We start from the raw sequence: 56,955 nt of genomic DNA, 5'->3' as shown, positions 1-56,955 counted from the left end.
AGCACCTCGCTGGCGCACTTCCCGCCCGCGTCGGACGGGCAGCCGCCCTTGCCGGGTGCCGGGGACTCGTAGAAGTACGACACCGGGCGGCCGAGGACGAGCCAGCTCCACGGGTTGGACTGGTACGTGTGCGGCGAGGACAGGCCGACGTGGAACTCGTACACCTGGTGCTCGTAGTGCCACAGGCTGCGCAGCCAGTCCGGCAGGAAGGTCCAGCTGCCGCCCTTGCCGCTGGTCGCGGCCCAGTTGCGGTAGTAGCCGCCGGAGCCGTCGGTCGCGGAGAAGATCCACCCCGTCCAGGCCAGGACGTAGGTGACGACGGCGACCGGGACCGTGGCGAGGAACGCGAGGCCCAAGTCGCGCCTGAGGACCGCCGAGTACGGGTGCCGGGCGCCTGCCACCCGGCGCGAGGCGACGTCCCACAGGACCGCCATCACGCAGAACGCGGCCAGGATGTAGAGGCCGTTCCACTTCGTGCCGATGGCCAGACCCAGCATCAGACCCGCCGCCCAGCGCCAGGGGCGCCACCCCAGCCGGGCCGTCTCGGCCGTGTGCCGGTCGGGCCGGACCCGGCCGTCGGCGTCCACCGGGAGCGCCGCGGCGAGTTTCGCGCGGGCCTTGTCGCGGTCGACGAGCAGACAGCCGAACGCCGCCAGCACGAAGAACATCAGCACGCCGTCGAGCAGGGCCGTGCGGCTCATCACGAAGTGCAGGCCGTCCACCGCCATCAGCGCGCCCGCCAGACAGCCCAGGAAGGTGGAGCGGAACAGCCGGCGGCCGATCCGGCACAGCATCAGCACGGACAGCGTGCCGAGCAGCGCCGTCATGAAGCGCCAGCCGAAGGGGTCGAAGCCGAACAGCAGCTCGCCGATCCCGATGACGTACTTGCCGACCGGCGGGTGCACGACATACGCCGCGTCCCCCGGGATCGTGACGTGCCCGCCCGACAGGATCAGATCGTTGGCGTTCTTGTCCCAGTTGACCTCAAACCCGCGGTGGACCAGACCCCACGCGTCCTTGGCGTAGTACGTCTCGTCGAATATCACCGCCTTGGGATGGCCCAGGTTCCAGAACCGCAGCACGCCCGCCAGCAGCGTGACGAGCAGCGGGCCGATCCAGGCCGACCAGCGCACCAGCCGTACCGCCAGGGTGTGCGGGACGCCGAGCGCCGCCCACAGGCGCGGGCTCGGCTCGGTGTACGGCGGCACCAGGCGGTCCCGGACGTCGCGGGCGTCGCTTCTGGGCTGCCCCTGGTAGCCGAAGCGGCGCAGCCGCTGCTGCCAGGACGGCCGCTGCTCGTGGGGCGCCTGGCCCTGCCGGGTGTCCGTGGAGGACGCGGTACTGGTCACCGCGCCATCGTAGGGAACCGTTCTGTGTGAGTCCCGTGCATGGCCGGTATGCGTCCGCATCCTCCGCCCCTGGGAGGATGGTGAGGTGACTGGAATCCTCGTACTCGCAGGTACCCCCATCGGCGACATCGCGGACGCCCCGCCCCGGCTCGCCGACGAATTGGCCGGAGCCGATGTCGTCGCCGCCGAGGACACCCGGCGGCTGCGGCGGCTCACCCAGGCGCTGGGCGTCACGCCCAAGGGGCGGGTCGTGTCGTACTTCGAGGGCAACGAGGCCGCGCGGACGCCCGAGCTGGTCGAGGAGCTGGCGGGTGGGGCGCGCGTGCTGTTGGTCACGGACGCCGGGATGCCGTCGGTGTCCGACCCGGGGTACCGGCTGGTCGCCGCCGCCGTCGAGCGGGACATACGGGTCACCGCCGTGCCCGGGCCGTCCGCCGTGCTCACCGCGCTCGCGCTGTCGGGGCTGCCCGTCGACCGGTTCTGCTTCGAGGGGTTCCTGCCGCGCAAGGCCGGGGAGCGGCTGGGGCGGCTGCGGGAGGTGGCCGGGGAGCGGCGCACGCTCGTCTACTTCGAGGCTCCGCACCGGCTCGACGACACGCTGGCGGCGATGGCCGAGGTGTTCGGAGCGGAGCGGCGGGCCGCGGTGTGCCGGGAGCTGACCAAGACGTACGAGGAGGTTCGGCGCGGGGGGCTGGGGGAGCTGGCTGCCTGGGCCGCGGAGGGGGTGCGCGGGGAGATCACTGTGGTGGTGGAGGGGGCGCCCGCGCCAGGGGCGGAGGATGTCGGGCCCGAGGAGCTGGTGCGGAGGGTCCGGGTGCGGGAGGAGGCGGGAGAGCGGCGTAAGGAGGCGATCGCCGCGGTGGCGGTGGAGGCCGGGGTGCCGAAGCGGCAGGTCTTCGATGCCGTGGTCGCTGCCAAGAATGCCGGCTGACGGTTGTCTGTGGCTGGTCGCGCAGTTCCCCGCGCCCCTGAGGGGGCGCGTCCCTAAGGGGGGCGTGAACACCCTCTGAGCAGGGCGCATGTCGAATGAGCGTGCGCCCCATGGGTGGGCAAAGCAGGAAGGGTGCTGGGGCAAGGAACGACCAAATCGGCGCCAATAGTCGACAGGTCTGGTGCCTTCGGTCCGGCGGAGGAGTCCACTGGGTTGCGGGGACGGAATCGTCCTCACGCCACAGCGGACAACAGGAGCTGGCATGACTGAGATCGCAGGGCAGACCGGGCTCCGCGCCGGTGCGACCGCCGTCGTCAACGAGTCGTACTCCTTCGCGTGCATGCGCTGCGGGCACGGCTGGGAGCAGTCGTACGAGATAGAGCACCACACGGACGCCGCCGGACACGAGTTCGTCCTCTACGTGGCGGACGGCAAGGTCGTGCCCTCGCCCCTGTCCAAGCCCACGTGCCAGAACTGTGACGGCCACGTCGTACGGATCATGCGGCCCGGGCGGGTCGAGTCGGCGCGCAACGCCACGCGCAGGCCCCGCCGCGTGCCGCCGCCCGGCGGGCCCGTGGAGGCGCCCGAGGCGGCGGCGGAGGCCGAGCGGGACGAGGGTGAGCACCACTGGCATCTGTCCGACCTGCTGCACCCCTTCCAGCGCAAGGCGAGCTGACCCGTCCGGCTCCCCTTGTCCGACGCCCTCCCCGGTCCTCCCCCATCGGGGAGGGCGTACTCCTTTCGTAGGATCGGGGCATGCCTTCGAACGACTCCGGCAAGCACGCCGCGCCCCCGCTCCCCGACCCTCTCCGGGTGCCGGTCGCCGACTCCCACACCCACCTGGACATGCAGTCCGGCACGGTCGAGGAGGCGCTGGCGAAGGCGGCCTCGGTCGGAGTGACGACGGTCGTGCAGGTCGGCTGCGACCTCAAGGGCTCGCGCTGGGCCGCCGAGACGGCAGCCGCGTACGACGCCGTCCACGCGACGGTCGCCCTGCATCCGAACGAGGCCCCGCGCATCGTGCACGGCGATCCCGACGGCTGGTCGAGGCAAGGCGCGCGCGAGCCGGGCGGACCGGCGGCGCTGGACGACGCGCTCGCCGAGATCGACCGGCTCGCCGCGCTGGAGCAGGTCAAGGGCGTCGGTGAGACGGGCCTCGACTACTTCCGCACCGGGCCCGAGGGCAAGGAGGCGCAGGAGAGGTCCTTCCGCGCCCACATCGAGATCGCCAAGCGGCACGGCAAGGCCCTGGTCATCCACGACCGCGAGGCCCACGCCGACGTCCTGCGCGTCCTGAAGGAGGAGGGCGCCCCCGAGCGGACCGTCTTCCACTGCTACTCCGGCGACGCCGAGATGGCGGAGATCTGCGCGAGCGCGGGCTACTTCATGTCCTTCGCGGGCAACGTCACCTTCAAGAACGCCCAGAACCTGCGGGACGCGGTGGCGGTGGCCCCGCCGGAGCTGCTGCTGGTGGAGACGGACGCGCCCTTCCTCACCCCGGCGCCGTACCGCGGGCGGCCCAACGCCCCCTATCTCGTGCCGATCACGGTCCGGGCCATGGCCGAGGTGCGAGGCGTCGACGAGGACACGCTGGCCACGGCACTCGCGGCGAACACGGCACGCGCCTTCGGCTACTGACCCACCCCGCCGACCTCACCGCACGACTGTGCGTAGTCGCGTCGCTTTGGAGAGTGACGGCCGCTCCGCTAGGTTCTGGGGGCCCGATCCGGACCCCTCTGGACCCCCTCCGGCCCCTGGAGCGTGTCGGCGTGAGCAACTCGCAGTACGAGACGTACGGCCCGGCCTGCGCCGAGCCGGAGTACGGCGGTTTCGACGGTGTCCACGACGACACCTACCGGCCCGCCTATGAGGTGCCGCCGCCCCGGCACGGCGCCCCGGTGGACGCGCCGCCCTCCGTCGCGCGCCCCACGCGGGCGGAGTCGCGCGCCGAAGTCCGGGCCGAAGCCCGCGCCGGTTCGCGCGCCGCGGCGCGCACCGGCTCGCATCGCCGGTCCGCGCGCCGACGCAAGGCGCGGTACGCCGAGCGCCCGGACGGCTCCATGCGGCGGCTGCTCCCGCAGGCCCTGGTCGTCGCCTTCCTGGCGGGCGGCACCACGGCGTTCGTCGCCAAGGACAAGGCCATCGAGCTGAACGTCGACGGCAAGGCACGCACGCTGCACACCTTCGCCGACGACGTCACCGAGCTGCTGTCGGAGGAGGGCGTCGAGGTCGGCGCCCACGACGTGGTGGCACCCGGGCCCGGCACGGAGATCGCCAGCGGCGACGAGGTCGCCGTGCACTACGCCCGTCCCGTGCGGCTCACCCTCGACGGGCACCGGCGCGAGGTGTGGACGACGGCACACACGGTGGCGGGGGCGCTCCGAGAGCTGGGGGTGCGTCAGGAGGGCGCGTACCTGTCCACCTCGCGCTCCCGGCAGATCGGCCGCGAGGGGCTCGCGCTGGACGTGCGGACGGAGCGCACGGTCACGATCATGGCGGACGGCCGGGCCCGCACCGTCCGCACCAACGCGGCGACCGTGCGGGAGGCCGTGGACGAGGCCGGGATCACCCTGCGCGGCCAGGACACCACCTCCGTGCCGCAGGGGAGCTTCCCGCGCGACGGGCAGACCGTCACGGTGCTGCGGATCACCGGCGGCAAGGAGGTCCGCGAGGAGCAGATCCCCTTCCAGACGCGGCGCAGCGAGGACCCGACCCTGTTCCAGGGCACGGAGGTGGTGGAGCGCGCCGGCGAGGCCGGCCTGCGGCGGGTCACGTACTCCCTGCGCACCGTCAACGGCGTCAAGCAGAAGCCGCGCCGGATCAGGGCCGAGGTGGTGCGCGAGCCGCGCACCCAGGAGGTGAAGGTCGGCACGAAGCCCCGGCCGACGTCCGTGCAGGGCGCCGACCACCTGAACTGGCAGGGCCTCGCCGCCTGCGAGTCCGGCGGCCGCCCCGACGCGGTCGACTCCTCGGGCACCTACGGCGGCCTCTACCAGTTCGACACCCACACCTGGCAGTCCCTCGGCGGCAGCGGCCGCCCCCAGGACGCTCCGGCGGCGGAACAGACCTACCGAGCGAAGAAGCTGTACGTACGCCGGGGCGCAAGCCCATGGCCCCACTGCGGCGCCCGCCTGCACGGCTGATGCCCCCCGCCGCCTTAGCTGCGGGCATGCGTGCCTCCCCCAGTGCCTTAAGGGCCTGGGAGGTACCCCCAGGGCGGCACGGGTGGGCGCAGCGGCGCCCCGCTCCGCCGGGCGGCGAACCCCCCCGCCCCCAGCACTGACGCCGAGCACCCCGCTCCGCCGGGCTGCGAACCCCCCGCCCCCAGCACCGACGCCGAGCACCCCGCTCCGCCGGGCTGCGACCCCCCCGCCCCCAGCCCCAACGCAGAGCAACCAGGAAACCGACCCCCGTAAAACCCCCCGTACCCTTGTCCCCGTGACCAGCCCCACCCCCGACGCCCTCCTCGGCCCCGCCGACATCCGCGAACTAGCGACCGCCCTCGGCGTACGCCCCACCAAACAACGCGGCCAGAACTTCGTGATCGACGCGAACACCGTCCGCCGCATCGTCCGCACCGCACAGGTGACCCCCGAGGACGTGGTCGTCGAGGTCGGCCCGGGCCTCGGGTCCCTCACCCTCGCGCTGCTGGAGGCCGCCGACCACGTCACGGCCGTCGAGATCGACGACGTACTCGCCGCCGCGCTGCCCGCGACCATCACGGCCCGCATGCCGGAGCGCGCCGACCGGTTCGCCCTCGTCCACTCCGACGCGATGCACGTCACGGAGCTGCCGGGCCCGGCCCCGACCACGCTGGTCGCCAACCTGCCCTACAACGTGGCCGTCCCGGTTCTGCTGCACATGCTCGCCACCTTCCCGAGCATCGAACGCACGCTCGTCATGGTCCAGTCGGAGGTCGCCGACCGCCTCGCCGCCGACCCCGGCTCGAAGGTGTACGGCGTGCCCTCCGTGAAGGCCAACTGGTACGCCGAGGTCAAGCGGGCCGGCGCCATCGGGCGGAACGTGTTCTGGCCCGCGCCCAACGTCGACAGCGGTCTGGTCTCCCTCGTCCGCCGCACCGAGCCGATCAAGACGACGGCTTCGAAGAAGGAAGTCTTCGCCGTCGTCGACGCCGCCTTCGCCCAGCGCCGCAAGACGCTGCGGGCCGCGCTCGCCGGCTGGGCCGGTTCCGCCGCCGCAGCGGAGGCGGCCCTCGTCGCCGCCGGGGTCTCCCCGCAGGCCCGGGGCGAGTCACTGACCGTGGAAGAGTTCGCGCGTATCGCCGAGCACAAGGCGAACCAGCACCAGGAGAAGGAGCCCGTGTGAGCGTCACGGTCCGCGTCCCCGCCAAGGTCAACGTCCAGCTGGCGGTGGGCCCCGCCCGCCCCGACGGCTTCCACGACCTGGCCAACGTCTTCCTCGCCGTCAGCCTCTACGACGAGGTCACCGTGACCCCGGCCGACGAACTCCGCGTCACCTGCGAGGGCCCGGACGCCGACCTGGTCCCCCTGGACCGTACGAACCTGGCCGCCCGGGCGGCGATCGCGCTGGCCGAGCGGTACGGCCGCGGCCCCGACGTCCACGTCCACATCGCCAAGGACATCCCCGTCGCCGGCGGCATGGCGGGCGGCAGCGCGGACGGCGCCGCCGCCCTGGTGGCCTGCGACGCGCTGTGGGAGACCGGCTCCTCCCGTGACGAACTGCTCGACATCTGCGCCGAGCTGGGCAGCGACGTGCCGTTCAGCCTGGTCGGCGGGGCGGCCCTCGGCATCGGGCGGGGCGAGCAGCTGACGCCCCTGGAGGTCGGCGGCGCCTTCCACTGGGTGTTCGCCATGGCCGAGCGGGGCCTGTCCACCCCGGCCGTGTTCCGCGAGTTCGACCGGCTCGGCGAGGGCACGGACATCCCCGACCCCGTCGCCTCCCAGGAACTCCTCGCGGCCCTGGCGAAGGGCGACCCGGACGCGCTCGCCGCCGCCGTCTCCAACGACCTCCAGCCCGCCGCCCTGTCCCTCTACCCGGACCTCGCCGGCACCCTGGCCACCGGCCGTGCCGCGGGCGCCCTCGCCGCCCTGGTCTCCGGCTCCGGCCCGACCACGGCGTTCCTCGTCCGCGACCCGGAGTCGGCGTCGGCGGTGGCCGAGGCTCTGCGGTCGTCCGGCACCTGCCGCGCGGTGCGCGGGGCGTCCGGGCCCGCGCCGGGCGCCGGGGTCGTGCAGGCCACCGGAGCGTGACGCCGTACTCACCAGTACGCGTTCTTTGCCCGATCTCCACACGGATGTACTGCGATCGGAGTACACGTGGGGCGCGTGGGACGGCTAAGTTCGCTTGACGTTTCAAGCGTTGCGTGGTGGGCGTCCGGTCATGCCCCTGCCCGGCGCACCGACCGTCAGGCGCACTTCTGGAAGGGGACACGTCCGTGTCCGAATCCCCCACCCCCGCCCAGCCGGATCACCGTAGAAAGCGCTCCCTGTCCCGTCGCGGCATGATCGCCGCAGGCGGGGCGGTGGCCGCCGGAGCGGCGATCACACCGATGGTGTTCGCGGCCACCGAATCCGGCGAGCCGGACAACTCCGCGTCCGGCTCCGCCGATTCCGGTACGACGCCGGAGAAGTTCCCCGCCACCCGCACCGAGTCCGCCACCGGCACCGGCGAGGCCACCACCGCCTTCGCCGCCTCGTTCGTCGGAGTGCGCTGGTCCGGCGCCGAGGCGGGCGCCGCCATCCGGCTCGCGGACGGTGACTGGCAGACCCTGGCGAGCGGCTGCGCGACCGTCGAGGGAGGAGGCACGGCCCTCGTCGCGGCCGGCAACGCCACCGCGTACGAGGTGAAGGCCCCGAGCGGCATCGACGGTGTGCGCTCGCTGGCGATCGACACCACCGACGGCCCGAAGCGCACGGTCCAGGTGCCGAGCGAGCCGACCCGCGTGCGCGGCGTCGGCTACCTCTCGCGCGCGGCCTGGGGCGCCGACGAGTCCAAGCGGTTCAAGCCGGACGGCTCGGTCAACTCGCCCGAGACGTACTACCCGCTGCAGATCATCACGGTCCACCACACCGCGACGCCGAACGACGACCCCGACCCGGCCGCGACGGTACGCGCGATCTACGAGTTCCACGCGATCACCAACGACTGGGGCGACATCGGCTACCACTTCCTCATCGACGAGGCCGGCGCGGTCTACGAGGGCCGCTACTCCGGCGACGACGGCATCCCCGCCTTCAACCCGGACGGCGACCTCGTCACCGGCTTCCACTCCGTGGGCTACAACTCCGGCGCGCTCGGCATCGCCCTGATCGGCAACCTCGACCACCAGGGCCCCACGGACGCGGCCAAGGCGTCCCTGATCCGGCTGATCAAGGTCATGGCCCGGTTCAAGGGCCTGGACCCGCAGGCGAGGGTCACCTACACCAACCCCGTCAACGGCACCAAGAAGGACACGAACACGGTCGGCGGTCACCGCGACTACTTCGACACCGAATGCCCCGGCCAGGTCATGTACGACCTCCTCGCCGAGATCCGCACGGCGGCGTCCCGCCGCTGACGCCGGGCACGGCCGTGCGCCCCGGGGACACCGCCCCCGGGGCGCACGGCCGTCGCCGGGGGTGGGGGCAGAGAGGCCGCGGGCGGGGAGCCGTCCGCGGCCCGACTAGGCTGGGACGTCGACCCACGCGGCCAAGCCGCATGCCGAACAGCCCCCTGGGCAGGAGAGTAATGGCCGTCAACCTGGTCAATGTCGAGAACGTCAGCAAGGTGTACGGCACCCGTGCCCTGCTCGACGGCGTCTCCCTCGGCGTCTCCGAAGGGGACCGCATCGGCGTCGTCGGCCGCAACGGCGACGGCAAGACCACCCTGATCCGGATGCTCGCCAAGCAGGAGGAGGCCGACACCGGGCGCGTCACGCACTCCGGCGGACTGCGCAGCGGCGTGCTCACCCAGCACGACTCCCTCGACCCCGAGGCGACCGTCCGCCACGAGGTCATCGGCGACATGGCCGACCACGAGTGGGCGGGCGACGCCAAGGTCAGGGACGTGCTGACCGGCCTGTTCGGCGGGCTCGACCTGCCGGGGTTCCCCGCGGGCCTGGACACCGTCATCGGGCCGCTGTCCGGCGGTGAGCGGCGCCGTATCGCCCTCGCCAAGCTGCTCATCGAGGAGCAGGACCTGCTCGTCCTCGACGAGCCCACCAACCACCTCGACGTCGAGGGCATCTCCTGGCTGGCCCGGCACCTCCAGGTCCGCCGCTCCGCCCTCGTCTGCGTCACCCACGACCGCTGGTTCCTCGACCAGGTGTGCACCCGCATGTGGGACGTCCAGCGCGGCGCCGTCTACGAGTACGAGGGCGGCTACTCCGACTACGTCTTCGCCCGGGCCGAGCGCGAGCGCATCGCCGCCACCGAGGAGGTCAAGCGGCAGAACCTCGTCCGCAAGGAGCTGGCCTGGCTGCGGCGCGGGGCGCCCGCCCGTACGTCCAAGCCGCGCTTCCGCGTCGAGGCCGCCAACGAGCTCATCAAGGACGTACCGCCGCCCCGCGACAGCAGCGAGCTGATGAAGTTCGCGTCCACCCGGCTGGGCAAGACCGTGTTCGACCTGGAGGACATCACCGTCCAGGCGGGCCCCAAGGTCCTCCTCAAGCACGTCACCTGGCAGCTCGGACCCGGAGACCGGATCGGTCTCGTCGGAGTGAACGGCGCCGGGAAGACCTCCCTGCTGCGGGCCATGGCCGAGGCGTCCCGGAGCGGCGGGGAGACGCAGCCCGTGGCCGGGCAGGTCAAGGTCGGCAAGACCGTCAAGCTCGCCTACCTGTCCCAGGAGGTCGCCGAACTCGACCCGAGCACGCGCGTGCTGGAGGCCGTGCAGCAGGTGCGCGAGCGCGTCGACCTCGGCAAGGGCCGCGAGATGACCGCCGGGCAGCTCTGCGAGACGTTCGGCTTCGGCAAGGAGAAGCAGTGGACGCCGGTAGGCGACCTGTCCGGCGGTGAGCGCCGCAGGCTCCAGCTGCTGCGGCTGCTCATGGACGAGCCCAACGTCCTCTTCCTCGACGAGCCCACCAACGACCTCGACATCGAGACGCTGACGCAGCTGGAGGACGTCCTCGACGGCTGGCCCGGCTCGATGATCGTCATCTCCCACGACCGGTTCTTCATCGAGCGCACCACCGACCGGGTGTTCGCCCTGCTCGGTGACGGCGCCCTGCGGATGCTGCCGCGCGGCATCGACGAGTACCTGGAGCGGCGCAAGCGCATGGAGGAGGCCGCGGCCGCCTCTTCCGGCCCGGCCGCCGCGCCGCAGACGGCGGCTCCGGAGAAGAGCGCCGCCGACCAGCGCGCCGCCAAGAAGGAACTCCAGAAGATCGAGCGGCAGCTCGACAAGGTCTCCGAGAAGGAGACGAAGCTTCACTCCCAAATCGCCGAAAACGCCACGGACTTCGCGAAGGTCGCAGAACTGGACGCCGAACTGCGCGAGTTGGCGGGTCAGCGCGAGGAACTGGAGCTGCGCTGGCTGGAACTCGCCGAAGACGCGTGAAGGGTGCGTGAAGACGCATAACGGCGGCATCACGGGCCGGTCCTCCCTTGGGAACAGGGGATGATCGGCCCGGTGTGCTGTCGGAACCTGGTGATAGAAAGAGTCGTCTTAGAACTTTATGAAGCGACTCTGAGCTCATCGTGTACCTCAGGGCGTGGCTAAAAATCAGTGATCGAACGGGGGAGCCGCTGATGACTCAGCCGCCCAGTCAGCCACCGCACGGTGGCTTCGGAGCACCGCAGAACCAGCCGCCGCAGGGCGGTGGCTACGGGGCACCGGGAACCCCGCCGCCACCCCAGGGCCCGCCGCAGACGCCGCCGCCCCCGCAGGGCCCGCCGCAGACGCCGCCGCCTCCGCAGCCGGGGTACGGCTATCCCCAGCAGCAGCCTCCGCAGCAGCCGGGCCCCTACGGCCAGCCCGGCCCGTACAACTCCGGCCCCTACGGCCAGCCCCAGCAGCCGGGGCCGTACGGCCAGCCCCAGCCGCCGGGACCGTACGGCCAGCCCGGCTACGGCTACCCGCCCCAGCCGCAGTACCCCGGCGCGCCCGGCACCCCGCCCGGGGGAGGCTCGGGCAACCCGTTCAAGGGCAAGCCGGCCCTGATCATCGGCGCCGCGGTCGCCGCGCTGCTCGTGGTCGGCGGCACCGTGTGGGCGGTGACCGGCGGTGACGACGGCAAGGGGAAGAAGAAGCCGGTCGCCCAGCAGAGCAACGGCAAGTCCGGCGCCTCCGACCCGGTCAACCCCGGTGACGGCAAGGGCGACGGCGGCGACGACCCGGAGAACCTCAACGAGGGCCGCCAGGCCGGCGAGGCCAAGGTCCTCTGGTACAAGGAGGCGCCCGACGCGCCCAAGTCCGGCGCCGACGCCGACGGCATGTGGATCACCGACAAGACCGCGGTGAAGGCGGCGTACAAGCAGCTCTTCGCGTACAACGTCGGCGACGGCAAGCCGACGTGGGACACGATCACCTTCCCGCAGAAGATCTGCGCGACCACTCCGGAGAAGACGGCGGAAGACAAGATCGTCGTCGCCTACATGAGCGGCAGCAGCAACCGCGCCAAGTGCAACCAGCTCCAGGAGATCGACCTCGCCACAGGCGAGAAGGGCTGGAAGCAGGAGGTCGCCGACGGCGCCCTCTTCGACTCCACGCTCTCCGTCGAACTGTCCGTCACCGGCACCACGCTGATGGTGGGCCGATCCCAGTCGGGCACGGCGTACGACGTCACCAACGGCGACAAGCTCTTCGACAAGAAGAAGTACGGCGCGGCCTGCTTCCCCGCCGCGTTCGCCGGCGGCGAGAAGCTGATCTCCGTCTCCTCCTGCGGCGCCGGCGGTGACAAGGAGCACGACGAGGTCCAGGAGCTCGACCCGAAGACCGGCGACGTCAAGTGGACCCAGCCGTTCGACAAGGGCTGGCGGGTCGCGCGCGTCTACTCCGTGAGCCCGTTGGTCATCTACAGCACCAACAAGGAGAAGAAGTCCTGGAACATCTCCACCTTCACCTCCGGCGGCAAGTTCCGCTCGCAGGTCGGCTTCGACGAGGACTTCGCCCCCGAGTGCGGCTGGGCCATCCTCGAGCGTGACCTCCAGGGCTGCCAGGGCGTCGCCGCAGACGACTCCACGCTCTACCTGCCGACCGAGGCGACCACCGGCGCCAACGAGATCGTCGCGATCAACCTCGCCAACGGCAAGGAGAAGTGGCGCGTCAAGTCCCCGGCGGACGAGTCCATGCTGCCGATGCGGGTCGAGGGCGGAAAGCTCATCGCCTACGTCGAGCCGTCGTACGACTCGGGCGGCCAGATCGTGTCCATCCCGACCGGCGGCAGCGCCCACAAGCCGGTCAAGCTGCTCCAGAACCCGCAGGGCGCGGCGGACATCGAGAACGGCTTCTTCTCCAGGGACATCGAGTGGGCCGGCGGGCGCTTCTACATCTCGAACACCCGGCTGAGCGGAAACGACGAGACGAAGGAGAAGTTGATGCTCGCCTACGGCAAGTGACTCTTCTTCCCTCTTCCGTCCCCTCCTCGTCGTCCTCCCTCCCCTTCTCCGAGGTGCTCACGTCATGACCCAGCCGCCGCCCCCACCGCCCCAGCAGCCGCCGTCCGGCGGAGGCTTCGGGCCGCCCCAGGACCAGCCCCCGCAGCCGGGGTACGGCTATCCGCAGGCTCCCCAGACGCCGCCGCAGCCGCCGCAGGCCGCTCCGCAGGGGCCGCCGCCGCCCGGTTACGGCTATCCCGCGCAGCAACCCGGGGCGTACGGGCAGCCGCCGCAGCCACCGCAGGGGCCTTACGGCCAGCCGGGTCAGCCGGGGCAGGCGCCTTACGGGCAGCCCGGTTACGGCTATCCGCAGGGGACCATGCCGCTCCAGCCGCAGCCCGGATACCCAGGGCAGCCGGGGCAGCCGGGACAGCCCGGCGGCGGCAAGAAGTTCAACGCGCAGCTGGCGATCATCGTCGCCGCGGTCGTGGCGATCGCCCTGATCATCGGCGGCGGCGTCTGGTACTCCTCGTCCAAGGACGACGGCAAGAAGGACGACACCGCCAGCTCCGGCGGCATCACCGGCGGTACGGACGACGACAACGGCGGCACCACCTCCGGCAAGGAGAAGGCACCGTCCGACCCCGGCGCCAGGGTCCTCTTCCAGGTCCCGGCGCCCGAGGTGAATAACGACAGCACGGTCGTCGTCTCCGGCTCGTGGCTCACCGACAAGACGTACGCCAAGAGCGGCATCGCCAAGATCGTCGGCTACGACCGCGACACGGGCGGCAAGCAGTGGACGATCCCGCTGGACGGCCCCGTCTGCCAGGCCAGCCGCCATGTCACCGAGGACAACAAGACGGCGATCCTCTACCAGCCCGAGATGCCGACCAAGGCCGACCCTTCGCACGGGTGCAGCCAGGTCGCCTTGATCGATCTCGACGCGGGCAAGAGGCTGTGGACGAAGACGGCCAAGACCGGTGACCAGCTGATCAGTTTCGACAACGTCACGATCAGCGGCAGGACCGTCGCCGTCGGCAGCAGCAGTGGCGGCGCCGCCTTCGACGTCTCCGGCAAGCCGCTGTGGAGCCCCAAGCCCAGCGACTCCTGCTACGACGCCGGGTACGGCGGTGGCGAGAAGCTGGTCGCGGTGCGCAAGTGCGGTTCGTACGAGCAGCGGCAGTTGCACATCCAGACCATCGACCCGAAGTCCGGCAAGGTGATCTCGGAGTACAAGATGGCCGAGGGCATCGAGTACGCCAGCGTCGTGTCGACCAACCCGCTGGTGGTGGCCGCCGACGTCGGCGACTCCGCGGGCGACGGCAGCGGCATCTCGGACTTCTTCTCCATCGACAACAAGACCGGCACGCTGCGCGCCCGCATCTCGGCGCCGGGCGAGCAGTTCGCGGCGCGCTGCGAGGGCATCACCCGCATCGAGTACTGCAACCAGCTCGCCGTGGGCAACGACCGGCTGTACATCCCGACCGAGGAGCATGACGGCAAGGGCGAGTACAGCCAGACCAACGAGATCGTCGCGTTCAACCTCGCCACCGGCAAGCAGACCGGGCAGCGGGCCGACGCGGGCGACGGCTACACGATCTCGCCGCTGCGCATGGACGGCGGCAACCTGATCGCGTACAAGCGGCCGCCGTACGACAAGGGCGGGCAGATCGTGAGCATCGACGGGGGCAGCTTCAAGCAGACGAAGCTGCTGGAGAACCCCGCGTCGGAGCAGGTGCGTGACGTGGAGAGCAGCATGTCGCCGGACTACTCGGAGTTCCTGTACGCCGACGGGCATCTGTTCATGTCCAAGGTGTACGCGAGCAAGCGGCCCTCGTCCGGTGACAAGGAGTATCTGGCGGTCGGGTTCGGTACGGGCTGATCGTCCGATGATCATCTAGTGATCGACCGAGGTTCCTTTCGGTCCCGTCCCTGTTCAGGGGCGGGACCGTTCGCGTTTGGCTCAGTCAACCTCTAATGAGAGGAATTTCGGCGATCCGGGGCGATTCTCGCGGGTAGGGGAGCGCAACGTCGAACAAGCGTGTAGCTTCCGGGGGCATGAAGGCGGGGGAGCCGGGGGGCTTCCATTGGGGGGACTGGGGTGACTGGGGGGTTGCTCGATGGGAGTGCGGCTCATGGTGGTCGACGACCACCGATTGCTGGCCGAGGCGCTGGCCTCCGCGCTGAAGCTGCGGGGGCACCGGGTGCTGGCCGCGGCGGCGCCGGCCGCGGGGGCGGCGGAGCTGGTGATCACACGGGCGCCGGAGGTGTGCCTGCTGGGGACGGCCACGCCGGCGGAGCCGGGCATCTTCGACCCGGTGGTACGGATCAAGCGCGAGCGGCCGCAGGTGGCGGTGCTGGTGCTGGGCCCGGTGCCGAGCCCACGGGGCATCGCGGCGGCGTTCGCGGCGGGGGCGGCCGGCTATGTCCGGCATGACGAGCGGATAGAGGGCGTCGAGCGGGCCATCATGAAGGCCCGGGCGGGCGAGGCGGCGGTGGCGCCGCAGCTTCTGCAGGGCGCGTTCAGCGAGCTGCTGAATCCAGCGGCCCAACCGGACGACGAGGGTCAGCGGTTGCTGTCGATGCTGACGCCCCGCGAGGTGGAGGTCCTGGTCCGCGTCGCCGACGGCGAGGACACCCGCCTCATCGCGGCGGGCATGGGCATCGCACCGTCGACTGCCCGTACGCATGTCCAGCGGGTGCTGATGAAACTGGGAGTGGGATCTCGCCTGGAGGCGGCGGCGCTGGCGGCGCGGACGGGGTTGCTGGACCGGGCGGGGCCGGTGACGCGGACGGTGCCGGAGGCCTGAGAGAAGTCATGCGGCGTGCTTTGAGGCGTGGGTAGGTTTCTGGTCGATCTCGGCTCTGTGTGGCAACCGACCCGGGGTCGTGTTCACGAGATGAACACAGTAATTCCCCAGGTGCGTCACTGATCTTGTGGCTGTGAGGCCGGTAGACCCCAGGGGTTCTTTCCTGCCACGCCGCCCGCGCTTCGAAGAAAACCCCCTAGCCCATTCGAACGTCAGTGCCTAATGTGATCGTCGCGCCGGGCGGGGCTGACTACTCCGCCATGTCGCGCGTCAATCGGCGACCGGGGGGACACCGTCGCCACGGGGAGGGCGCACCGTCATGCCGCGGAACCGGCACCTCGCGCATCTTCTCCGCTCTTTCTGACGGGCGCCCCTGGACGTCTTCCTTCGCCACGAGGGGGATGCTTTCTTGCGCCCAAGACCGGGGCCTTTCCTGCCCAGAACCCGCTTCATGCCCAGACCGGGCAGATCCCGTCTACTGACTTCTGCCGTGACGTCCGCGGCGGCCGTAGCCGTACTGGCCGGACTGGCGGTCCAGCCCGACGCGCTGGACCGGCTCACCGGCACGCAGGCAGCAGCCGAGGCGAGCGCCTCGGAGGACTGGGCCGAGGACACGGCAGCCGAGCGGCTGCGGCAGGACCAGTGCCTGATGGCGGATGTGCTGCGCCTGGGTGGGCCGGCGATGGCCGCGACCGCGCAGGACGGGCTCAACCAGCCGCCGGACAAGCTGCACGTCCTGGCCGACCGGGAGTACTGGGAGGACACTCCGCTGGCTGTCGCGTACCAGCGGGACAGGGACGTGGCCGAGAAGGAGCTCGATGCCGTCCACGCCCTTCGCGACGAGTGGGCGAAGCCCCTGGACGGCCTGGAGACCCCGGGCGGGTTCACCGTCTCCGATTTCCACTGGCCTCCTGGAGGGCCAGGGGACGATGAGGAGGACTTCCACAGCCAGACCGGTCTGACCAAGTGGATCGCTGACAGGTTCTGGCAGTCCGAAGGGGACTTCTACGAGGACCCCACCCCCAAGGCCGACGACAAGACGCTCAAGACCATCACCGACCTGGGGACCCCGCTCTACGGCGACAAGCCCTACGATCCGGACCTGCCCCCTGGGGAGCGGCAGCGGCAGTACGAGGAACGGCGCGCGTTCCAAGGGCTGTTCAACACCTTCAACGGCAAGGGCGCCGACGACGCCCGGCTGTTCCTGGCCTCCGGCGGCTTTCCCCGCACCGCGCCGGAGCCCGGTACCGCCGAACACCGGATCGCGGTCGAGGACATGAAGACCAGGTACGCGTCATGTGCCTGGCGGGACCCGATCGACCCGAACAAGGCCTGGGGCGGCATAGCCGACACGGCCACTGCGGAGTGGCAGCGGGAGATCGCCTCGCAGGCGGTCCAGCGCAACCAGATCCTGAAGTCCGGCAAGGACGCCACCAACGCCCTCGCTTCCGGCGCGAAGGCGCTGGGGAACATGCTGGGGCACTCGTGGGTCGCCGACCGTCTGGTCCGTTGGCAGGACTACTGGTCTCCCGGCGGTGTGGGCTGGATCGGTGACTCCTCGGCGGTCATCCAGGTCGAGGCGGCCAAGGGCAAGTGCCTGGACGTGCAGGGCGCCAAGACGGCCTCGGGCACCCCGGTCCAGATCTACACCTGCAACGACTCCTACGCACAGCAGTGGCGGCTCCGGGGTACGTCCGGCGACGGCTACGCCCTCGTCAACGTCAACTCTCAGAAGTGCCTGGACGTCGAGAACAGCAACCCGGCCAACGGCACGAAGATCCAGATCTGGACGTGCAACGACAGCAAAGCGCAGCGGTGGGACTTCGACGTCCGCGCTGCGGGCGAGCTACGCAACGCCGCCACGGACAAGTGCCTGGACCTGAACAAGTTCGACAACAGCCACGATGCCTGGCTGTGGGCGTGCAACGGCACGAACCCGCAGAAGTTCCGGATCGTCCCCGAGGGCCACAAGGGCACGGACAGCCAGTTCTACCCGGACAAGGCGCAGTTCGAGAAGGCCAAGAAAGGCGTCACGGCGGCGCAGGCGGGAGCGAAGAAGCAACTCGACGTTCTCAAGGCCCAGTTGGATGCGGCGCAGAAGCACGCTACCGCCACGGACATCGCGCAGAAGGCGGCGTACGCCGTCGCCGACGAGGCCGGTGCCCCGCGCGGCCGGGGCCTGCTGGTAGGCCAGCAGAAGGCGCAGGTCACCAAGGGTGCCGTTGCCGCTCTGGAAGCGATGGTGAAGGCCGGCACGACCGCAGAGGCCGCCACCCGCGCCTCCGCCGGTGACAGCGCGACCATCGCGCAACGCGCCCTGGCCCAGGCGGCGCAGTCCAAGGCCGAGTTCCGCAAGGCCGCGGCGGCGATGGCCGAGTCCCAGGCGAAGGCAGCGGCCGACGCTGCCAAGGTGCACCGCGACAACGCCAAGAAGGACAAGGAGACCGCGGAGGCCAAGCTCGCCGAGGCCCTGAAGGCCGAAGGCGACGCCAAGGCGGCCGCTGCCAAGGCCCGTGCCGAGCGCCTGGCCGCCGAGGCCGAGGAGAAGACGGCCGAGGCGGAGAAGAAGACCGCAGCGGCCAAGCAGGCCGAGGCCGCCCAGCACAAGAAGAACGCCGAGGCGGAGGCGACGAAGGCCAAGGACGCCAAGGACAAGGCCGAGGCGGCCGAGGGCACCGCGGTCGAGAGGAAGAACGACGCGGTCAAGGCTCGTGACAACGCCATGGCCAAGCGGGACGACGCGTGGGACGCCGAGCAGAAGGCCGACGCCGCCCGCGCCAAGGCCGATGCCAAGGGCGCCTATGCCGACTCCCTGGAGGCCGGGGAGGCAGCCGACGCCGCCCGTACCGCGGCCAACGCGGCGGACAAGCACGCCGACGACGCCGAGGCAGCGGCCACAAGGTCTCGTTCCGAAGCGGACGCCGCGACGAAGGCTGCCGCGGACGCCGACGCGGCAGCCACGCGCGCCGAGGCGGCGGCCAAGCGCTCCCGCGCACACGCGGACGGCGCCCAGGCCGCGAAGCTGAAGTCCGACGCCGCGCTCAAGACCGCGACGAGCGCCGCGGCCGAGGCCATCGACGCCTCCGAGCATGCCTCCTCCGAGGCCAAGTCGGCAGTCGAGATGGCCGACGAGGCGGAGAAGCAGGCCAAGACGGCCAAGTCCCACGCGGACACAGCGAACCAGGAAGCCGCCAAGGCCCTGGTCGCCTCCGCGAAGGCCGCGGGCTTCGCGCACGTCACCGCACAGGCCGCCGTCGACGCCGGCAACGCCGCCGCCCAGGTCGCCAAGCCGGCCAACGACGCGATCCAGCTCGGTTCCCCGTACATCGACACCGACTCGGCAGCGGGCCTGGTGGTCCTCACCGGCCAGGCGTCCAAGACGATCGCCGAACAGCAGCAGTCCGTCGCCGACGCCCACGCCAAGAACGCGGCGGCAGAAGCCTCAGCCGCCAAGAACCTCGCCGACCAGGCGAAGGGCGACGCCAAGGCCGCCTACCAGCACGCGGCCAACGCTGCCGGACACGCGGCGACCGCCCGCACCTACGCCAAGGAAGCCCTCGGCTACGCCGCCGACGCCGCCAAGGCCGCGTCCAAGGCGACGGCGTCCCTGGCCCGCACCGCCGAGTACAACCGCCAGGCCACCGAGGACGCAGAAGCCGCAGACAAGGCAGCCGGCCGCGCCGAGAACCACGCCAAGGACGCCCGGGATTCGGCCGACCAGGCAGCCCTCGACGCCGAAGCCGCCCGCACGGCCGCTTCAGCGGCCGAAGAGGCCGCCAAGGACGCCCGGGCAGCGGCCGACCGCGCGGATGCCGCCGCGACAGAGGCGGAGGAAGCGGCAAAGGACGCGGAGAGGTATGCCAAGGAGGCCCAGGAGGCAGCCGAGCGCGCCGAGGAGGCGAGCAAGGCGCAGCAGATCACCTCGGGCACCACGGTCGACGACCTCGGAGTCGCGATCGGCAGTGTCTTCTACATCGTCGACCGCATCCAACCCGTCGGCGATCCCGAGGTGGTGAAGGAGGAGAACTGCAACGTCATCGTGCACGTCGGCGACTGCGTGATCACCGCGAAGATCAAGTTCAGCGCGGTCGTCGACCTGTACCTGTGCACTGCGAAAGACCTGGATCTGTCGCACTACAAGTGCCCTGCACAGGCCACCGTGTACCTGGACACGAAGACTCTGCCGGAAGAATCGACCACGGTCACCCACACCATCTCGATGGCCGAGTTCAACTCCGGCATCGACCCGGTGAAGATCCTGCTGGGCGACTTCATCGAATGCGGCCAGAAGATCACTCCTGGTGGCGCGAGCGGTAGCTGGTCCGGCTGCGCGTGGGCGGCGGGCTGGTTCGTCGGAGGCAAGGTTCTCAAGGTCACCGCCGACGCGGTGAAGGCTCTGGACGCCTCCCTCAAGACGGGTATCGGCTTCACGAATGCCTGGAAGGGCCTGCGCTCCCTCGGTCTGACCGACGACGTGATCGCCGGCATCGGGACCAAGGTGCTCAGGGAACTGGGCGAGACGTGCAAGAAGACGTCCCGCACCACGTTCGCGGCACCGGCGGCGAGCGCCGCCGATGGCTGCTGGATCGAACTCGGTGGTCCGGGGTCATGGACCCCTGAAACGGAATCGATGAAGGCCGTCGACGCCGCCTATCAGCGGGCGGTCACAGGCGGAGTCCCGGAAGGCTTCGTCTACAAGGTCCCTGATCCGTCCACGCCGAGTGGGTTCGTCAAGTTCGACGGCTATCTGAACGGCACTCTCATCGACGCCAAGAACCTGCACTACGCGGACAGCTTCATCGACGCGAGTACGGGCAAGCTCCGGTTCCCCACGAAGGAAACCGGCACGATGAAGAAGCAGGTGGCGGCGGCGAAGGGCGTACCCGTCGTGTGGTACATGAACAACGAGAAGACCGCGATCGCTCTTCGGCACTGGGCTGCCGACAACGGCGTCGAAGGCATCAAGTTCGTGTTCAGGCCCGTACCCGTAACAGGCTGAGGAAACCGGAGTCCGGCCATCTCGGTGGCCGGACGTCGAAAGGAGGGTCATGGGCTACAGTCCGTCGATCTATAAGTTCGTCGACGGCGGTGACGTACCTGTTCCGCCGGACCTCGACGTGGTGCGGGCAGTTCTGGAGCCCCACGACGTCGGGGACCCGCGACTCACCGTGGCCGAGGACGGCAGTCTGCGGTTCTGGATCCGGGCATCCGACGGCAGCGAAGCCGAGATCTCAGCCGACGAAACCGGCCTTCTGGTGGAGCGCCCTCACGCAGGGGGCGTCTTCGCCATCGTTGCCGAGTTGGTTTCCCGGCTGGGCGCGGTCGTCGTCGATCCGACTACCGGCCGCATCGTGTGCCGCGAGGAGGAGCGCAGTCAGCTCCCTGCGGGTATGCAGGACGATGCCGTCATCATCGAGATGACGGGCGAGGCGCTGTCGGCCGCGCTCTTGGGAGCGGCTTCCTGACGTCTCGGTGACGGTCCTCGTGCCCGTGGACTGGCCCGCCGACCCGCCCCTGCCAGCCGTGTGCCGGCGGGGGCGGATCGCACTCAGCCGCCCCCCGGCTCTCACACGGTCTGGCCTCTGGGCCGGCGTTCGCACCCGTGCATCCAGCACTGACGTCCCGCCGTCACCCCCTCAGTTCGTCCTCCGGTTCAACCCCGGGCGGCGCCGGCGCCGCCGGCCTCAGCTTCAGCCACACCAGGAAGAACACCCCCAGCAGCAGCATCCCCAACCCGGTCCACAGGTTGATGTTGACCCCCTCCGCCTTGTCGATGTCGGCGTCGGACGCCGTGAACCCCGCGATCATCACGATCACGCCGTACAGCACGAACAACCCACCGATGATGCGCCGGATGTCGAACAACCGCGCGGCCGTCGCCGACTTGCCCTGCAGCTCGGTGACCTCCCGCTGCACGTCCTTGTCGGAGTAGAACTCGGACATACGTCAATCCTCCCTCGGTCAGAGAACGAGAATGGTCGGAACGGGAACGGTCAGAACGAGAATGGGATGTAGCAGGCCGCGGCCAGCACGATCGCGCCCCAGCCGAGCAGCGCCGGCTTGCGATACCAGGCCTCGTCCCCGGGCGCCGGGGGTTCCGCCATGCCGGGTGAGGTCGTGCCGTAGACCAGGCCCTGGAGTTCCTCGGCCGGCTTGGGCGCGGTGAAGAGCGACACCGCCACCATGACGACGGCGCCCGCGACGAACCCGGCGATCGCCGAGACGAAGTTGGCGCCCTGGTCGGTGGGGATGTCGACGATGTCCTGCTTGTAGAGGACGAAGTAGTTGACCATCGCGGCGGTGGTGCCCACGAGCAGTCCCCAGAAGCCCGACTTCATCGACGCCCGCCTCCAGAACATGCCGATGATGAAGACGACGAACATCGGCACGTTGAAGAAGGAGAAGAGGGTCTGCAGGTAGGCCATGATGTTCGAGAAGGAGCGGGCCAGGAACGCCGTGCCGATGGAGGCGAGGACGCCGATCGCCGTGATGAGACGGCCGAAGCGGACGTAGTACTCGTCCTCGCGGCCCCGGACGACGTACTTCGCCCAGATGTCGGTGGTGAACACCGTGTTGAACGACGACACGTTCGCCGCCATACCCGCCATGAACGCCGCGAGGAGGCCGGTGACGGCGATGCCCAGCACGCCGTTCGGCAGCAGCTGTGCCATGAGATAGGGGATCGCGTCGTTGTACTGGAGGTCCGAGCCGGAGGTGCCGATCTTGGGGACCAGGACGGCGGCCACCAGACCCGGGATCATCACCAGGAACACGATGAAGATCTTCGGGAACGCGGCGATGAGCGGGGTGCGCTGGGCCGCCGAGAGGTTCTTCGCGGACAGGGCGCGCTGCACCTCGGCGAAGTTCGTCGTCCAGTAGCCGAAGGACAGCACGAAGCCGAGGCCCAGGACGATCGTCAGCCAGTTCGCGCCCAGCGGGTTGTCGCTGCCGATGCCCGTGCCGCCCCAGGACGTCATGAAGTCGGCGCCCCGGGAGGCGGTGAGGGAGTCGGACAGGCCGTCCCAGCCGCCCACCTTCTTCAGGCCGAGGACCGCGATCGGGATGAGCGCGGCGAGGATGACGAAGAACTGCAGGACCTCGTTGTAGATCGCCGAGGACAGGCCGCCGAGGGTGATGTACGCGAGGACGAAGAAGCCGGCGACGACGATCGCCACCCACTCCGGCCAGCCCAGCAGCGCCTCGACGACGATGGCCAGGGCGTAGAGGTTGACGCCGGCGATGAGGATCGCGGCGAAGGCGAAGAGGATCGAGCTGAGCAGGTGCGCGCCTCTGTCGAAGCGCAGCAGCAGGAACTCGGGGACCGAGCGGACCTTGGAGCCGTAGTAGAAGGGCATCATCACCAGGCCCAGGAAGACCATGGCCGGGATGGCGCCGATCCAGTACCAGTGCGTCGTGTAGACGCCGTACTGCGCGCTGTTGGCGGCCATGCCCAGGATCTCGGTGGCGCCCAGGTTGGCGGCGATGAAGGCCAGACCGGTGACCCAGGCGGGCAGGGAACGCCCGGAGAGGAAGAAGTCGAGACTCGTCTTCACCGAACGGCGGGCGGCGAAGCCGATGCCGAGGACGACGACGAAGTAGATACCGAGGAGTGTGTAGTCGAGCCAGTTCGTGGGGAGTCGCAGCTCGGCCGATAGATGTGTGGGGGTTTGCACTAGCCCTCGCTTCGTTGCGCGAACCGATACCTCGCGGAATCTACGCCTCCGCGTTCAGCAATTGAACACGCCCAGTGATGCTCTTTGTTGGATTGTGATGTTGACGGGTGGGGGGATCGATGTTTTTATATGTTTGGTTATGTTTGAAGGATGAGGAGTCCGGCGTGAAGAAGACCTCGACCCGGCTGGCCGACGGTCGCGAGCTCATCTACTACGACCTGCGCGACGACACCGTGCGCGACGCGACCGACCGCCGCCCGCTGGACCGCACCGTCACGACGTCCGAGATCCGCCGCGACCCCCTGCTCGGCGACTCCGTCGCCATCGCCTCGCACCGCCAGGGCCGCACCTACCACCCCCCGGCCGACGAATGCCCCCTGTGCCCCTCCGAGGGCGACCGGCTCAGCGAGATCCCGGACTCGTCGTACGACGTCGTCGTGTTCGAGAACCGCTTCCCCTCGCTGGCCGGAGACTCGGGCCGCTGCGAGGTCGTCTGCTTCACCTCCGACCACGACGTCTCCTTCGCCGGCCTCACCGAGGAGCAGGCGGGCCTGGTGCTGGAGGCGTGGACGGACCGCACGTCGGAGCTGTCCCATCTCCCCTCCGTCGAACAGGTCTTCTGCTTCGAGAACCGCGGTGCCGAGATCGGCGTGACCCTCCAGCACCCGCACGGGCAGATCTACGCCTACCCCTTCACCACCCCGCGCACCGCCCTGATGCTGCGCTCCGTCGCGACCCACAAGGAGATGACCGGCGGGGAGAACCTCTTCGACGCGATCCTGGAAGGGGAACTCGCCGACGAGCGGGTCATCCTGGAGGGTGAACACTGGGTGGCATTCGTGCCATACGCGGCGCACTGGCCGTACGAGGTGCACCTCTACCCCAAGCGCCGGGTGCCCGACCTGCTCGGTCTGGACGCGGAGGCGCGCACAGAGTTCCCCAAGATTTATCTGGAACTCTTGAGGCGCTTCGACCGGATCTTCGGTGAGGGCGAGCCTCCGACGCCGTACATCGCGGCCTGGCACCAGGCACCGTTCGGCGCGCTGGAGGAGTTCGACGGGATCGTGCGGGAGGACTTCGCACTGCACCTCGAGCTTTTCACCATCCGCCGCACTTCCGGCAAGCTGAAGTTCCTCGCGGGTTCCGAGTCCGGCATGAACGTGTTCATCAACGACGTGCCGCCGGAGCGCGCGGCCGAGCGACTGCGAGAGGTAGCGAGTTCATGAGCGGGAAGTACCTGGTGACAGGCGGTGCGGGCTACGTCGGCAGCGTGGTCGCCCAGCACCTGCTGGAGGCGGGCCACGAGGTCGTCGTCCTCGACAACCTCTCCACCGGCTTCCGCGAGGGCGTCCCGGCGGGCGCGACCTTCGTCGAGGGCGACATCCGCGACGCCGCCAAATGGCTGGACTCCTCGTACGACGGCGTGCTGCACTTCGCCGCGTTCTCCCAGGTCGGCGAGTCCGTCGTGAAGCCGGAGAAGTACTGGGACAACAACGTCGGCGGCACCATGGCCCTGCTGGCCGCGATGCGCGAGGCGGGCGTGGCCAGGCTCGTCTTCTCCTCCACGGCCGCGACGTACGGCGAGCCGGAGCAGGTCCCGATCGTCGAGTCGGCGCCCACGTCCCCCACCAACCCCTACGGCGCCTCGAAGCTCGCCGTCGACCACATGATCACGGGTGAGGCGGCCGCCCACGGCCTCGCCGCGGTCTCGCTGCGCTACTTCAACGTCGCGGGCGCCTACGGCGAGCACGGCGAGCGCCACGACCCCGAGTCCCACCTGATCCCGCTGGTCCTCCAGGTCGCGCAGGGCAGGCGCGAGGCGATCTCCGTCTTCGGCGACGACTACCCGACGCCGGACGGCACCTGCGTACGCGACTACATCCACGTCGCGGACCTCGCGGAAGCCCACCTGCTGGCGCTCCGGTCCGCCACCCCCGGCGAGCACCTCATCTGCAACCTCGGCAACGGCAACGGCTTCTCGGTCCGCGAGGTCATCGAGACGGTCCGCAGCGTGACCGGCCACCCGATCCCGGAAGTGGTCGCCCCCCGCCGGGGAGGCGACCCGGCGGTCCTGGTGGCCTCGGCCGCCACCGCCCGCGAGAAGCTGGGCTGGAACCCGTCCCGCGCGGACCTCGCGGGAATCGTCGCGGACGCGTGGGACTTCGCGCAGCGACGCGGCAACTAGTACGTACGGAAAGTCAGGGGACAGGCATGAGCGAGGCTGTGGCGGAGACGGTCGCCGCACGGTTCGGCGAGCTGTACGGCACCGAACCGCACGGGGTATGGGCGGCACCGGGCCGCGTCAACCTCATCGGCGAGCACACCGACTACAACGACGGCTTCGTCATGCCGTTCGCCCTGCCGCACACGGCGGTGGCGGCGGTGTCACGCCGCGAGGACGGCGTCCTGCGCCTGCACTCGGCGGACGTCGAGGGCGGCGTGACCGAGCTCCGCCTCGACGACCTGTCCCCCGAGTCGGACAAGAACTGGACGGCGTACCCGGCGGGCGTGGTCTGGGCCCTGCGCGAGGCCGGCCACGCGGTCACGGGCGCGGACATCCACCTGTCCTCCACGGTCCCCTCGGGCGCGGGCCTCTCCTCCTCGGCGGCGCTGGAGGTAGTGGTAGCGCTGGCCCTGAACGACTTGTACGCCCTCGGTCTACGAGGCTGGCAACTGGCCCGCCTGTGCCAGCGCGCGGAGAACGTCTACGTCGGCGCCCCCGTCGGCATCATGGACCAGACGGCATCCGCCTGCTGCGAGGCCGGCCACGCGCTCTTCCTCGACACCCGCGACCTCTCCCAGAAGCAGATCCCCTTCGACCTGGCGGCCGAGGGCATGCGCCTCCTCGTGGTCGACACGCAGGTCAAGCACTCCCACAGCGAGGGCGAGTACGGCAAGCGCCGCGCGGGCTGCGAGAAGGGCGCGGCCCTGCTGGGCGTCAACGCGCTCCGGGACGTCCCCTACGACGAGTTGGACGCAGCGCTGTCCCGCCTCGGCGACGAGGAGGAGGTCCGCCGCCTCGTCCGCCACATCGTCACGGAGAACGAGCGCGTCGAACGGGTGGTGTCCCTGCTGGAGTCGGGCGACGACACCCGCGCGATCGCCCCGATCCTCGTCGAGGGACACGCCTCCCTCCGTGACGACTTCCGCATCTCCTGCCCCGAACTCGACCTGGTCGTCGACACGGCCCTCGCCTCCGGCGCCCTGGGCGCCCGCATGACCGGCGGCGGCTTCGGCGGCTCGGCGATCGTCCTCGCGGAGGAGACGGACGTCGACGCCATCACCAAGGCGGTGACGGAGGCGTTCGCGGCGGCGGGCTTCACGGCACCGCGGGTGTTCGAGGCGGTGCCTTCGGCGGGGGCGCGACGGGTCCGCTGACCCAGCACGATGAAAGCGGCCCCCCCTCACTCAGGTGGCAGGGGCCGCTCTCGGAACTGTCAGCGGTCGACGGCCTGATACTCCTGGACCTGCACGTCCGTCGTCGTGGCGAACGTGCCGTTGGGCAGGTCGCCACCCGTTCCGCCCGAGCCTTCCCAGGAGATCTCCCAGGTGAGGGTCGCCTCAAGGGGGTAGGAGCCGTCACCTGTCGACCGCAGGTACCGCACCCCGCACGGAGGCGTCAGCTCCGCCTTGCCCCTGGCGTACGGCTCGCCGATCGAACCGTCGTCGTTGATCCCGCACTCCCCGGACGCCGGCAGGCTCTCCGCGTCCTCCGTCCCCGGATCGATGTGCAGACTCACCGACTTGGCGGTCGTGGTCGCCCACAGCCCCGTACCGGGCAGACTCGCCGTGACCGAGACCGGCTTGAAAGCGCCCTTGTCCAGCCAGATCCAGGTCGGCGCGTTCACCGTCGACTTGCCGTCCGGGGCCAGGGAGATCTTGGTCGGGGGTACGACCGTTCGCTGGTGCGCGAGCCCGGCGAGGGTCTCGGGGTCGATGGCCTGGGGGACGTCGGGGGTCTTGCCGTTGTCCACCCAGAAGGGGTCCCGTGTGCAGGTCCTGGCTGCCGGGTCGTCCTTCATCTCAGGGTTCTTGACGGCCACCCACCACATGCCCTCGTCGTTCTTGTCGACGTTGAAGTCCTTGTAGGGGTGGCCCTTCTTGTAGCGCGCTTGGACGTCCGCGATGCCCTCGGGCTCGCCACCGGCGGACTCGTACATCGACCACTTGGCCTCGTTGAATGTCTTGAAGTCCTTGGCCTTCCAGTACGGCTCATACCAGCAGGCCGACGGCTCCCAGTCCACGGCGGTGGAGGTGACCGGACCACTGTCCTTCGCCTTGGCGCCCGGGACCTTGAAGCTGACGTGGGATTCCAGGGCCGGGCCGGAGGACACACCGGATGTGTTGCTCTGCCGGGTCCCGACTTTGTCGAACACTCCAGCGGCAGCCGGAAGAGTCCCGAGGCCGACCAGTGAGCGCCGAGCCCCCCACGCACCGCGTCAGGGCTGGCACTTCTGCGACCCCCGGTCCTCTGTGAGATCCCACGTCTGCCAGACACCGTCATCGTTCTTCTTCACGCCGAGGTTGTAGAAGACGTAGCTGTTGGGCGTGGTCTTGGTGCCCTGCATCTTGTTCGTCTCGCGGTTCTTGAGGTCCGCCTTGCTCTCGTCGACGCAGTACGTCAAAGCCGCCGACCTCTTGTCGTCGAACACCGTCACATTGCGGTCGAAGTAACGAAGGGTGCCGGCCCAACTGGTCTTCTTGTCGATTGCGCCCTTCACGTACTCGTAGACGCCGACCATCGCGTTGTCCGTGTAGTAGAAGGCTATGCCCGACTTCTTCATGTCACCGGACGCCATGGCCTGCCACACCGTGCTCTCGGCCCGCTCATTGTCCGCGAGAATCGCGTCCTTCGTAGCGTCGCCCGGCTGCTGTCCCTCGAAGACCATCTTCATGTCACTGGGCAGCTTGATCACTGGCCGATCGATCCCATCCGCCGGCGCGGACACCGACGGCGAAGCTGACGGCTTCTCAGCCGAATCCGCTCCCGCGATCTTGTCGGAGGACGACTCGTCACCTCCCCCCGAGCCACAGGCCGTCAGCAGCAGGGCCGCGGATGCGGTGAGCGCGGCCGTCACAAGCCGAGCGGGGCGGTTCACTGTGTCTCCCGTTGATGATGTGGGGGGATAACTCAAGCGAACCCACGCTATCGACGGCCGAATCCGCGACGGCAGAGAGGTCCTCAGCCCAGCCTCTTCGTCAGCGAGTACTCCGTGATCCCCGGCGGATAGTCCGGGATTACGCACACCACCTCGTACCCCTGCTTCTCGTAGAAGCGAGGCGCCTGGAAGTCCCAGGTCTCCAGGCGGGACGAGAGGCAGCCGCGGTCCTTGGAGGCGATTCGTTCCGCCTCGTGGAGCAGGGCCGAGCCGAGACCCGTGCCGCGGTGGTGTTCGTCGACCCAGAGGTAGGTGACGTGGAGCCAGGTCGCCCAGGTGTAGCCGACGAGGCCGCCGGCCAGCGCGTCGTCCGCGTCGTTCACAGCCCACACGTGCAACGGGACGTCCCTTTCGTCCGGGGTTCCGCGCAGGGCTCGCAGGATCGGAGAGGCGTTTGTGTTCGCTTCCCGCAGGCGCGTGCGGAGCAGATCACGTCGGGCCTTGTCGACTTCTGTCTCAAGACGGAACATGCGGCACACCATAAACGCGCTGGACGGTCAGTTCTGCAAATAACCTTCCGCTCCCGGCCCCCGCCCGTACCCTGATGAACAGTGCCGGTGGGGGCCGGCGCCGATCAGGGGGCGAGTCAGCCGGGTACGACGCCCGGGGTGGGGGTAGCGGTTTCTGCACGGCGGCGGCCGTGCGGCGGCGGCGACCCGGTCAGGCCGCTGCGAGACGGATGAACAGGCGCAGAGGCCGGGCACTCCGGCGTCGTACCCGTGCGGTGTCGTGTTCCGACGATGGGGAATCCCCTGCTCTCAGGAGCCTGGGGAAGGGGGTTACGTGGTTCGCATCCGAGTCCTGGTCGTCGACGACCATCGCATCTTCGCCGAGTCACTCGCCGCGGCCCTGGCCGCCGAGCCCGACGTCGACGTCTCCGCGGCCGGCAGCGGTCCCGCCGCGCTGCGCAGCCTGGAGCGGGCGGTCGCCGAGGGGCGGCGCTTCGACGTGCTGCTCGTGGACGCCGATTTGGGCGGCATGGTGCCGGGCATACGGCCGGCCGTGCCGGTGCAGGAAGGCAATGAGGACGGGCTCGTCGACGGGATCTCCCTCGTCACGGGCGTGCGGTCCGCGCAGCCGAACGTACGGATCGTCGTGCTCGCCGAGAAGGACGACCCGCGGCGGGCGGCGCTCGCTCTGCAGGCCGGGGCCTCGGGGTGGGTGGCGAAGGACTGTTCGCTGTCCCGGCTGCTGACCGTCATCCGCGGGGTGCTGCGCGACGAGACCCATCTGCCGCCCGCCCTGCTGACCGGCGTACTGCGGGAACTCACCGCCGCGCGCAAGCACCGCACCGAGAGCGAGCGGCTGGTCGAGTCGCTGACGCCGCGGGAGCGGGAAGTGCTGCGGTGCATGGTGGCCGGGCTGGGCCGGAAGGCCGTCGCCGAGCGGCTGTATCTGTCGCCGCACACCGTGCGGACCCATATGCAGAACGTGCTGGGCAAGCTGGGCGTGCACTCCACGCTCGCCGCCGTCGCCCTGGCCCGGCGGGCCGGGGTCGGGCCCGTCGACCTAGCCGGGGATGTTGTCGAACGGGGCGGTCAGCTGGCGTAGCAGCCCCGCCAGTTCGCCGCGCTGGGCCCGGGAGAGTTCCGCGAGGATCGCGCGCTCCTGGTCCAGCAGTCCCGCAAGGGCCTGGTCCGCGCGGTCCCTGCCCTCGTCCGTCAGCCGGACCAGGACGCCTCGGCGGTCGCTGGGGTCGGGGAGGCGTTCCACCAGGCCCTTCTTCGCCAGGCGGTCGATGCGGTTCGTCATCGTGCCCGACGTGACCAGCGTCTGGGTGAGGAGCTGCCCCGGCGAGAGCTGATACGGCGTGCCCGCGCGGCGCAGGGCCGTCAGGACGTCGAACTCCCATGGCTCCAGGCCGTGCTCCGAGAAGGCCAGCCGACGCGCCCGGTCCAGATGCCGGGCCAGTCTGCTCACACGGCTGAGCACCTCGAGCGGTTCCACGTCGAGGTCCGGGCGCTCCCGGCGCCATGCTGCGACCAGCCGGTCGACCTCGTCCTCCATGACGATCAGTGTAGTGGTTGTGTCGACGTAGAGTCTCTTGACGTTAATTTTCTTGACGTCGAGATATTTCGGCTGTCACGGTGGGTGTGCGCCCCGCGTTCCTGACGGTCACCCAGCTGGACATCTGGAGGAGTTCATGCCCGCTGCCGCCCCCACCTGGGACCCCGCCCAGTACCTCCGCCACGCGGGCCACCGTGCCCGTCCCTTCGCCGACCTCCTCGCCCGTGTCCCCGAGCCGCCCGGCGGCGCCCCCCGCATCGCCGACCTCGGCTGCGGACCCGGAAACGTCACGCGGTTCCTCGCTGATCGCTGGCCGGCCGCCCGGATCACCGGCTACGACAACTCGCCCGAGATGCTCGACAAGGCCCACGTCGATCACCAGGGCCCCACCGAGGGCGGGGGGCGTCTCGACTTCGCCCACGCCGACGTACGCACCTGGGCGCCGGCCGAGCCGTACGACCTGATCGTCAGCAACGCCACGCTGCAGTGGGTGCCGGAGCATGCCGAGCGGTTCGCCGACTGGGTGGCCGGGCTGAAACCGGCCGGCACCTTCGCCTTCCAGGTGCCCGGGAACTTCGACGCCCCCAGCCACCGGCTCATGCGCGAGATCGCCGGTTCCCCGCGCTGGCGCGACCGGCTCGCCGGCGTCCTGCGCCACGCCGACGCCGTCCTCGCGCCCGAGGCCTATCTGGAGCGCCTGACGTCCCTCGGCTGCGTGGCCGACGTATGGGAGACCACGTACGTCCATCTGCTGGAGGGCGGGGATCCGGTGCTGGACTGGGTGCAGGGGACCGGGCTCAGGCCCGTTCTCACGGCACTCGCCGATGAGCCTGAGGCGCGGACCGAGTTCCAGGCGGAGTACGGAGCCGCCCTGCGCGAGGCCTATCCGGCGGGGCCGCACGGCACCCCGTTTCCGTTCCGCCGGGTTTTCGCGGTGGCCCGGAAACGGGGGTGAGGGGGTGGTTCAGGCCGTGCGGCCGACGTGGGTGATGAGAATGCGGATCACCTCGTCGTCGATGGCGTAGAGGACGCGGTAGTCGCCGACGCGGAGTCGGCGGAAGTCCCAGCCATACGGGGTGGAGCCAGAAGGACGCGGCGTTTCGGCGAGTGCGTCGACGGCCTCGTAGACGGCGGCAAGGCCGACGGGGTCGTCCTTGAGGAAGCGCACGGCCGCGTTCGTGGCGTTCGGCTCCCAGATGATGCGGTAGGTCACGGACGCAGCCCCAGCATGCGCCCGACCTCTTCGTGTGAGGTGCCCTCGCCGAGCGTGCCCTCCGCCTTGCGCCGCTGATAGTCCGCGACCGCGAGGGCGTCTTCGAGATCCTCTATCACCTGGGGAGACACGAGCAGCGCGGCCACATGGCCGTGGTCGGTGATGGCGATGGTCTCGCGGCTGTGGGCCGCGCGCCGGACCAGGTCGCCGAGCTGGGAACGGGCCGCGCTGATCGGGATCTCGGTCATGGCCACATGGTGTCACAAGAGTAATCTAGTGATTCGTTTCTTCAGGTTCTGTCATGCACTAGCTCTTGCGGCGCCCTATCAAATGCGGCTTCGCCTCTATGCCGTCCAGGCCGTGCCAGGCCAGATTCACCAGGTGCGCGGCCACCTCGGCCTTCTTCGGCTTGCGTACGTCCAGCCACCACTGGCCGGTCAGGGCGACCATACCGACCAGGGCCTGGGCGTAGAGGGGGGCCAGCTTGGGGTCAAAGCCGCGGCTCTTGAACTCCTTGCCGAGGATGTCCTCCACCTGGGTGGCGATGTCCGAGATCAGGGAGGCGAAGGAGCCCGTCGACTGGGGGATGGGGGAGTCCCGGACCAGGATGCGGAAGCCGTCCGTGTACTCCTCGATGTAGTCGAGGAGGGCGAAGGCCGCCTGTTCGCAGAGTTCGCGCGGGTGACCGGCCGTGAGTGAACTCGTCACCATGTCCAGCAGGCACCGCATCTCGCGGTCCACGACCACCGCGTACAGCCCCTCCTTGCCGCCGAAGTGCTCGTACACCACCGGCTTGGAGACCCCGGCCTTCGCCGCGATCTCCTCCACCGACGTGCCCTCGAACCCCTTCGCGGCGAAGAGCGTGCGACCGATCTCCAGCAGCTGTTGGCGGCGCTCGGCACCGGTCATCCGCGTGCGACGCACGCGCCGCGGCTTGTCATTGCTGGGGGTGCTGCTCGAGTCGGTCGCCACAGCGACCATCATGCCGCCTCGACGGGCTCCTTCCCGCGCCGGGAGCCGCCTTCCCCGTCGTTACGGCGCGAATCGATACGCGAGCGTGACGGCCAGCGCACGTCGTACGCCCAGCCGGCCATCTCGAACCAGCGGATCAGCCGCGCGGAGGAGTCCAGCTGGCCGCGCATCACCCCGTGCCGCGCGGACGTGGGGTCGGCGTGGTGCAGGTTGTGCCAGGACTCGCCGCAGGACAGCACTGCCAGCCACCACACGTTGCCCGAACGGTCGCGCGACTTGAAGGGGCGCTTGCCGACCGCGTGGCAGATCGAGTTGATCGACCACGTCACATGGTGCAGCAGGGCCACCCGGACGAGCGACCCCCAGAAGAACGCCGTGAAGGCGCCCCACCAGGACATCGTGACCAGACCGCCGATCAGCGGCGGGAGCGCCAGGGACAGGGCCGCCCACAGGATGAACTGGCGGGAGATCGTCCGGAGCGTCCTGTCCTTGATCAGGTCCGGGGCGTACTTCTCCTGCGGCGTCTGCTCCTCGTCGAACATCCATCCGATGTGCGCCCACCACAGGCCCTTCATCAGGGCCGGGACGGTCTCACCGAAACGCCACGGCGAGTGCGGGTCGCCCTCCGCGTCGGAGAACTTGTGGTGCTTGCGGTGGTCGGCCACCCAGCGCACCAGGGGCCCCTCGACCGCCATGGAGCCGGCGATGGCCAGCGCGATCTTCAAAGGCCGCTTGGCCTTGAAGGAGCCGTGCGTGAAGTGCCGGTGGAAGCCGATCGTGATGCCGTGGCAGCCCAGGTAGTAGAAGAACACCAGCAGGCCGATGTCCAGCCAGCTCACGCCCCAGCCCCAGGCCAGCGGCACGGCCGCCAGCACCGCGACGAACGGGACGATGATGAAGAGGAGAAGGGTGATCTGCTCGATGGACCGCTTCTGCTCGCCGCCCAGCGTGGCGGAGGAGGGGGCGGCGGCGTCGGTGGCCTGACCGGGCGTCTCGGGGGCGTCCTCGATCACGTCGGAACTACTGGTCATACGCGTCCCCTGGGGGGTATGTGGAAGGAGAAGTGGGGGTAGCCGGGGCACGGGGACCCGTACGGCTGCTTCCTACGGTTCCGTAACCTACGGCTTCGTAAGTATGGCAGTGCGCCGCCCGGCGGCAAGAGCCCGAAAGCCTGCGCGTCCCCGCCGACACCTATCCTGGAGTCGGTCGGACAGCGCGGTCCGCTCTGATTTCTTCCCGGATGTCCGGCCCGTATGCGGCGCACGCCGCGCGAGACGCCGTCCGGGTTCCCCTCCCAGACGAGCTTCAACACTGCAAGGAGCCGCACCTGTGAGCAGTGCCGACGACCAGACCACGACGACGAGCAGCGAGCTGCGTGCCGACATCCGCCGGCTGGGCGACCTGCTCGGCGAGACCCTCGTCCGCCAAGAGGGCCCCGAGCTGCTCGAACTCGTCGAGAAGGTCCGCCGCCTCACCCGTGAGGACGGCGAGGCCGCCGCCGAGCTGCTGCGCGGCACCGAACTCGACACCGCGGCCAAGCTGGTCCGCGCCTTCTCCACCTACTTCCACCTGGCCAACGTCACCGAGCAGGTCCACCGCGGCCGCGAGCTGCGCGCCCGCCGCGCCGCCGAAGGCGGACTCCTCGCCCGTACGGCCGACCGGCTCAAGGACGCCGACCCCGAACACCTGCGCGAGACGGTCGCCAACCTCAACGTCCGCCCCGTCTTCACGGCCCACCCCACCGAGGCCGCACGCCGCTCGGTCCTCAACAAGCTCCGGCGCATCGCCGCGCTCCTGGAGACCCCGGTCATCGAGTCCGACCGGCGCCGCCTGGACATCCGCCTGGCCGAGAACATCGACCTCGTCTGGCAGACCGACGAACTGCGCGTGGTGCGCCCCGAGCCCGCCGACGAGGCCCGCAACGCCATCTACTACCTCGACGAGCTGCACGCCAACGCCGTCGGCGACGTCCTGGAGGACCTCACCGCCGAGCTGGAGCGCGCCGGGGTCAAGCTCCCCGACGACACCCGCCCCCTCACCTTCGGCACCTGGATCGGCGGCGACCGCGACGGCAACCCCAACGTCACCCCACAGGTCACCTGGGACGTCCTGATCCTCCAGCACGAGCACGGCATCAACGACGCCCTGGAGACCATCGACGAACTCCGCGGCTTCCTCTCCAACTCCATCCGCTACGCCGGCGCCACCGAGGAACTGCTGACCTCCCTCCAGACCGACCTGGAGAACCTCCCCGAGATCAGCCCCCGCTACAAGCGCCTCAACGCCGAAGAGCCCTACCGGCTCAAGGCCACCTGCATCCGGCAGAAGCTGGAGAACACCAAGAAGCGCCTCGCCAAGGGCACCGCCCACCGCGACGGCCGCGACTACCTCGGCACCAGCGAACTCCTCGACGACCTGCGGATCATCCAGCGCTCCCTGCGCGAGCACCGCGGCGGCCTCTTCGCCGACGGCCGCCTCGCCCGCACCATCCGCACCCTCGCCGCCTTCGGCCTCCAGCTCGCCACCATGGACGTCCGCGAACACGCCGACGCCCACCACCACGCCCTCGGCCAGCTCTTCGACCGGCTCGGCGAGGAATCCTGGCGCTACGCCGACATGCCCCGCGACTACCGCTCCAAGCTCCTCGCCAAGGAGCTCAGGTCCCGCAGGCCGCTCGCCCCCACCCCGGCCCCCGTCGACGCACCCGGCGAGAAGACCTTCGGCGTCTTCGGCACCGTCAAGCGCGCCCTGGAGGTCTTCGGACCCGAGGTCATCGAGTCCTACATCATCTCCATGTGCCAGGGCGCCGACGACGTCTTCGCCGCCGCCGTCCTCGCACGCGAAGCCGGCCTCATCGACCTGCACGCCGGCTGGGCCAAGATCGGCATCGTGCCGCTGCTCGAGACCACCGACGAGCTCAAGGCCGCCGACACCATCCTCGAGGACATGCTCTCCGACCCCTCCTACCGGCGCCTCGTCGCCCTGCGCGGGGACGTCCAGGAGGTCATGCTCGGCTACTCCGACTCCTCCAAGTTCGGCGGCATCACCACCAGCCAGTGGGAGATCCACCGCGCCCAGCGCCGCCTGCGCGACGTCGCCCACCGCTACGGCGTACGCCTGCGCCTCTTCCACGGCCGCGGCGGCACCGTCGGCCGCGGCGGCGGCCCCACCCACGACGCCATCCTCGCCCAGCCCTGGGGCACCCTCGAAGGCGAGATCAAGGTCACCGAACAGGGCGAGGTCATCTCCGACAAGTACCTCATCCCGTCCCTGGCCCGGGAGAACCTCGAACTCACCGTCGCGGCCACCCTCCAGGCCTCCGCCCTGCACACCGCCCCGCGCCAGTCGGACGAGGCACTCGCCCGCTGGGACGCCGCGATGGACGTCGTCTCCGACGCCGCCCACGCCGCCTACCGCCGCCTGGTCGAGGACCCCGACCTGCCGACGTACTTCCTCGCGTCAACGCCGGTGGACCAGCTCGCCGACCTGCACCTGGGCTCCCGGCCCTCCCGCCGCCCCGGCTCCGGCGTCTCCCTCGACGGCCTGCGCGCCATCCCCTGGGTGTTCGGCTGGACCCAGTCCCGGCAGATCGTCCCCGGCTGGTTCGGCGTCGGCTCCGGCCTCAAGGCCCTGCGCGAAGCCGGCCTCGACACCGTCCTCGACGAGATGCACCAGCAGTGGCACTTCTTCCGCAACTTCATCTCCAACGTCGAGATGACCCTCGCCAAGACCGACCTGCGGATCGCCCAGCACTACGTCGACACCCTCGTCCCCGACGAGCTCAAGCACGTCTTCGACACCATCAAGGCCGAACACGAACTCACCGTGCGTGAGGTACTGCGCGTGACCGGCGAAGAGGAACTCCTCGACGCCGCGCCCGTCCTCAAGCAGACCTTCGCCATCCGCGACGCCTACCTCGACCCCATCTCCTACCTCCAGGTCGCCCTGCTCAAGCGGCAGCGCGACGCCGTAGGCGCCGCCCAGGAGCCCGACCCGCTGCTCGCCCGCGCCCTGCTCCTCACCGTCAACGGCGTGGCGGCGGGCCTGCGCAACACCGGCTGAGCACCGGCTGAGCCACCCAACGAAGGTGCCCCCGGGTTCGTATCCATACGAACCCGGGGGCACCTCCGCATCACCCGACGGCCACCGACCTCACACGACGAAAAACGCCGCCGTCAGCAGCGCGAACCCCGACAACGCCAGCACCCACGCCACCCGCGTCCGCAACAACCCGCCCGCCACCACGACCGACGCCAGCAACAGCGCACCACCCAGCGGAATCCACGCGTACAGAATCCCCGCCGGACCCGAACGCACCGCGTGATCACTGTGCGGCTTCAGGACCACCGTGTAGGTCCGGCCCCTCTCCACGGCGACCGACTTCTCCAGCTCCACCCTCGGCCGCGGCTGCGCACCCTCCGACAACGGCGCGAACGCACCCGTGCACACATCCGGCCCGCACCGCGTCACATCGACCGTGCCGCGCTCCCGGCCCTTCGTCAGCATCACATGCTGCGCCGTACCCCACGACGCCCACACACCCGCGATCAGGATCAGCGCGGCGACCGTACCCATCGCCGCGAACCGGCCGAACCGCAGCACGGCACGAGAGCTCTGGCGAGAAGCGATGGCAGTGGGGGGCATGGCCGGGATCATTGGCCATACCCATACGGCCGGTCAACTCCCCGGGGTGACAAGTCAGGAGTTGTACGTACCTTGCGCCCGCTCCAGACCCTCGATCACCAGACACTCCACCGCGTCCGCCGCCCGGTCCACGAAGTAGTCCAGCTCCTTGCGCTCCGCCGACGAGAAGTCCTTCAGCACGAAGTCCGCCACCGGCATCCGCCCCGGCGGCCGCCCGATCCCGAACCGCACCCGGTGATAATCCGCCCCGAACGCCTTCGTCATCGACTTCAACCCGTTGTGGCCGTTGTCCCCGCCGCCCAGCTTCAGCCGCAACGTCCCGTAATCGATGTCCAACTCATCATGAATCGCCACCACATGCGCCACCGGCACCTTGTAGAAGTCCCGCAGCGCGTTCACCGGCCCGCCCGACAGATTCATGTACGACATCGGCTTCGCCAGAATCACCCGGCGATTCGCCGGCCCAGGCGGCCCGATCCGACCCTCGATCACCTGCGCCTGCGCCTTCCCCGCCCGCTTGAACCTCCCCCCGACACGATCCGCCAGCAGATCGGCCACCATGAAACCCACGTTGTGCCGGTTCCCCGCATACTCCGGCCCCGGATTGCCCAGCCCCACGATCAGCCAGGGAGCGGCGGCATCGGTCGTCACGTCCATGTCTCCTTCATACGCGTCGGCCGCTGCTCCGCACCGGAACAGCGGCCGACGAAACGACGACGAAGAGGATCAGGCCTCAGCGGCCTCTTCGCCCTCGGCCTCTTCACCCGCAGCGGCCTCCTCGGCCTGCGCGGCCAGGACCTGAAGGACGACGGTGTCCTCCTCGACGGCCAGCGTGGTGCCCTTCGGCAGCGTGATGTCCTTGGCCAGGATCGAGTCACCGGCCGACAGACCCTCGATGGAGACCGTCACGGACTCCGGGATGTGCGTGGCCTCGGCCTCGACCGGCAGCGCGTTCAGCACGTGCTCCAGCAGGAAGCCACCCGGGGCCAGCTCACCCTCGGTGTGGACGTAGATGTCGACGTTGACCTGCTCGCCCTTCTTCACCAGCAGCAGGTCGACGTGCTCCAGGAAGCCCTTCAGCGGGTCACGCTGCACGGCCTTCGGAATCGCCAGCTCCTTGGTCTTGCCGTCGATGTCCAGCGCGATCAGGACGTTCGGCGTACGCAGCGCCATCAGCAGGTCGTGGCCCGGCAGCGTCACGTGCAGCGGGTCCGAACCGTGCCCGTACAGGACACCCGGAACCTTGGACTCACGACGGATACGGCGCGCGGCACCCTTGCCGAACTCGGTGCGCGTCGCGGCGGAGATCTTCACCTCGGACATAGTCACTCCTCGAAGTAGGAACGGACGTGGTCACCCGGCCACGAACGGCCTGCTACGAAGAGCGCGTCGATAACGGACCACCGCATCCCACCACGGGAAACGGCCTCCCTCGCCGAGCAACTGCAGCAGTCTACTCGGCAGGGGAGGCCGCACCCAAAACGATCTACCGGAACTCCGGGAGAGCCCTCACTGCTCGTCGAACAGGCTCGTCACCGAACCGTCCTCGAACACCTCACGCACCGCGCTCGCGATCGTCGGCGCGATCGACAGCACCGAGATCTTGTCCAGATCCCCGCTCAGCTCACCCGGCGTCGGCAGCGTGTTCGTGAACACGAACTCACTCACCCGCGAGTTCTTCAGCCGGTCCGCCGCCGGACCCGACAGCACACCGTGCGTCGCCGTCACGATCACATCCTCCGCGCCGTGCGCGAACAGCGCGTCGGCAGCGGCACAGATCGTCCCACCAGTGTCGATCATGTCGTCCACCAGGACACACACGCGACCCTTCACCTCACCCACGACCTCGTGGACGGTGACCTGGTTCGCGACGTCCTTGTCCCGCCGCTTGTGCACGATCGCCAGCGGCGCGCCCAGCCGGTCGCACCAGCGGTCCGCGACCCGCACCCGGCCCGCGTCCGGAGACACGACCGTCAGCTTCTCCCGGTCCACCTTCCGGCCCACGTAGTCCGCCAGCAGCGGCAGCGCGAACAGGTGGTCCACCGGACCGTCGAAGAAGCCCTGGATCTGGTCCGTGTGCAGATCGACGGTCAGAATGCGGTCCGCACCCGCCGTCTTCATCATGTCCGCGATCAGACGCGCCGAAATCGGTTCACGTCCGCGGTGCTTCTTGTCCTGCCGCGCGTAACCGTAGAACGGCACGATGACCGTGATGGACCGGGCCGACGCGCGCTTCAGCGCGTCGATCATGATCAACTGCTCCATGATCCACTTGTTGATAGGAGCCGTGTGGCTCTGGATCAGGAAGCAGTCGGCGCCACGCGCCGACTCCTGATAACGCACATAGATCTCACCGTTGGCGAAGTCGAAGGCCTTCGTCGGGACAACCCCGACACCCAGCTGGTGGGCGACCTCCTCGGCAAGCTCGGGGTGGGCGCGGCCGGAGAAGAACATCAACTTCTTCTCGCCGGTCGTCTTGATCCCGGTCACAGCACTGTCTCCTCAGAGGTGTCGCAGCTGGGGTTTCGAACTCAGGTCGAGAGACCTCTCAGCGGCTCGCGAGAGGGCGTCTCAACTGGTGGGGGTGCGGGTATGCACTTATCACCGTACGCCGTGTTTGACGCACCGGTTTCCGGTCAGCCCTCCTCGGCCGCCTCCCGGGAAGCCGCCTCCGCCGCCTTCGCGGCCGCGCTCCCCGGACGCTTTCGAGCCACCCAACCCTCGATATTCCGCTGCTGACCACGGGCCACGGCCAGCGAACCGGGCGGCACATCCTTCGTGATCACGGACCCGGCGGCCGTGTACGCACCGTCCCCCACCGTGACAGGCGCCACAAACATGTTGTCCGAGCCCGTACGGCAGTGAGAGCCGATGTTCGTGTGGTGCTTCTCCTGGCCGTCGTAGTTCACGAACACACTCGCGGCCCCGATGTTCGACTGCTCACCGATCGTCGCGTCACCCACATAGGAGAGATGAGGCACCTTCGTCCCCTCCCCGATCGTGGCGTTCTTCGTCTCCACGTACGTCCCGATCTTGCCCCTGGCACCCAGCCGCGTCCCCGGACGCAGATACGCGTACGGCCCCACCGACGCGGCCGGACCCACCTCCGCGCTCACGGCCACCGTGTTGTCCACACGCGCGCCCGCCCCGACCCGGGTGTCGGTCAGCCGCGAGTTCGGCCCGACCTCCGCGCCCTCGCCGAGATGCGTCGAGCCGTGCAGCTGGGTGCCCGGGTGCACGACGGCGTCCTGCTCGAAGGTCACCGTGACGTCGATCCAGGTCGTGGCCGGGTCGACGACCGTCACACCGGCGAGCATGGCCTCGGTCAGCAGCCGGTCGTTGAGGATGCGGCGGGCCTCGGAGAGCTGCACACGGTTGTTGATCCCGGCGATCTCCCGGTGGTCGCCGGCCACGGAGGCCCCCACCCGGTGCCCGGCCTCGCGCAGGATCCCGAGCACGTCCGTCAGGTACTCCTCGCCCTGGCTGTTGTCCGTGCGCACCTTCTTCAGGGCGTCGGCGAGCAGCTGGCCGTCGAACGCGAACACACCCGAGTTGATCTCGCGGATCGACCGCTGCGCGTCGCTGGCGTCCTTGTGCTCCACGATCGCGGTCACGGCACCGGTGTCGTCGCGGACGATCCGGCCGTAGCCCGTCGCGTCCGGCACCTCGGCGGTCAGCACGGTCACCGCGTTGCCGTCGGCGGAGTGCGTGGCGGCGAGGGCGTCGAGGGTCGCGCCGGTGAGCAGGGGAGTGTCCCCGCACACGACGACGACGGTCCCGTCGACGGACCCGCCGAGCGTTTCGAGCCCCATCCGTACGGCGTGCCCGGTGCCGTTCTGTTCGGCCTGTACGGCGGTGCGGATGGCGGGGGCGATCTCGCCGAGGTGGGCGGTGACCTTCTCACGGGCGTGGCCGACCACGACGACCAGGTTCTCGGGGTGCAGCTCGCCCGCGGCGGCCAGCACATGCCCGACGAGACTGCGGCCGCAGAGCTCGTGCAGGACCTTGGGTGTGGCCGACTTCATACGGGTGCCCTCACCCGCTGCGAGAACGACGACGGCTGCCGGGCGGTTGGCGCTCACGGGATGCCCTTCGGCTGTGGATGGGGTGGGGTTTCATCCGCAGGATACCGGGGGGTTTTGTGGGCGACACGAGAGCGGGCCCTGACTTGGCTGTCGCCGAACAGGGCCCGAATTTGAGCATGTGCTCCCCCGCCAGGACTCGAACCCGGACAGATGGCACCAAAAGCCACAGTGCTTACCAATTACACCACGGGGGAATAATCTCGACTAAACCGGACATTCAGTCAGGTCGCCGAGCGGCGCCTCCTACTATGCCGTACCAGGCGCCTTCCATGCGACGGTACAAGTCGGCGCTCTTGATCACGTAGACGATCAGGCAGCCGCGATATGCCTCCGAGGTGTTCTTGCGGCTCGTCCTCGGGTTGTGCTTCTTGAGAGTGGCCTTCTGGAAGGTGGCTGGTGTCACGCCAACGAGTCCAGCCCAGAACTCTTCGGCCGCCTGCACATTGGCCGACTCGTGGATGCTCACCCGGAAACGCAGGCGGTCGCGTTCTACGCCGAGTGTGTCCAGCCAGCGCAGGAAGAAGCTGATGACGTTCGGATCGCTGTTGATGAAATGCAGCCTCTCGCGGCGGCTGTAGGGCTTGTCCTTGGCGCCTTCTGCCCAGTAGAGGGCCACTCCTGCCAGGAATACTTCCCGGTCGGTCAGGTCGCCGACTCCTTGCTGCGCGACCGCCTTCGTGTGCTGCCGTTCCTCCTCGCGTCGTTGCAGTGTGACTTCCCAGCCCCGCCTCGCGATAGCCGAAGCTTCCGCGGTTGAGCGCTTGCGCTCAGGCTTCGGCAGATCCCGCACCCACAGCGAGATCGAACTCTTCGAGCACCCCAACTCCACCTGGATCTGGTCGTACGTCCAGCCCTGGAGTCGGAGTTCCCTGGCCTTCTCCCTCAGGTCGTCCTTGGCGTTCGGGCGCTTGGTCCAGGCCGGGGCCGGTTCGCCTTCCAGGAGGCGGTTGAGGATGTCGTTGTTGTCGACGTGCAGGCGGTCGCGGATCTGGCGTCGGCTCAGGCCCGCGCGGCGTAGCGCCACTGCCTGTTCCCGTAGTCCCTCGAAGTCGGCGTATTTGCCGGTGGCATGTGTCATACGCATACCGTCCGGGCGGAATGGAGGCTTCCGGGTTCGAACGGTGCGCGATTCAGCAGTTCGAGGGATTTCGGGTCGTATCGCGGCTGAACGGTCACGGAGTGTGGTGTAGGCCAGTCCGGGAAACTCACCGGAAAACCGGCGGGGGGCGCCTTTAGGCTGGAGGGCATGACCGCGACGGGGGAAGACCATGTGACGGCCCGGGGAGGGCCGTGGTGGTGGGCCAGGCGGCGCAGTGCCGTGTTCGATGTGAGTCTGGCGGTGGCGTCCGCGCTGGAGTGCGGGTTCGAGGGGATTCCGTTCGCCAGGGATGCGGGGATCCCGGTGGCGGCGGGGGTGGTGTTCGGGCTGCTGGCCGGTTCCGTGCTGCTCGTGCGGCGGCGGTGGCCGATCGCGGTGGTGCTGGTGTCGATCGCCATCACGCCCGCCGAGATGGGCTTCCTGATGGGCGTCGTCGGCCTGTACACGCTGGCCGCGTGTGAGGTGCCGCGGCGGATTCTCGCCTCGCTGGCGGGGATGTCGCTGCTGGGGACGCTCATCGTGACGTTCGTGAAGACGCGGCAGGACATGTCGCGGGGGGACCTGGACATCGGGGACTGGTTCGTGCCCTTCGCGGCGATCACGATGTCGGTGGGGTTCACGGCGCCTCCGGTGCTGCTGGGGCTGTATGTGGGGGCCCGGCGGCGGCTGATGGAGAGCTTGCGGGAGCGCGCGGACGATCTGGAGCGGGAGCTGCAGCTGCTCGCGGAGCGGGCGGAGGAGCGGGCCGAGTGGGCCCGGAACGAGGAGCGGACGCGGATCGCCCGGGAGATGCACGACGTTGTCGCGCATCGGGTGAGTCTGATGGTGGTGCATGCCGCGGCCCTTCAGGCCGTTGCGCGGAAGGATCCCGAGAAGGCCGTGAAGAACGCCGCGCTGGTGGGGGACATGGGGCGGCAGGCGCTGACCGAGTTGCGGGAGATGCTCGGAGTGCTGCGCAGTGGCGGGGACGAGCGGCGGGAGAGGGCCGCGTCGGTGCCGTTGGCGGCGGTGGGGGCGGCCGCCGCGGCCGCGGCTTCGCGGGCCGCCGATGACGAGGGGCCGTGTCTGGCGGAGATCGAGGAGCTGGTCGGGCAGTCGGCTGCCGCGGGGATGGTGGTGGATCTGTCGGTGGAGGGGGACGAGCGGTCGTATGCGCCGGAGGTCGAGCAGACGGCGTACCGGGTGGTGCAGGAGGCGTTGACGAACGTCCACAAGCACGCGGCCGGGGCGAAGACGTATGTGCGGCTGGCGCATCGGGTGTCGGAGATCGCGATGCAGGTGGAGAACGAGCCGCCGGAGGCGGCGGCGTCGTCGGCGCGGTTGCCGTCCGGGGGGAACGGGCTGGTGGGGATGAAGGAGCGGGTGTCCGCGCTGGGCGGGGTGTTCGTGTCGGGGCCGACGGATGCGGGGGGTTTCCGGGTGTCGGCGGTGCTTCCGGCGTCGTAGGGCCCGGTGGTCCGGTTCCGGTCGTCCTCGGGCCCGGTGGTCCGGTTCCGGTCGTCCTCGGGCCCGGTGGTCTTCGGTTCCGGTGGTCTTCGGTCCCGGTGTCGTCAGCTCGCTGTGAGGCGTACGGGTTCCGTGCCGGCGATGAGGGTGGAGAGGGCCTGGTCGATGTCGGGGCCGAGGTACCAGTCGCCGGTGTGGTCGAGGGTGTAGACGCGGCCGTCGGTGTCGATGGCGACGAGGGAGCGGCTGTCGGTCTCGGCGCCCAGGGGGCAGACCTCGGTGCCGAGGGCGCGGCCGAGGTCGCCGAGGGTGCGGGCCAGGTGGAGGCCGTGCAGGGGGTCGAGGTGCAGGGTGGCGGGGGCGACCTGGCGGCCGGGGCCGGTGGGGGCGATGTGGAGTCCGCCGAATTCGGCCCAGGCCTCGACGGCGGCGGGGAAGACGGTGTGCCGGTGGCCGGCGGGTGAGACGTGGTCGCGCAGGGCGTCGGCCCAGTACTCGGCCTGCTTGATGTCCCAGCGTCCGGGTTGCCAGCCGGCGGCGCGCAGGGCGGCGTCGACGGGTACGGCGAAGCGGGTGGAGGAGGTGCGGTCGGTGTGCATCTGCCCTGCGTCTCGTCGAGGTCCTGGGGCCGGCGGGTGTGAGGTGCGTCAGTCGTTCTGGGATGCCGGGTCGACTATGCGGACCCCGAAGTGGGCGCTGAGGGCGGTGCAGGCGCGGCAGGGGGTGGCGAAGGTGCCGTGGAGGGGGTCGCCGTCCTCGCGGATGTGGCGGGCGGTGAGTTTGGACTGTTTGAGGGCTTTGCGGGCCTCGCCGTTGGTCATGGGTTTTCGTGCGGCGCGTTTGCTGCGCGCGGTGTCGGCCGCGGCGATGTGCCGGGAGATGAGGATGGTTTCGGCGCAGCGGCCGGTGAAGCGGTCGCGCTGGGCGCTGGTGAGGGTGTCCAGGAAGTCCTGGACGAGGGGGTGCAGGCCTGGGGGTGTGTCGCCGCGGGCGGCGGTGCCGGTGAGGGTGGCGCCGCGGACGGAGAGGGCGGCGGCGACGGTGGGGAGGATGCCGTCGCGGCGGTGGTGGAGGGCGGGGGTGTGGGCCGCTTCGGTGGCGCTCCAGCCGATGCGGGGGTCGCCGCTGCGGGGGTCGCCGGTTCTCGGGTCGCCGTGCCGGGGGTCACCGTGCCGGGGGTCGCCGTTTCGTGGGTCGGCGGACCTGCCGGTGTGCGGTCCCGTCTGTGTCGCGTTCATGATCGTCTTCCCCTCCGTGCATCCCCCCGGGGGTCACAGACTGCCAAATGCCGTGGCTCGTGCGGAAGCTGGGGCGCGGCGACACGCCCGTTCCGGGGTGTGTCGTCACGGTGGGGTGACGGCTGGTCACGGAAGCGGAGGGGGCTCCGGCCGGTGCCGGTGACCGGTGTCGTCGTACCGCATAGGCTGTCGGCACCGCGGGCGAAGCGGTGATCCGTTCGGAGATCGATGCAGTGAACCGGAGGGTGATCCGCGGGGTCGGCGCAGACAGACGTGACAGACAGACGTGACAGTCGATACGGGTCGTAGTGCGCCAACGGTGGTCAATACGGTTCGTACAGAGTGCCGCAGGGGGCAACCGCCATGACGACAGGTCGGCTCGGGCAGCAAGCCGCGCCGCCGAACGCGGCCTACGCCGGGCAGGTCGTGCATTTCCCGGACCCGGTCCGGGCGGCCCGTCACCCGAGAGGGGTACGGGTCGACGAGCGTGGCTACCCCGACTTCTCGCCCTACGCGCGCGCGGTCGCGGAGATCGCGGAGCCGCCGGAGGGTTTCGGTGTCGACGAGTTGCGGCTGACGGACTACGTGTCGGCGAACAGCGCGCTGTCGGCGTCCGGGCACGAGTTGTGGGACACGGTGCCGGCGGTGGCGACGCCGCACGGCTGGACGTGGCACCACGCGGTCGCCTCGCGGCGGCTCGAGCTGGTCCCGGTCGAGGTGAAGGCGCTGCTGCGGCATCACGGCGGTGTGGCCACGTCGGGTGTGGACCATGGCAAGCGGGGCACGCGGCCGCTCCAGGAGACGCGTCCGGCGCACTTCGGGCTGCCGAAGTCGGGTGTGGCCGTGACGGAGTCGCAGGTGCAGGGTGTCGAGGAGGACCTCGGCTACCGGCTGCCGGGCGCCTACCGGTCGTTCCTGAAGGCGGCGGGCGGTTGCGCGCCGGTGGGTGCCGCGCTCGACGCGGAGCTGGGGCTGCTGGTCGACCAGCCGTTCTTCACGGTGCGGGACGAGGCCGCGGTCAATGACCTGGTGTACGTCAACAAGTGTCTGCGGGACCATCTGACCAAGGACTACCTGGGCGTCTCCTTCGTCCAGGGCGGGCTGCTCGCCGTGAAGGTGAAGGGCGAGCGGATCGGCTCGGTGTGGTTCTGCTCGTACGACGACGCGCGGGACGTGGATCCCTCGACGCCGCCGGCGGAGCGGGTGGAGCGGTTGCTGCTGCCGTGCGGGGACGACTTCGACGTCTTCCTGTCGCGGCTGGCGGGCAATCCGCCGGAGTTGGAGACGGTGGCGAACCTGATGGTGGACGGCGGGTTCGCGCGTGTGGTGCCGGTGGGTGCGGTGTCGTCCTCGGCTGTGGGGGAGTGACTTCGGCGATGGTGACCTTCGCTCAGGCGCAGGAGCGCGCGGAAGAGTGGATCAACGGCGACCTGCCGTCGTACCAGCATCGTGAGGTGCGGGTGCGGGAGTTCGACCTCGGGTTCGTGGTGTGGGCCGAGGACCGTGCGGACGGGCCGCGTTCGGACGGGGGCGCGCAGCGGCTGGTGATCGCCCGGGACAGTGGTGAGGCGACGCTGTGGCCCGGGCTGCCGGTGGGTGAGGTGATCCGCCGGTACGAGGAGGAGTACGGCCGTCCGGACGCGGTGGACGAGCCGGCGCCGGCGCCGCCCGCTCGGGTGGATCTGAATCAGACGTCCTTCCTGCTGACTCCGCCGGAGTGGTTGCAGGACGCGGCGGACAAGCTGGGGATTCCGGATCGGCGGGGGGCTGCTGCCGCTTCTGGTTCTGCCGCTGATGCCGCTGATTCCGCTTCCGGGAGTGGCGCGTCCTGGCCGGCTGCCGGGGGGAGCGACTCGGACGCTCCTGGTGCTCCTGGCGCTCCGGCTGGTCCGGTGGCTCCGGCCGCGCCTGCCGGGGCGACGCCCTGGGCCGGTACGGACACCAACGGCGATGGCGGTGACGACCGTTCGGTACCGCTGCCCGCGACGGTCTTCGCGCCGCCGCTGAGCGAGGCCGACGACGGCACGCCGCCGCCCGCGACGGCGTCCGACGCCAAGACGGCGCTGATCGCGGGCGGGAGTCAGCTTCCGCGGACCGCGGTCACGCCGGCGGTGGACGGGCCCGCGGCGGACGGGCGTCCGGTGGACGGGCCGCACGCGCAGGGTGCCGCTCCCGGTGTGCCGCAGGGCAGTACGCCTCCGCCCGCGCCGGGTGGGCAGCCGTACGGCTATCCGCAGCCGCCGGCCGGGCCGGGTGCGCCCGAGCGGCCGCTCGCGCCGAACGCCGGGGACATCGCCGACGCCGCGACGAGCAAGGCGACTCCGCCGCCGGGGCGTGGCCGGGGCACGGGTCCGACCACGCCGCCTCCGCCGGGCGCACCGGGTACGCCGGGTGCGCGGCCGGGCGACACGCCTCCGCCTCCGCCGTCGGGGCCCGGCGCGCCGGGGACTCCGGCGGGCGGGTATGTGCCGACGCAGATGGTGTCGGCGCTTGGTCCTGAGGGGCCTGCGGGGCCTGGGAGTTCTGGAGGTCCCGGTGGTGCCGGGGGTTCTTCGGGGGCGGGGATTCCGACGGCCCCGGGTGCGCCGCTGCCTCCGCAGCAGCCGCCGGGTGCGCCTGGGGCGCCGCAGCCTCCTGGTGCCCCGGGTGGTACGCCCCCGGGTGGCGTCCACCACGCCGCCACGATGTTCGCCGATCCCGGTCGGCCGGGCCCGGCCCCGGGTGCGCCGCAGCCGCCTCAGCCCCCAGGGCCCCCTGGTGTGCCTGGTGTCCCCCAGCCTCCGGGTGCCCCTCAGCCTCCGGGTGCTCCGAATCCGCCCGGCGCGGGACCCGTGCACCACGCCGAGACCATGCTGGCCTCGCCGCCTCCCGCGGGCGGCCCCGGTGTGCCTCCGCCGCCGCAGGCTCCCGGCGCACCCCCCGCCGCGCCGCCGATGCCGCCCGGCGCGATGCCGCCCGGCGCGGTGCCGGGTGCGGTGCCGCCCGGTGCGGTGCCGGGTGCGATGCCGCCGCCCGGTCAGCCCGTCCCCGGGCCGCCGCAGGCGTACGGCTATCCGCAGCCGCCCGCCGGGCAGCCGACGGTCGGTCCCGGCTACCAGGCCGTGTTGCGCTACCGCGCGCAGGACGGGTCCGAGCAGCAGCTGATCCGGCGTTCGGCGCCGGGTACGGCGCACCCGGAGTGGCAGATCTTCCACGAGCTGCGGGCCATGAACGTGCCTCCGGACCAGGTGCTGGAGCTGCACACCGAGCTGGAGTCGTGCGAGCTGCCGGGCGCGTACTGCGCGCGGATGATCCGGGAGCAGTGGCCGCAGGCGCGGATCACGAGCATCGCGCCGTACGGTACGGACCACGCGAGCCGGCAGCAGGGCATGCGGCAGCTGCTGGCCCACCAGGGCGAGTTGCACCAGGTGGCGGACGGCCCGGCGCGTCCGGCGCCGGTGCGTGCTCCGCTGCCGCCGGTGCAGGCGGCGCCGCCGGTTCCGCCGGAGGCCGTCGCGCAGGAGCTGGGGGCCGCGTTCGGGCCGGGGGTGTTCCGGTTCGAGCAGGCGGCGGTGTCCCGTCAGGGGGTGCCGCCGGTCGTGGCGCACACGCTGGTGGCGGCCGGTCTGCCGATGGACATGGGCCCGTTCTTCTGGGCGCAGGCGCAGCCGGGCCGGCCCGTTCCGACGCTGGCGGAGCTGGCGGCCGAGCGCGGTGTGCAGCCGGCCTCGGACGCGGGTTCCTATCTGGTGATGGGCAGCGACTTCGGCAAGGCGATCTGCGTGCAGTACGGCACGGCCAACATCGTCGCCGTGCCGGTGGAGGCGGGGCCGGGCGGGGCGCCCGTGCCGCCGCAGTTCGTGAACACGGGGCTGCCGGAGTTCGCGCGCTGTCTGGCGCTGCTCGGGCGGATGTGGCGGCTGCGGTTCGGGCTGAACCAGGAGCAGGCGGGCCGCTGGACCGTCGACTTCCAGGCCCAGCTGGCCGCGCTCGACCCGGCGGCGCTGGGGTCGCCGGAGAGCTGGTGGTCGGTGCTGCTGGAGCAGATGTGGGACGGACTGCTGTGACACACCGCCGCTGACGTGCGGAAAGAGAAGCCGGGCCCGGTCGGTCGTACGACCGGGCCCGGCTTTTTCGTGTCCGGCTGTCACATCTCCTCGTGCCGCTGCGTCAGTGATGTGACAGCGACGCACCGACGCAGGAGGCAGAGATCATGCAGGCACGGATGACGAACCCGGCGTACGTCCTCACCGGCGCGATGAAGGGCATCGGCGGCATCTTCCAGGCGATCGGGGAGGGTGGTCTGCCGCAGGAGCTGGCGGAGATCGTCGGGCTGCGCGCCAGCCAGATCAACGGCTGTGGCGCCTGTGTGCACGGGCACACCGTCAACCTCCGCAAGGCCGGGGTGAGCGAGGAGCGGATCAGTGCCGTCGCGGCCTGGCGTCATGCCCCGTTCTTCTCGGACGCCGAGCGGGCGGCGCTGAAGCTGACGGAGGCCATGACGCGGCTCGCGGACCTCTCGGACGAGTCGGTTCCTGACGTGCTGTGGGACGAGGTGGCCGATCACTTCGACGAGAAGGAGCTCTCCGGGCTGATTCTCACCGTCTCGCTCACGAACATGTTCAACCGCATCAACACGACCATCCAGGAGCCTGTCGGCACCACGTGGGGCTGACGGCCGTACGGTCCGGTCGTGGGCCCGTGACCTCTGTGCGGAGTGTCGCGTTATGAACACTTCTGCCTGATCCACCAAGATGTGCGCGAAATCATCCCGTTTCATGTGCGGCTTCGCGTCGGCGAGGTGGAGAGGGGTTCCAGGATGAGCAGCGCGTCGGTGTCGCCGCACGGCTTCGTGGCCGGGCGGGGGCGCGGCTACCGTCCCGAGCAGGTGGACAGGTACGCCGAGGCCGTCTCCCAGAATCGTGACGCGGCCTGGGAGCGGGCCGCCCGGCTGACGGTGCTCGCCCGGCAGATGGAGGCGGAACTGGCCCTGCTGCGGGAGACCGTGGCGGGGCTCGCGCCGCAGGACTACGCGTCGCTCGGGGAGGGGGCGCGGCGGCTCTTCGAACTCGGCCGGGAGGAGGCCGAGGCCGTTCGGGACAGGGCGCGGGAGGAGGCACGGCGCATCGTCGAGGAGGCGCGGGCTTCCGCGGCCGAACTGTGCGAGTCCGCGCGGGCGCAGGCCGACGCCGTACGCGCCGAGGCCGATGAACGGGCCCGGCAGCGGCTGCTCGTGGCGAGTGCGGAGGCCGACGAGATCCGTGTCTCGGTCCGTTGCGGGGCGAAGGAGCAGCGGGGTGAGGCGCTGGCCGCGCTGCGGGAGATGCGGCAGCGCACCTCCGGGATGCTCGCCGAGCGGGACAAGGAGCATGCCGAGCGGTGGGCGGAGGTGGAGCGCGAGGAGGCCGCCCGGGCGGAGGAGCTGGACGCGCGGCACGCCGAGGCGGTGGAGCGTGCCGAGCGGGCCTTGTCCGAGGCGGAGCAGGCCCTCGCCGACGCCGGGGAGTCGGCCCGGAGCCGGCAGGAGGAGGCGCAGGAGCGTGCCGCGGAGCTGGTCGCCCAGGCCCGGGAACACGCGGACCGCGTCGAGGAGGAGACGGAGCGGCTGCTGCGCGCGCACGAGGCACAGGGAGAGGACGTGCGGGCCCATATCGACCGCGTGCACGCCAGCCTGGCGGCGTGGGCGGGGCCGGCGGCACCGGCGGGGGAGTGACACCGGCCCCGCGCGCGGCACGGTCGCGGGTGGGGCGCCGGCCGGGCGCGGGTGGGTGATGCCCCGGCCGCCGCTCGTGCGCGAGGCCGCCGGGGCGTCGTACCCGTGCCGCTTCCGGTCAGCGGTTCCTGCGTACCGCGCCGGCGAGGATCCAGCCCTCCACCGCCTCGTACTGGTGGCGTTGTTCCTCCGACTTGCGGCGGCCGGAGGCCATCGTGCCCAGCCAGCCGCAAGCGAAGCCCAGGGGTATGGAGAGCAGGCCCGTGGTGGTGAACGGGAACCAGTTGAAGTCGGCGTCGGGGAAGGCCGAGACGGGGGAGCCGGAGACCAGGTTGGTGCCCGGCATCAGCAGCAGGACGGCCAGCGAGCCGCCGATGAGGGTGCTGAGCAGGCCCGTCCGGGTGTAGCGGCGCCAGAAGAGGCTGTAGACCAGCGCGGGCGCGATGGCCGAGGCGCCCAGGCAGAACGACAGCGTCACCAGGGGCTGCAGGCTGCGGTGCTGGACGAGCGTGGCCAGCAGGATCGCCGGGGCGCCCACCGCCAGCGCCGAGAGCCGGGCCAGTGTCATCTCGCGGCGCGGTGACATCTCCCGCACCCGGGCCGCGAACACGTCGTGCGCGAGGGAGTTGGCGCAGGCCAGGATCATGCCGGCGACGGAGGCGAGCAGGGTGAGGAAGACGGCCGTGGTGACGGTCGTGAACAGGAACGTCTCCGCCGTCGACACCTCCGCGCCGAACGCCGCCTGGGAACCCAGCAGATAGGCCGTGTTGCCCTGCGGGTCGACCTTCGCGATCGTCTCCCGCCCGACCAGCGCGGTCGCGCCGAAGCCGATGACCGTGATGACGAGCACGAACAGGGCCACGCCCGACACCGCCCAGGACATCGAACGCCGTACCTGCCGGGCGCTGGAGGCGGTGTACATGCGCATGGTGACGTGCGGCAGGACGCCACCGCCGAGGACCACGGTCAGTTGCGAGGTGATCATGTCCAGGCCGGGGCTGGGGCCGCCGGCGAACTGCAGTCCGGAGGAGAGGAACGCCGAGCCCACGCCGCTGTTGGCGGCGGCCGCGCCGAACAGGGCTCCCGGGTCCCAGTCGAACCGGTTCAGGATGAGCACCGCGATCACCATGCCCGAGCCGAGCAGCATCACGATCTTCAGGATCTGGATGAGGGCGGTGCCCTTCATACCGCCGATCGCCGCGTAGCTGATCATCAGCGCGCCCACGCCGATGATGCAGCCCGTCTGCATCGACTCGCCGGAGAAGCCGAGGATGAACGCCATCAGCTGCCCTGTCCCGGCCAGCTGCACCAGCATCAGCGGCACCAGCGCCGCCAGTGTCACCGCACAGGCCGCGATCCGCACACCGCGTCCGGGCATCCGTCGGGTCAGCGCGTCGCCCATGGTGAACCGGCCCGCGTTGCGCAGCGGTTCCGCCAGCAGGAACATCAGCAGCATCAGCGACAGGGCCGTGCTCAGGGCCAGGACGGTGCCGTCGTAGCCGAAGAGGGCGATCACGCCGCCGGTGCCGAGGACGGTCGCGGCGGAGATGTAGTCGCCGGCGATCGCCAGGCCGTTGCGCATGGGGGACAGGGAGCTGTAGCCGGTGTAGAACTCGTCGAGGTCGTCCCGGTCCGGGCCCGTCATCACGCACAGCAGCAGGGTGATCGTGGCCACCGATGTGAAGCCCACCAGGGACATCGCCTGGGCGTTGCCGCTGAACTCGCTGATCACCGTGCACTCTCCCGCTTGGCGTCCAGTTCGGCCAGCTTGCGTATCCGGTCCGCGATCGGGTCGACGCGACGCCGGGCCGTCTGCTCGTACAGGGCGATGGCCAGCCAGGTCACGGGGACCTGGATGAGGGCGAGCAGAAGGCCGGTCGGCAGGCCGTCGGTGACGGTGCTCGTCATGAACGACGGTGCGAACGCCGACAGGATCAGGAACAGGGTGAAGTAGCCGAGCGCCGTGAGCGTGGCCACGCGCCGCTGCCAGCGGTAGGCGGTGCGCAGGACCCGCAGGTCGCTGTGGTGTCCGAGTGCGGTGTGGCGTTGGGGGCGCCGCTCGGGGGGTTCGGGCTGCTGCTGCGGCTGCCAGGGGTAGGTGTCGTACGTGTTGTAGGAGGGCGAGGAATCGGGTGGGGGATAGGGGTGGGACGGTGGCGGGTCGTAGGACATCCCGGTGCTCCTTGCGAGGGTTGGATCCGGTGCGGCGGGCCGCAGGGAGGTGGGGGGCGGGCGGCCACGCACGTTACTTCGGAGTACCGGGGCAGCGCGAGGGTTTCGCCAAACTGATTGGTCGGTATGCGCTTACCTTTTTGACCTCGGGTGTTACCGCCGTTAACTCAGCTTTTCGAGCGTCCTCGGCGGGCTACCTGAGATGGATCAGCGCCACGGACGCCGGCACTTCGCTGTGATCGTCGAGCGCTGCGCCGAACGCGCCCTGCGGTCCCGGCGGACGGGGATGTTCGTCCGCACCGCGGCCTCGCCCTGCACCGTCACTGTCACCGTCGCGGGGGTGGCCGCCGAGACGGTGGTGCCCGCTGCCGAATCGGCGGTGCCGCCTGCCGAGGTGGTGGCGCCGCTCGCCGCCGCCACCGCTCCGGGTCCCGCTGCCATCGCCGTGCGCCTGTTGAAGTCCATGCCACCAGCAGACACGCCCCGACCGTCACCGCACGTCACCCGCGAGAGTGCCCGGACCCGGAAACGGGTCGGGGGCGCGCCCTAGGGGTTCTCGGGGGCGGCGTCGAGGTGCCGGCGTACGTAGCGGACTCCCGGGCGGCCGTCCACGGTGGCGCTCTCCACCCGCGTGAACCCGTTGCGGCTCAGGACCCTCATGGAGGCCGGGTTGTCCAGTGTCGTGGCCGCGGTGAGGGACGTCAGGCCGTAGTCGGCGGCGGCCAGGCGGCACACCTGCGCGACGGCCGCCGTCGCCACGCCCCGGCCCGCCGCCTGTTCGCCGATGCGGTAGCCGAGTTCGGCGCTGCCGTCCGCGACGTCGATCAGGTTCACCCGGCCTATCAGGTTCCCCGCCTCATCGAGGACGACATGGAAGCGGCACACGCGCGCGTGCTGCTCTGCCAGCAGTGCCCGGTGGCGTTCGGCGAACCCCGCCGGAGTGAAGAAGACGTCCCCGCGGTCCGGCACCGTGCGGGCGAAGTACGCCCGGTTCTCCCGCTCGAAGGCCAGCAGCGCGTCCGCGTGATCGGCTCGGAGTGGTTCCAAGGTCAGCATGAGCGGGAGGATACGGACGGTCAGTCCTTGAGCACCGGGAATTTCCGGGGCGCGAGGAACAGCAGCACCAGGAACGCCAGGGCCGCCGCGCACGAGGCGCCCAGGTAGACGGCGTGCACCGCGTCGGCGATCGCCCGCCGGGTCGCCTCGGGCGCGCTGCCCGCGTCGAGTGCCCGGGTCACCGAGTCGAGGTCGCTCGCCCCGCCGAGCCTCGCGGCCAGCACCCCGTTGGCGACCGCGCCGAAGAGAGCCGCGCCGATCGTCTGGCCGGTCTGGCGGCAGAACAGCACCGACGCGGTCGTCGTGCCGCGCTCGGCCCAGCCCACCGTCGACTGCACCCCGACGATGAGCGGCAGCTGGAACAGGCCCAGCGCGGCGCCGAGCAGCAGCATCAGCAGGGTCGGCTGCCAGGCCTGCCCCGGATAGGGGAGGAAGGGGAACGCGAACAGGATCAGCGCCGCCGCGCCGATGCCCAGCATCGCGGTGTTGCGGAAGCCGATCCTGCGGTACACGTGCTGGCTCAGGGCCGCCGATATCGGCCAGCTCAACGTCCATACGGAGAGCACGAATCCGGCGGCCACGGGCGCGAGGCCCAGCACCCCCTGGGCGTAGGTGGGCAGGAACACCGTCGGCGCCACCATCAGCAGGCCCAGCGCGCCCAGGGCCAGATTCACCGCGGTGATCGTGCGGCGCCGCCACACCCAGCCGGGGATGATCGGCTCCGCGGCCCGCCGCTCCACCAGCACCACGACCGCGACCAGGGCGAGTCCCGTACCGAACAGGGCGAGCGAGGGCGCCGACAGCCACGGCCAGGCCACTCCGCCCTGCACCAGGGCCGCGAGCAGGACGCCGCCGCAGGCGAACACCGCGAGCGCGCCCGCCCAGTCCACGCGCGCGTGGGCGACGGTTTCCCGCTCCGGCTCGTGCAGATGACGCACGATCAGCCACAACGCGGCCGCGCCGATCGGCAGGTTGACCAGGAAGATCCACCGCCAGTCCGCGTACGCGGCGAGCACCCCGCCGAGGCCCGGCCCGGCGACCGCGGACACCGCCCACACCGTGGAGAGCTTCGACTGGATCTTGGGGCGGTCCTTCAGCGGGTACAGGTCGGCGGCGAGCGTCTGCACCGTGCCCTGGAGCGCGCCGCCGCCCAGGCCCTGCACGATACGGAAGGCGATGAGCGCCTCCATGTTCCAGGCCAGCGCGCACAGCAGGGAGCCGAGCAGGAAGACCACCGAGCCGACGACGAGGACCGGTTTGCGGCCGAAGGTGTCGGAGAGCTTGCCGTAGACGGGCAGGGTGACGGTCACGGCCAGCAGATAGCCGGAGAACAGCCAGGAGAAGACGGAGAATCCGCCGAGGTCCCCGACGATCTGCGGCACGGCGGTCGAGACGATGGTGGAGTCGAGCGCCGCCAGCGCCATCGAGAGCATCAGCGCGGCGACGACGGCTCCGCGCCGGCCGGTCGCGGCGGGAGGCGCTGCCTCACGTGCCGCGGAACTGGTGCTTCCCACCCCGGGTGCCTCCCCCTCGCGCCTGCCTGCCCCTTGCACCTATCTGCCGCCCGACAGCTTCCCACTTGACCCTCACGCAACGGGAGGGTGGAGCCTGAATGGGCCGTGGGGTGGAGCCGACCCCGAGACGGACTCCACCCTTCGGTGGACTGCCCCTAGGGGTACCTCCGTACTACGACCTGGGGAGGGTTCGTACCGGCGGAGGACGAGACGCGTGGGGGGCCGTCCTTAACCTGGCTTTACGCCGTCGGGGGGCGGCTGCACACACCGGCGGGGGTGGGGTTTTCCACAGGAAAAGACTGCGCTGAGCACCAGGGCGCCCGGCCCCTCCCCGCCGGAAGACTTGAGGCACTTCACCATCTGCTGACCGAGATACTTCCGACCTATATAGGAGACATACCGTGACATCGGCTGTAACCATTCCCAGGCACGGGGGTACTGGCGGGCGTACGGCCGTTGCCGCGAGGGCACGGCAGGTCGTGAAGGCGTACGGATCCGGGGAGACCCGGGTCGTCGCCCTCGACCACGTCGACGTGGACATCGCACGCGGCCAGTTCACCGCGATCATGGGCCCCTCGGGGTCCGGCAAGTCCACGCTCATGCACTGCCTCGCCGGGCTCGACACCGTCACCGGCGGGCAGATCTACCTCGACGAGACCGAGATCACCGGCCTGAAGGACAAGAAGCTCACGCGGCTTCGCCGGGACCGGATCGGGTTCATCTTCCAGGCGTTCAACCTGCTGCCCACGCTGAACGCGATAGAGAACATCACGCTGCCCATGGACATCGCCGGCCGCAAGCCGGACAAGGAGTGGCTCGGGCGGGTCGTGGAGACCGTCGGGCTCTCCGACCGTCTCAAGCACCGGCCCACCCAGCTCTCCGGCGGCCAGCAGCAGCGCGTCGCCGTGGCACGGGCGCTGGCGGCCCGGCCCGAGATCATCTTCGGGGACGAGCCGACCGGAAACCTCGACTCGCGCGCCGGCGCCGAGGTACTCGGCTTCCTGCGCCGCTCCGTCGACGAGCTGGGCCAGACCATCGTGATGGTCACCCACGACCCGGTCGCCGCCAGTTACGCGGACCGCGTCCTGTACCTCGCCGACGGCCGGATCGTCGACGAGATGTTCAAGCCGACCGCGGACGCCGTCCTCGACCGCATGAAGGACTTCGACGCCCGGGGGCGCACGTCATGACCGTCATGAAGACCTCGATGCGCAACTTCCTCGCGCACAAGGGCCGTATGGCGCTGTCGGCGATCGCCGTCCTGCTGTCGGTGGCCTTCGTCTGCGGGACGCTCGTCTTCACGGACACCATGTCCACCACGTTCGACAAGCTCTTCGCGGCCACCTCCTCCGATGTGACGGTGAGCCCCAAGGGCGCCTCCGACACCGGTGAGACG

50 protein-coding genes and 1 tRNA gene (2 of these 51 running past the window's edge) are annotated in these 56,955 nt (G+C 70.4%); 26 read left to right on the top strand and 25 right to left on the bottom strand.

From position 1 onward, the window contains the following. Positions 1-1,349: the 5' portion of a phospholipid carrier-dependent glycosyltransferase gene (locus tag ACFZBT_RS30050; protein WP_391109976.1), read on the bottom strand. It extends 397 nt beyond the left edge of the window; only the first 1,349 of its 1,746 coding nucleotides appear in the window; its start codon is at positions 1,347-1,349; its stop codon lies off the left edge, out of view. Positions 1,350-1,434: 85 nt separating this feature from the next. Between ACFZBT_RS30050 and rsmI the strand changes: the two genes are divergently transcribed. From rsmI to ACFZBT_RS29985, 13 genes are all read left to right on the top strand, one after another. Continuing rightward, a complete protein-coding gene (gene rsmI, locus ACFZBT_RS30045) occupies positions 1,435-2,280 on the top strand; it encodes a 16S rRNA (cytidine(1402)-2'-O)-methyltransferase (protein WP_391109973.1) in 846 nt (281 codons plus the stop codon). A gap of 262 nt (positions 2,281-2,542) precedes the next feature. Beyond that, positions 2,543-2,956, top strand: coding sequence for a hypothetical protein (locus ACFZBT_RS30040; protein ID WP_391109970.1), 414 nt, complete (start codon positions 2,543-2,545; stop codon positions 2,954-2,956). Positions 2,957-3,036: 80 nt separating this feature from the next. Continuing rightward, a complete protein-coding gene (locus ACFZBT_RS30035) occupies positions 3,037-3,918 on the top strand; it encodes a TatD family hydrolase (RefSeq protein ID WP_391109967.1) in 882 nt (293 codons plus the stop codon). Positions 3,919-4,049: 131 nt separating this feature from the next. Further along, on the top strand, positions 4,050-5,423 hold the full coding sequence (locus ACFZBT_RS30030; RefSeq protein ID WP_391109964.1) for a ubiquitin-like domain-containing protein: 1,374 nt from the start codon (positions 4,050-4,052) through the stop codon (positions 5,421-5,423). A 295-nt stretch (positions 5,424-5,718) separates the two neighbouring features. Next, complete coding sequence (gene rsmA, locus ACFZBT_RS30025) at positions 5,719-6,606, top strand: 16S rRNA (adenine(1518)-N(6)/adenine(1519)-N(6))-dimethyltransferase RsmA (RefSeq protein WP_391109961.1); 888 nt, start codon at positions 5,719-5,721, stop codon at positions 6,604-6,606. Next, positions 6,603-7,511 (top strand): 4-(cytidine 5'-diphospho)-2-C-methyl-D-erythritol kinase, encoded by a 909-nt coding sequence (locus ACFZBT_RS30020; protein ID WP_391109958.1) that lies wholly within the window; start codon positions 6,603-6,605, stop codon positions 7,509-7,511. Before rsmA ends, ACFZBT_RS30020 begins: the two co-directional genes overlap by 4 nt. Positions 7,512-7,762: 251 nt before the next feature. Further along, positions 7,763-8,818: an N-acetylmuramoyl-L-alanine amidase gene (locus ACFZBT_RS30015; RefSeq protein WP_391109955.1), complete on the top strand. Its 1,056-nt coding sequence runs from the start codon at positions 7,763-7,765 to the stop codon at positions 8,816-8,818. Between the two features lie 170 nt (positions 8,819-8,988). After that, positions 8,989-10,800, top strand: a complete 1,812-nt coding sequence (locus tag ACFZBT_RS30010; protein WP_391109952.1) for an ATP-binding cassette domain-containing protein — start codon at positions 8,989-8,991, stop codon at positions 10,798-10,800. 191 nt (positions 10,801-10,991) lie between these two features. After that, positions 10,992-12,800 (top strand): PQQ-binding-like beta-propeller repeat protein, encoded by a 1,809-nt coding sequence (locus ACFZBT_RS30005; RefSeq protein ID WP_391109950.1) that lies wholly within the window; start codon positions 10,992-10,994, stop codon positions 12,798-12,800. Positions 12,801-12,864: 64 nt separating this feature from the next. Further along, positions 12,865-14,661 (top strand): PQQ-binding-like beta-propeller repeat protein, encoded by a 1,797-nt coding sequence (locus ACFZBT_RS30000; protein WP_391109947.1) that lies wholly within the window; start codon positions 12,865-12,867, stop codon positions 14,659-14,661. A gap of 238 nt (positions 14,662-14,899) precedes the next feature. Continuing rightward, entirely contained in the window at positions 14,900-15,589 is a 690-nt protein-coding gene (locus ACFZBT_RS29995; RefSeq protein ID WP_391109944.1) for a LuxR C-terminal-related transcriptional regulator, read from the top strand. 409 nt (positions 15,590-15,998) lie between these two features. Then, a complete protein-coding gene (locus ACFZBT_RS29990; RefSeq protein ID WP_391109940.1) occupies positions 15,999-20,588 on the top strand; it encodes an RICIN domain-containing protein in 4,590 nt (1,529 codons plus the stop codon). Positions 20,589-20,637: 49 nt separating this feature from the next. Continuing rightward, a complete protein-coding gene (locus tag ACFZBT_RS29985; protein WP_391109937.1) occupies positions 20,638-21,054 on the top strand; it encodes a hypothetical protein in 417 nt (138 codons plus the stop codon). 163 nt (positions 21,055-21,217) lie between these two features. Here the strand turns inward: ACFZBT_RS29985 and ACFZBT_RS29980 are convergent, their stop codons facing one another. After that, the gene (locus tag ACFZBT_RS29980; RefSeq protein WP_391109934.1) at positions 21,218-21,532 is read right to left on the bottom strand and encodes a hypothetical protein; all 315 of its coding nucleotides are present in this window, start codon (positions 21,530-21,532) and stop codon (positions 21,218-21,220) included. A 50-nt stretch (positions 21,533-21,582) separates the two neighbouring features. Next, on the bottom strand, positions 21,583-23,262 hold the full coding sequence (locus ACFZBT_RS29975) for a sodium/solute symporter (RefSeq protein WP_391109931.1): 1,680 nt from the start codon (positions 23,260-23,262) through the stop codon (positions 21,583-21,585). A gap of 164 nt (positions 23,263-23,426) precedes the next feature. On the opposite strand from ACFZBT_RS29975, the gene galT reads away from it, so the two are divergent. Genes galT through galK form a run of 3 tightly spaced genes read left to right on the top strand, consistent with a single transcriptional unit; the run spans position 23,427 to position 26,640 of the window. Next, positions 23,427-24,488, top strand: coding sequence for a galactose-1-phosphate uridylyltransferase (galT, locus tag ACFZBT_RS29970; protein WP_391109928.1), 1,062 nt, complete (start codon positions 23,427-23,429; stop codon positions 24,486-24,488). Further along, a complete protein-coding gene (gene galE, locus ACFZBT_RS29965) occupies positions 24,485-25,447 on the top strand; it encodes a UDP-glucose 4-epimerase GalE (protein ID WP_391109925.1) in 963 nt (320 codons plus the stop codon). Before galT ends, galE begins: the two co-directional genes overlap by 4 nt. Positions 25,448-25,473: 26 nt before the next feature. Further along, a complete protein-coding gene (galK, locus tag ACFZBT_RS29960) occupies positions 25,474-26,640 on the top strand; it encodes a galactokinase (protein ID WP_391109923.1) in 1,167 nt (388 codons plus the stop codon). 59 nt (positions 26,641-26,699) lie between these two features. Here the strand turns inward: galK and ACFZBT_RS29955 are convergent, their stop codons facing one another. The 3 genes from ACFZBT_RS29955 to ACFZBT_RS29945 form a co-directional block, all read right to left on the bottom strand. Beyond that, complete coding sequence (locus ACFZBT_RS29955) at positions 26,700-27,596, bottom strand: hypothetical protein (protein ID WP_391109920.1); 897 nt, start codon at positions 27,594-27,596, stop codon at positions 26,700-26,702. Between the two features lie 105 nt (positions 27,597-27,701). Further along, positions 27,702-28,157, bottom strand: coding sequence for a hypothetical protein (locus ACFZBT_RS29950; protein ID WP_391109918.1), 456 nt, complete (start codon positions 28,155-28,157; stop codon positions 27,702-27,704). A 287-nt stretch (positions 28,158-28,444) separates the two neighbouring features. Then, positions 28,445-28,903, bottom strand: a complete 459-nt coding sequence (locus ACFZBT_RS29945) for a GNAT family N-acetyltransferase (RefSeq protein ID WP_391109915.1) — start codon at positions 28,901-28,903, stop codon at positions 28,445-28,447. A gap of 301 nt (positions 28,904-29,204) precedes the next feature. On the opposite strand from ACFZBT_RS29945, the gene ACFZBT_RS29940 reads away from it, so the two are divergent. Then, the gene (locus tag ACFZBT_RS29940; RefSeq protein ID WP_382576742.1) at positions 29,205-29,972 is read left to right on the top strand and encodes a LuxR C-terminal-related transcriptional regulator; all 768 of its coding nucleotides are present in this window, start codon (positions 29,205-29,207) and stop codon (positions 29,970-29,972) included. Here the strand turns inward: ACFZBT_RS29940 and tamR are convergent. Beyond that, entirely contained in the window at positions 29,931-30,428 is a 498-nt protein-coding gene (tamR, locus tag ACFZBT_RS29935; protein ID WP_030242768.1) for a MarR family transcriptional regulator TamR, read from the bottom strand. The two genes, ACFZBT_RS29940 and tamR, sit on opposite strands and share 42 nt — an antisense overlap. A gap of 136 nt (positions 30,429-30,564) precedes the next feature. Here tamR and ACFZBT_RS29930 point away from each other — a divergent pair, with 136 nt between their 5' ends. Then, positions 30,565-31,383, top strand: a complete 819-nt coding sequence (locus ACFZBT_RS29930; protein ID WP_391109910.1) for a trans-aconitate 2-methyltransferase — start codon at positions 30,565-30,567, stop codon at positions 31,381-31,383. Between the two features lie 9 nt (positions 31,384-31,392). Here ACFZBT_RS29930 and ACFZBT_RS29925 read toward each other — a convergent pair whose 3' ends face one another. From ACFZBT_RS29925 to ACFZBT_RS29910, 4 genes are read right to left on the bottom strand one after another with little or no spacing between them, the layout of a single operon-like run. Beyond that, the gene (locus ACFZBT_RS29925; protein WP_391109908.1) at positions 31,393-31,641 is read right to left on the bottom strand and encodes a type II toxin-antitoxin system RelE/ParE family toxin; all 249 of its coding nucleotides are present in this window, start codon (positions 31,639-31,641) and stop codon (positions 31,393-31,395) included. Next, positions 31,638-31,889, bottom strand: coding sequence for a type II toxin-antitoxin system prevent-host-death family antitoxin (locus ACFZBT_RS29920; RefSeq protein WP_391109905.1), 252 nt, complete (start codon positions 31,887-31,889; stop codon positions 31,638-31,640). The genes ACFZBT_RS29925 and ACFZBT_RS29920 overlap by 4 nt, the downstream gene beginning before the upstream one ends. Positions 31,890-31,947: 58 nt before the next feature. Continuing rightward, entirely contained in the window at positions 31,948-32,625 is a 678-nt protein-coding gene (locus ACFZBT_RS29915; RefSeq protein WP_328339654.1) for a TetR/AcrR family transcriptional regulator, read from the bottom strand. After that, entirely contained in the window at positions 32,622-33,644 is a 1,023-nt protein-coding gene (locus tag ACFZBT_RS29910; protein ID WP_391109902.1) for a fatty acid desaturase, read from the bottom strand. The genes ACFZBT_RS29915 and ACFZBT_RS29910 overlap by 4 nt, the downstream gene beginning before the upstream one ends. A gap of 298 nt (positions 33,645-33,942) precedes the next feature. On the opposite strand from ACFZBT_RS29910, the gene ppc reads away from it, so the two are divergent. After that, on the top strand, positions 33,943-36,675 hold the full coding sequence (gene ppc / locus ACFZBT_RS29905; protein WP_391109899.1) for a phosphoenolpyruvate carboxylase: 2,733 nt from the start codon (positions 33,943-33,945) through the stop codon (positions 36,673-36,675). A 90-nt stretch (positions 36,676-36,765) separates the two neighbouring features. Here the strand turns inward: ppc and ACFZBT_RS29900 are convergent, their stop codons facing one another. The 7 genes from ACFZBT_RS29900 to ACFZBT_RS29870 all read right to left on the bottom strand — a co-directional run bounded on the left by ACFZBT_RS29900 (position 36,766) and on the right by ACFZBT_RS29870 (position 42,420). After that, positions 36,766-37,269, bottom strand: a complete 504-nt coding sequence (locus tag ACFZBT_RS29900) for a hypothetical protein (RefSeq protein WP_391109896.1) — start codon at positions 37,267-37,269, stop codon at positions 36,766-36,768. Positions 37,270-37,311: 42 nt separating this feature from the next. After that, a complete protein-coding gene (gene pth / locus ACFZBT_RS29895) occupies positions 37,312-37,914 on the bottom strand; it encodes an aminoacyl-tRNA hydrolase (RefSeq protein WP_391109893.1) in 603 nt (200 codons plus the stop codon). A 69-nt stretch (positions 37,915-37,983) separates the two neighbouring features. Then, the gene (locus tag ACFZBT_RS29890; RefSeq protein WP_391109890.1) at positions 37,984-38,580 is read right to left on the bottom strand and encodes a 50S ribosomal protein L25/general stress protein Ctc; all 597 of its coding nucleotides are present in this window, start codon (positions 38,578-38,580) and stop codon (positions 37,984-37,986) included. Positions 38,581-38,766: 186 nt separating this feature from the next. Then, positions 38,767-39,747: a ribose-phosphate diphosphokinase gene (locus ACFZBT_RS29885; protein ID WP_215120928.1), complete on the bottom strand. Its 981-nt coding sequence runs from the start codon at positions 39,745-39,747 to the stop codon at positions 38,767-38,769. Between the two features lie 146 nt (positions 39,748-39,893). Further along, positions 39,894-41,339 (bottom strand): bifunctional UDP-N-acetylglucosamine diphosphorylase/glucosamine-1-phosphate N-acetyltransferase GlmU, encoded by a 1,446-nt coding sequence (gene glmU, locus ACFZBT_RS29880; RefSeq protein WP_391109886.1) that lies wholly within the window; start codon positions 41,337-41,339, stop codon positions 39,894-39,896. 124 nt (positions 41,340-41,463) lie between these two features. Continuing rightward, positions 41,464-41,536 (bottom strand) — tRNA-Gln (locus tag ACFZBT_RS29875). Positions 41,537-41,559: 23 nt separating this feature from the next. Then, a complete protein-coding gene (locus tag ACFZBT_RS29870; RefSeq protein WP_391109883.1) occupies positions 41,560-42,420 on the bottom strand; it encodes a hypothetical protein in 861 nt (286 codons plus the stop codon). Positions 42,421-42,588: 168 nt separating this feature from the next. On the opposite strand from ACFZBT_RS29870, the gene ACFZBT_RS29865 reads away from it, so the two are divergent. Then, entirely contained in the window at positions 42,589-43,887 is a 1,299-nt protein-coding gene (locus tag ACFZBT_RS29865; protein WP_391109880.1) for a histidine kinase, read from the top strand. 104 nt (positions 43,888-43,991) lie between these two features. Here ACFZBT_RS29865 and ACFZBT_RS29860 read toward each other — a convergent pair whose 3' ends face one another. Next, positions 43,992-44,486: an SUKH-3 domain-containing protein gene (locus ACFZBT_RS29860; protein ID WP_391109878.1), complete on the bottom strand. Its 495-nt coding sequence runs from the start codon at positions 44,484-44,486 to the stop codon at positions 43,992-43,994. A 48-nt stretch (positions 44,487-44,534) separates the two neighbouring features. After that, positions 44,535-45,125, bottom strand: a complete 591-nt coding sequence (locus ACFZBT_RS29855; protein ID WP_391109875.1) for a YwqJ-related putative deaminase — start codon at positions 45,123-45,125, stop codon at positions 44,535-44,537. Positions 45,126-45,488: 363 nt separating this feature from the next. On the opposite strand from ACFZBT_RS29855, the gene ACFZBT_RS29850 reads away from it, so the two are divergent. The 4 genes from ACFZBT_RS29850 (at position 45,489) to ACFZBT_RS29835 (ending at position 50,817) form a co-directional block, all read left to right on the top strand. Next, a complete protein-coding gene (locus ACFZBT_RS29850; RefSeq protein WP_391109872.1) occupies positions 45,489-46,493 on the top strand; it encodes an HNH endonuclease in 1,005 nt (334 codons plus the stop codon). Positions 46,494-46,501: 8 nt separating this feature from the next. After that, positions 46,502-49,171 carry an SUKH-4 family immunity protein gene (locus ACFZBT_RS29845; RefSeq protein ID WP_391109869.1) on the top strand — a complete coding sequence of 890 codons (2,670 nt, stop codon included), beginning with the start codon at positions 46,502-46,504 and terminating at the stop codon, positions 49,169-49,171. A 146-nt stretch (positions 49,172-49,317) separates the two neighbouring features. Beyond that, a complete protein-coding gene (locus ACFZBT_RS29840; protein ID WP_391109866.1) occupies positions 49,318-49,779 on the top strand; it encodes a carboxymuconolactone decarboxylase family protein in 462 nt (153 codons plus the stop codon). 144 nt (positions 49,780-49,923) lie between these two features. Continuing rightward, a complete protein-coding gene (locus ACFZBT_RS29835) occupies positions 49,924-50,817 on the top strand; it encodes a cellulose-binding protein (RefSeq protein WP_391109863.1) in 894 nt (297 codons plus the stop codon). Positions 50,818-50,935: 118 nt separating this feature from the next. On the opposite strand, the gene ACFZBT_RS29830 is transcribed toward ACFZBT_RS29835, so the two are convergent. The 5 genes from ACFZBT_RS29830 to ACFZBT_RS29810 form a co-directional block, all read right to left on the bottom strand. Continuing rightward, complete coding sequence (locus tag ACFZBT_RS29830; protein ID WP_391109860.1) at positions 50,936-52,549, bottom strand: cation acetate symporter; 1,614 nt, start codon at positions 52,547-52,549, stop codon at positions 50,936-50,938. Beyond that, on the bottom strand, positions 52,546-52,989 hold the full coding sequence (locus ACFZBT_RS29825; protein ID WP_391109857.1) for a DUF485 domain-containing protein: 444 nt from the start codon (positions 52,987-52,989) through the stop codon (positions 52,546-52,548). Before ACFZBT_RS29825 ends, ACFZBT_RS29830 begins: the two co-directional genes overlap by 4 nt. A gap of 207 nt (positions 52,990-53,196) precedes the next feature. Next, a complete protein-coding gene (locus tag ACFZBT_RS29820) occupies positions 53,197-53,454 on the bottom strand; it encodes a hypothetical protein (RefSeq protein ID WP_391109855.1) in 258 nt (85 codons plus the stop codon). An 81-nt stretch (positions 53,455-53,535) separates the two neighbouring features. After that, positions 53,536-54,045, bottom strand: a complete 510-nt coding sequence (locus tag ACFZBT_RS29815; RefSeq protein ID WP_391109852.1) for a GNAT family N-acetyltransferase — start codon at positions 54,043-54,045, stop codon at positions 53,536-53,538. A 20-nt stretch (positions 54,046-54,065) separates the two neighbouring features. Further along, positions 54,066-55,559, bottom strand: a complete 1,494-nt coding sequence (locus ACFZBT_RS29810) for an MFS transporter (RefSeq protein WP_391109849.1) — start codon at positions 55,557-55,559, stop codon at positions 54,066-54,068. Positions 55,560-55,960: 401 nt separating this feature from the next. On the opposite strand from ACFZBT_RS29810, the gene ACFZBT_RS29805 reads away from it, so the two are divergent. Continuing rightward, positions 55,961-56,749 carry an ATP-binding cassette domain-containing protein gene (locus ACFZBT_RS29805; RefSeq protein WP_391109846.1) on the top strand — a complete coding sequence of 263 codons (789 nt, stop codon included), beginning with the start codon at positions 55,961-55,963 and terminating at the stop codon, positions 56,747-56,749. Beyond that, positions 56,746-56,955, top strand: partial view of an FtsX-like permease family protein gene (locus ACFZBT_RS29800; RefSeq protein WP_391109843.1) — the 5' portion only. It continues 2,370 nt past the right edge of the window; only the first 210 of its 2,580 coding nucleotides appear in the window; its start codon is at positions 56,746-56,748; its stop codon lies beyond the right edge, outside the window. Before ACFZBT_RS29805 ends, ACFZBT_RS29800 begins: the two co-directional genes overlap by 4 nt.

Origin of the sequence: Streptomyces sp. NPDC008137 (assembly GCF_042957035.1) — a bacterium.
Taxonomy (GTDB): Bacteria; Actinomycetota; Actinomycetes; order Streptomycetales; family Streptomycetaceae; genus Streptomyces.
Note: the sequence above shows the minus strand (reverse complement) of the source record. Positions and strands in the feature narration are given on the sequence as shown.

Bases quoted from the DNA above. Each gene is read 5' to 3' on its own strand.
- ACFZBT_RS29820 (WP_391109855.1), bottom strand. From the start codon at position 53,454: ATGGACTTCAACAGGCGCACGGCGATGGCAGCGGGACCCGGAGCGGTG.
- ACFZBT_RS29855 (WP_391109875.1), bottom strand. From the start codon at position 45,125: ATGAACGCGACACAGACGGGACCGCACACCGGCAGGTCCGCCGACCCA.
- ACFZBT_RS29860 (WP_391109878.1), bottom strand. From the start codon at position 44,486: ATGCACACCGACCGCACCTCCTCCACCCGCTTCGCCGTACCCGTCGAC.
- ACFZBT_RS29845 (WP_391109869.1), top strand. From the start codon at position 46,502: ATGGTGACCTTCGCTCAGGCGCAGGAGCGCGCGGAAGAGTGGATCAAC.
- ACFZBT_RS29890 (WP_391109890.1), bottom strand. From the start codon at position 38,580: ATGTCCGAGGTGAAGATCTCCGCCGCGACGCGCACCGAGTTCGGCAAG.
- ACFZBT_RS29840 (WP_391109866.1), top strand. From the start codon at position 49,318: ATGCAGGCACGGATGACGAACCCGGCGTACGTCCTCACCGGCGCGATG.
- ACFZBT_RS29985 (WP_391109937.1), top strand. From the start codon at position 20,638: ATGGGCTACAGTCCGTCGATCTATAAGTTCGTCGACGGCGGTGACGTA.
- pth (WP_391109893.1), bottom strand. From the start codon at position 37,914: ATGGACGTGACGACCGATGCCGCCGCTCCCTGGCTGATCGTGGGGCTG.
- ACFZBT_RS29945 (WP_391109915.1), bottom strand. From the start codon at position 28,903: ATGGTGTGCCGCATGTTCCGTCTTGAGACAGAAGTCGACAAGGCCCGA.
- ACFZBT_RS29910 (WP_391109902.1), bottom strand. From the start codon at position 33,644: ATGACCAGTAGTTCCGACGTGATCGAGGACGCCCCCGAGACGCCCGGT.
- ACFZBT_RS29870 (WP_391109883.1), bottom strand. From the start codon at position 42,420: ATGACACATGCCACCGGCAAATACGCCGACTTCGAGGGACTACGGGAA.
- ACFZBT_RS30035 (WP_391109967.1), top strand. From the start codon at position 3,037: ATGCCTTCGAACGACTCCGGCAAGCACGCCGCGCCCCCGCTCCCCGAC.
- ACFZBT_RS29915 (WP_328339654.1), bottom strand. From the start codon at position 32,625: ATGATGGTCGCTGTGGCGACCGACTCGAGCAGCACCCCCAGCAATGAC.
- ACFZBT_RS29980 (WP_391109934.1), bottom strand. From the start codon at position 21,532: ATGTCCGAGTTCTACTCCGACAAGGACGTGCAGCGGGAGGTCACCGAG.
- ACFZBT_RS29825 (WP_391109857.1), bottom strand. From the start codon at position 52,989: ATGTCCTACGACCCGCCACCGTCCCACCCCTATCCCCCACCCGATTCC.
- ACFZBT_RS29900 (WP_391109896.1), bottom strand. From the start codon at position 37,269: ATGATCCCGGCCATGCCCCCCACTGCCATCGCTTCTCGCCAGAGCTCT.
- galK (WP_391109923.1), top strand. From the start codon at position 25,474: ATGAGCGAGGCTGTGGCGGAGACGGTCGCCGCACGGTTCGGCGAGCTG.
- ACFZBT_RS30010 (WP_391109952.1), top strand. From the start codon at position 8,989: ATGGCCGTCAACCTGGTCAATGTCGAGAACGTCAGCAAGGTGTACGGC.
- ACFZBT_RS29930 (WP_391109910.1), top strand. From the start codon at position 30,565: ATGCCCGCTGCCGCCCCCACCTGGGACCCCGCCCAGTACCTCCGCCAC.
- ACFZBT_RS29815 (WP_391109852.1), bottom strand. From the start codon at position 54,045: ATGCTGACCTTGGAACCACTCCGAGCCGATCACGCGGACGCGCTGCTG.
- galE (WP_391109925.1), top strand. From the start codon at position 24,485: ATGAGCGGGAAGTACCTGGTGACAGGCGGTGCGGGCTACGTCGGCAGC.
- ACFZBT_RS30040 (WP_391109970.1), top strand. From the start codon at position 2,543: ATGACTGAGATCGCAGGGCAGACCGGGCTCCGCGCCGGTGCGACCGCC.
- ACFZBT_RS29850 (WP_391109872.1), top strand. From the start codon at position 45,489: ATGACGACAGGTCGGCTCGGGCAGCAAGCCGCGCCGCCGAACGCGGCC.
- ACFZBT_RS30000 (WP_391109947.1), top strand. From the start codon at position 12,865: ATGACCCAGCCGCCGCCCCCACCGCCCCAGCAGCCGCCGTCCGGCGGA.
- ACFZBT_RS29865 (WP_391109880.1), top strand. From the start codon at position 42,589: ATGACCGCGACGGGGGAAGACCATGTGACGGCCCGGGGAGGGCCGTGG.
- ACFZBT_RS29995 (WP_391109944.1), top strand. From the start codon at position 14,900: ATGGGAGTGCGGCTCATGGTGGTCGACGACCACCGATTGCTGGCCGAG.
- ACFZBT_RS29835 (WP_391109863.1), top strand. From the start codon at position 49,924: ATGAGCAGCGCGTCGGTGTCGCCGCACGGCTTCGTGGCCGGGCGGGGG.
- tamR (WP_030242768.1), bottom strand. From the start codon at position 30,428: ATGGAGGACGAGGTCGACCGGCTGGTCGCAGCATGGCGCCGGGAGCGC.
- ACFZBT_RS30005 (WP_391109950.1), top strand. From the start codon at position 10,992: ATGACTCAGCCGCCCAGTCAGCCACCGCACGGTGGCTTCGGAGCACCG.
- ACFZBT_RS29920 (WP_391109905.1), bottom strand. From the start codon at position 31,889: ATGACCGAGATCCCGATCAGCGCGGCCCGTTCCCAGCTCGGCGACCTG.
- ACFZBT_RS30015 (WP_391109955.1), top strand. From the start codon at position 7,763: ATGATCGCCGCAGGCGGGGCGGTGGCCGCCGGAGCGGCGATCACACCG.
- ACFZBT_RS29950 (WP_391109918.1), bottom strand. From the start codon at position 28,157: ATGAAGATGGTCTTCGAGGGACAGCAGCCGGGCGACGCTACGAAGGAC.